Genomic DNA, 57,671 nt, shown 5'->3' with positions numbered 1-57,671 from the left:
GCAAAAATCACGCAAAAAGCCAGAAAAACACTACTCAATAATCCAAGCTAAACCAATCAAAACAGCCAAGAAAAGAAGATTCACAATTGTGTACATAAGCAAATAGCGACCCTTATTATGAGGATACTTATGCGTAATACTCTTGTATGAAATCAAAGATGCCATAGACGCAATAAGCGTTCCCATACCGCCAAGATTAGTACCAATAATAAGCATCTTCCACTGGTCGCAGAAGCCTGAAAGTAAGATAGTAGTTGGAACATTACTAATCATTTGACTAGAAACAACCGAAACTTCCATAGGATGAGAGCCAACCCACATTTGTGCAATCTCGGTAAATCCTGGGACCCTACGCATGTTTCCAATAAAAATAAAGAACATTATAAATGTAAGAGGCAAAGCCCAGTCTAGAGCGCGGAACACATGCGAATCGCAAATAATAAAGGCAATAACAACTGCCAAAACCATAATCCAGTCTGGAATCCAGCCAGCTACTCCACACAAGCACAAAACAAATAAAAGACTATAAACAATAACTCGCCATTGAGTAAAACCAACACCGTAACCCATAACGCGAATCTCATCTGGTTTAGGTGATTTAGAGTGCGGAGCCAAGACACTTTGTTCAATGTCATCTCCATGCAAGCCCTCAAATTGATCGACTTTTCTAGAGCTAAAGAACACAAACGCAAACGCAATCATAAGAATCGCAGCAGTAAGCGTGTACGGAGCCATAATGGAAAGAAATCCACCAGTAGACATTCTAGTAAGCGCTTTAAGATACAAATTGTGCGCATTGCCAATAGGAGTTAGCATACTTCCAACGTTTGCACCAATCGTCATTAAAGTCACAACAAGAATTGCGTGCTTTTCTGCATTCGCCATCATCAAAACAGAAATCGCAAAAGGAACAAAAGTTACAAGTGCAACATCATTAGTTATAAGCATCGCTGAGAAAAACGTTAGAGACATAAGAACCAGAACTAATCCGCGCTCAGTCCTAACTCTTCTAAGAAGATTCGCGCCAATGCTTCTAAAAACGCCTATTCGTTGGAATCCGCAAACAACCATCATTAAGCAAACAAGTTGAGAAATAGTGTTTACGTGAATGTAGCTAAAATATTGCGCATCTGGTGGAACGAAAAAGCAAGAAATAACAGCTAAAACGGCGGCCACAATAAGGATGGTTTCACACTTGACCAAATTCAGAAGCCAGCGCCTCATCGTTCCTCCGTGACAAAAATACACAACTCGTTCAATTGTATAAGAAACCCAATCCAAAGGGGCAAAAATTCCCGACAAAATCGTTGAAATAACAAGGCATATTGTCTTAAAAGAGCTTTAGTTTTGCCACAAAGCGAATAGGCAAAAATCCGCCCATTTTTATGACACGCGCAAAATGGGCGCATGTCGTAGAAGACTATATTATAAATGGAAAAGAAGTCTTGAAGTTTAAGCTTAAAGGCTGAAACAACTTAAAGCAAAAGCGAGAAGCGCAATTATGGCAAACGAAGAATTGCAGAAAACAAAACAAAACAATCATAAAAGAAACACAGCAGATTTGGTTGTAGAATGCCTTGTAAATGAAGGCGTTGAAGTTGTTTTTGGAATCCCAGGCGAAGAAAATATTCCGCTTTTAGAAGCAATTGAACGAAATGGAAACATACGCTTTGTGCTTACTCGCCACGAGCAAGGCGCAGGTTTTATGGCCGCAACTTATGCTCATATTACTGGAAAGCCAGGCGTGTGCTTAGCAACGCTTGGACCTGGAGCATTAAATCTTACTCTTCCAGTGGCTCAGGCAAACGCAAGCACGACCCCGCTTGTTGCAATATGCGCTCAAGGAAACGTATCTCGTCTTTATAAAGAATCTCACCAAATCATTGATTTGGTGTCATTGTTCCAACCGATCACTCAGTGGTCTTCGATGATGTTAGCTCCAAGCACTGCTCCAGAAATAGTTCGTAAAGCTTTCTCAATCGCTCAAAGAAAGCGTCCAGGAGCAACCTGCCTTGTAATCCCAGAAGACATTAGCGAAATGAGCGTTCCAGAAAACGCAAAGCCACTTCCACTTCCAAGACCTCTGCACATCCTTCCCGCTCCAGATACTATTGACGAAGCTGCTAAAATCATTAGCCAAGCAAAAACGCCGATTATTCTTGCAGGAAACGGAGTTGCACGAAGCCATGCTCAAGATCAGCTACGCGCTTTTGCAGAACAGCTTAATGTTCCAGTTGCAACAACATTTGAAGGCAAAGGCGTGTTCCCAGATAATCACCCTAATGCTCTTGGCGTAGTCGGATTCATGCATAGGGATTATGAGAATTTTGCTTTCGATACAGCAGATTTGATTATTGCTGTTGGATTCTCTATACAACAGTTTGACCCTAAGAAGATTAATCCAAATATTGACAAGACTATTATTCACATAAACACATTTGTTGAAGACACAGACGCACACTACCCTACTGCCCTAAACATTATGGCAGATATTGGTCAGACTCTTAAAACTCTTACAAATGTTCTTAAGGATAGAAACATTACTTTTGATGTAACTCACCCAAAGATTCGTCAAATGATTACAGACGAGCTACGTTCGTTTGAAAACGATAACAGTATTCCTATGAAACCACAGCGTGTTGTATACGACACTAGGCGCGCTGTTCCAGAAGGAACCAAGGTTCTTGTAGATACGGGCGCTTTAAAAATGTGGATGGCAAGGCTTTACCCAACAATGCATCCAAATACGTGCATTATAGACAACAGCCTTTCTACAATGGCTTGGACTTTGCCTGGAGCTGTTGGAGCATCGTTTATTAAAGATAATAGTGGAAAAATCAACACAAAGCCTGTTCTTGCTGTTATGGGCGACGGCAGCTTTATGATGAATGTTCAAGAGATTGAAACCGCTGTTCGCGTGGGTTCTAGAATGGTTGTTCTAGTTTGGGAAGACAACGCTTACGGATTGATTAAGTGGAAGATGGACTTACACGCTGGAGAACACGAATACGTTGATTTTACTAATCCAAATGTTCCAAAATTGGCAGAAAGCTTTGGAGCTAGAGGCCATGTCGTACAAAAGCCAGAAGACTTATACAACATGCTTAAAGAAGCTTTGGAACAAGAAAGCGGCGTTGACGTTATAGCTTGCCCAGTGGATTATAGCGAAAACATGAAGCTTATTGAAAAGCTTGGAGACATTGATTTTGGCAACTAGGTTGATTGTGACAACTATAGTGCTAATTGCATAAGAAGAATCTCCGCACTTGCATTAATTCAGTTATCATCTGCCAATTTAAAGATAGTTAAAGGTAGTTTTCTGAAGAATAAATGCAATGCGGAGATTTTTATAATACTTTTACAACACGGTTTAAATATTTAATTTTCCTCCTTTGCTTTATCGTCGTAGCATCTGCCAATAAGAGCTGCTCCTAACGCACCAAAGAACACTTCTTGATCTGCAATCACTACACGATCGGATATTTTTAGTGAGGACAAAAATAACGATTTTTGTTCAAGTCTACAAATATATTCTTTTACGCCTTGTAATAAAATTGCTCCTGTTTTACTCACTCCTCCACCAATAACAATAATCTCTGGATCAAAAGTAACTGTAATAATCTGTAGTGCACTAACTAAGGTAGAAATGAACTTATTCCATACTTTTTCAGCTTCTTTATTTTTAGCAGAAACATTGCGCAGCAAAGACGCAATAGGATACTCATTCTTTGCTGGCCAAAGTTTAGATAAACCAGTTCCAGAGATTATTGTTTCTACACATCCACGCTGCCCACATGGGCAATCCCTGCCCTGCGTATCAGCAACTATATGACCTATTTCTCCAGCCACACCAGTGGAGCCGTGGAAAATAGAGCCATTAATAATAATTCCCGCAGAAACTCCAGTACCTAAATTCAAAAACACTAAACTACTAGAATCAGAACCATAATAATTATATGCACCGAATGCTGCAGCATTAACATCATTATCTATTACAGAATTCAATCCAAAACGTTTACGTATTTCAGTCTTAAAATCTATACTATGAGATCCCAAATTTACTGATTCAGATACTTGCCCAGTATGTTGATTAACTAAACCAGGCACACCAATTCCTATAGTGAATTTAGTATCATTGCCATATTTTAGGATAATTTGATTAATCACTTCAGAAATAAGCTTGCACACTTCATCGATGATCTCTACTTCACCTTGCTTGGTAGAAACTTGAGAATGCGCAATCAGTTCATTATTAGCATTGAAAGCTGCACATAATACTTTTGTTCCACCTACATCTACCCCTATGCTTATATGCGACGGTGTGCTGGGCGTCATAATAAACTCCTTAGAAAAATACTTCTGCTTTGAAGTTGAACCCTATTAAACCAATTAAGTACAATTATTGCACTAAAAGATAAAAATGCAAGACTATCTAATATATTTAATAAAAACATTGAAAAATAAAGGAATCTATAGCCCTAATATTTCATATATAAAAAAATAAAATTAGAAAATATTTTACAAAAACATGTTTTAGTATATATTCCAAACTATATATTTATCTGATAGAATATCATGTATAAAACAATGGGCATTAAAAGTGGAACGACGACATGAGCATAAAAACAATAGCGAAGCCAATGATTAATCAATTAATGACAGTGTCTCAAAAAACCATACCTGCCGACGCAAGAATAAATAACAGAATGCTAATATTCAACTATTTATTCCCAAAACAAATACTTTCTAGAGCTATGCTCGTAAGAAAAACAAAATTATCAAAAGCATCTATTTCAACCGTCGTGTACGAAATGCTTGAAGACCACATATTAGTAGAAAGTGGTCAAGAGTCAAAAATAGAAAGAGGTAAAAAAGGTACACTACTCGAAGTAGACGCAAACTATTGGAACATTATAACTATAGATCTTTCACAGCCTTGTCTCATACAAGGCGCTGTTGTTAATCTGTGCGGAGATATATTAAAAAGATCGGAAATATCGTTATATAAAAGCACAGATGCGAACTGTGAAAAAATCATAGAAGTTTGCAAAACTCTAATAAATAATTCAAATAATCACATACTAGGAATAGGAATTGCTGTACCTGGAATTGTAGACGATGAAGGAAGAGTAGTTCGCTCATCGAATCTTCAGTGGGAAAATATAAACATCAAAGAAGAGTTGATTAAGCATTTTAATTGTCCAATTATCGTTGATCATGACACGAATAGCGCATTACTAGCCGAAAGATTCTTCGGCAACGGCGTACCAAATACAATATTTATACAGTTATCGTTAGGTGTTGGCGCATCAATATTAATAAATGATGCTATTATCACTGGAATAAATAATTCTGCAGGAGAAATTGGTCATATTACAGTAGATCCGCAAGGACCAGATTGTTCATGCGGCAAAAAAGGATGTTTAGAAACATATATTTCCGCGGAAACACTGCATAGAAAAATGTTTACATCAAATAGAAAACCAGAAGATATATTAGCAGAGGCAGGTAATTATTTAGGAAAAGCTCTCACAACAACAATTAATCTTTTAGACCTAACAGACGTGGTAATTTATGGACCATCCGACATTGTAAATAAGGTATTTATAAGCTCTACAGAAAAAGCAATACAAGAATATGGTCCATACAGTCCAAAACATCCTTGTACAGTAAGAAGATGCACTTGCAACAATGACATAACTCTTATAGGAGAATGTATATCAGTAATTCAAAATAGAATCATGAATCTCTAAGATATAAAAAGCAAAGAAGCAATCAACAAAAAATTAATGTAAAAACTAGTAGCAAAGAAGCACAAAATGAAAATCGACAATTCAAATACCGAAATAATACCTTCACCACAAAACATATCAATATACGCAAAAGATACTATTACGCTTCCACAATCAAGTCATATTAGTTTCATAAATATTAAACCAGACTTAAGAATAACTACAGCAGCAAAACAGCTATGTGAAGATTTGAAAAACAATCACAATTGCAACTGGAGCATTAGCTACTCAGAAGGATATAAAAGCGCTATATCGGCAGCTATTAACAAAAATCTACGTATTCAAGAATATAAAATTTCATCTAAAATCTCGACCAATCAAACACTTATAAGCATAGAAGCTGGGAGCATAGCGAGTATATGCTTTGCAATACAAACTATAAGACAACTAATTATGCAATATGGTCTAATACTGCCATCATTACAAATTCAAGACTTTCCAGAAATACCTGTAAGAGCATATTCTTATGATGTTTCAAGAGGAAGAGTGCCAAAACTTTCATGGTTAAAAACTTTAGTAGACCAGTTAAGTCTATACAAATATAATCAACTTCAACTATACGTAGAACATGTTATCGATTTAGATGACACAATTGAATCCTGGATTGGACATTCACCATTAACTTGTAGTGAGATTATCGATCTAGATGAATACTGCTATGCAAGAGGAATAGAACTCGTTCCAACACTTGCAACTTTTGGACACATGTATGAAATACTAAGAAGTAACTCATATAAACAGCTTGGTGAATTCCCAGAACAATCAGAAAGACCCTTCAGTTTTGTTGAAAGAATGATGCATCATACTCTAAATCCCACTAATCCTAACACTATACCGTTTATATCTAAAAGGATTAAAGATTATGCATCACTATTTAAATCTAATAAGTTTAATATTGGCGCCGATGAGACCTTTGACCTTGGATGCGGTGAAAGTAAAAATGTTGCTGAAAAAATAGGAGTGGCAAATCTTTATTTGTCCTATATTAAAAAGCTATGTGAAAAATTACACGAATTAGATTTGCAGCCAATAATGTATGCTGATATTGCAATAAAACACCCAGAGTTATTAGCTGATATTCCAAAAAATGTTATTTTTGCAAATTGGGATTACTCGGCAAACGTGAATGAAAACAATATAAAACTAATAAAAAGTCAGAATCGCGATCAATACGTATGCCCTGGCACACAATCTTGGAATAGGCTTATACCAGATTTTGACTCTGCTATAAGTAACATATCCAAAACATGTGAATATGGGCACAAAAATCATGTATTAGGATTTTTGTTAACTGATTGGGGAGATTATGGACATATAAACGATCCAATACTCTCACTTCCGTATGTAATAATATCATCGGAATATGCTTGGAAATCTAATAATATTGCAAAAAAAGATTTAATAAACAAGGTAAGTAATGTATTTGCTAACAGAACAAACTCAAACTTACTTAACATTATTAAACAAGCGTCTCATGCACAAGCATTCAGCTGGTCTGACGCTGTACAATTCAAAGAACTTGAATACAATAACGAAAATATAGCAAACGAGGATGTACTATTTTCATTAGGATATACAAAAAACACTTCCCTAGAACAAGCAAGAAGACGATTCTTAAATGAAAGAGAAGCACAAATATTAAATGCTAAAGAATATAATCGCACTCTATCAGAATGCTCAAAGAGCATCTACGATATAAATGCTTGCAGCGAAAATATAAACTGTGAAAATATAAACAAAGATTTTATAAGCACTAGCATTTTAAACATTCAAGGTCAACAACTGCTCAACCAATTAGGGTTGTACATACTAAACCAGAGATTTACTCTAGCTGAAGCAAAATCTTTTAAAACAAATTTGAACGAATGGTTCACACAATATCAAAATCGTTGGGAATCAATAGGTAAAACGGCAGACTTGTACAGGATACGAGAAGTATTGGATTGGTATATAAAAATACTAGGGATGTGAGAAAAGTATATTTACTGGACATATACGCATTAAATATAAATACGACCGAGAAAGTTTATGAATAACAATAAACAAACCCGGTCGTATTTAAATGTTATTGCAAGATAGAAAAGCATGTTGGTAAAGACAAATTTTGCTAATCTACAACATGTAAAGTACGATAAATGTAATTTTTATATTTTTCTGGATTAAGCTTACTACATATTTCAACATTCGGAGTCTTCCCAGAGAAGAAATTAGCGTCAACAAGAACTGAACCATAACTTGGTCCAGGAGTTGCATCAACTTGGCAATAATATTTTGTGCATTCGCTTACACATTCAGGATATAGCGCAGCGGCAACAGCAGATGGATCAGCCATATCGAGATAAGCATCCCCAAAACGGCTAATATTCATTGCCATTAATTCCCTATTGCAATCAATGGCAAACTTACCAAGTTCTCCACTTTCGCGAATATTAGCAATTTCTTGTGGATTCAGCATACATTCTCCCAAGCATGCATCCCATCCAACAAACATAATATTTTTAAGACCAGAATCAACTAATATCTTTGCAGCTTCTGCATCTTGCCAAATATTGAATTCTGCTACAGGAGAAACATTTCCACGACCTAGACCAGCAGATCCCATAACTACTATGCGACCAACTTTTTTCATCGCTTCATAATCAACCTTAATAGCTAGAGCAATGTTAGTTAATGGCCCTAATGCAATAATGTCTATTTCACCATCCTCACTGTTTCTCAAAGTTTCAATCATTTTCAAAACAGCATTACCATTACTTTCTTTTAAGCGATGAGGCACTAGACCAATATCACCCATTCCATCTCTGCCATGGGTTTCATGAGCATAAACCAAATCGCGCAACAGCATGCTGCTACTTCCTTTATATACAGGTGGTTCATATGAACCAGCATGCTCGATAGTAGTAAGTGTATTAATAGTCGCTTGTTCCATGCATACGTTTCCTGATACAGTGGAAAACATTAATATCTTATATCTAGGATCATTTAAAGCCATGGCAATTGCCATAGCATCATCCGAACCACAATCTGTATCTATTATTATTTTCTTTTTAGAATAAATTTCTTTATTTTCCATAAACTATCAACACCCTATCAATTAATAGAAACTGTATTTTCAAATGTAACTATCTTTAGCAGTGCAGCCGAAGCAATACATATTGCCAGCATTATAAGCCCAAATGTATATGAGAACCCTACTCCAAATTGCGAAATAACAGCACCAACAACGATAGGAGTTAGCATATCAGCTACGCCACTTGCTGTAGCAACGATAGAGCATGCTATACTCACGCGCTTATACATAATTCTAGAGGCAATTGCAACAATAACACTAAATAAAACGCCTAAGAAAAGACCAGCAACGAAAAGCCCAATATAGTAACTCAATGCAGTGTTAACAAGCATTGCGGCAAGAATAGCAATAAAGGAACCGATACAATTCATGAGTAGCACTAAGGTACCTTTTACATATCTCAGAATCCAAGTGAAAAGGAAACCTCCAAGGACACAACCTAAGTTAAATAGTGTAAACATAAATGCAGCATTTGATTCGCTTATTCCTTTTGTTATTGCAAAACTTGTTGTATACATACCTATAGCAGTCGATACTCCGCTGAATGCGGCAACTGAAATAACAATTCCAGCATAGGCAAGAATCTTACTCTTAGCATATAGTGGCCTGATATGTTCTTCCTCTTTCTCTGTATCTTTAATCTCAGACGTATCTTTGACTATAAAAGACACCGCACAGATAATAAATGAAAGAATACCTAACACATAATATGACCATGCATAAGATAATTTACCACTCAAGAACAGACCTAATACAAATGGTGAAACTGTAGTTCCTACACCAAATAGTCCTTGTCCAAAAGTCAATGAACTTTCATAATTCTTTTTGAATATGCTACTTAACAATGTTGGGCATGCAGCATCCTGCGTGCCAAATGCAATGCCTCCCGCAAACGCAAGTATTAAACCAGAAACAAAACTAGGAATTGTAGGAATACCAAACATAAATATGCCAGTAATAAAAGTACCAATTCCTAAAACTTTTACTGATCCAATTTTCTCTACAAGAACACCTGTTATGTTAACGGTGAGAATTCTACCAAGAGCATATGCTGATCCAAGTAAACCGACAAGTTCAATCTTCTGTCCATAGGTTTGTACTAACTGTGGCAACGTACTGCCAATCATTACACATGTCGAACCTGCCAAGAAATACATAGCAAATGAAAGAAAAGCTTTTAGCGCATCATTACGCTTCATGATTTCACACTTTCCTAGTTCTTTTAATTAACATTTATAAACCATTAGAGGCTTGCCTAAAAAATATCATGATTTTATAATGCTTAAAATGACACTTGTCATGACTAATTTTGTTCTTAAGGAGTAAAAGTAAATCATGAACAACAAATGTATAGCAACGGCGCTTGCATTTATACTAGATGCAACGGATAGCATGAGTACGATTGTAAAAATAGAGAAAGCAAAACAACTCATTCCTCACCAATTCATACGAACATATCACACTAATGATGTTCTCATAAATATGAATAGTGCAGCAAAATATGTATATATCTTTTTAGATGGTAAAGCTACAGTTCGAGGAAGTTTAAATCGTAACGATGGAGTTATTTCAAATATTGAACCAATAGAAATACTGGGACTTTTTGAACTCGTTACCAATGAACCGCATTATACTGCTTTCGTTATGGCAGAAGAAAAAAGTTTGGTATTTAGAATTCCATCTTCGCTATTTCGCGAAATTGTTCAAGAAAATGGCAAAATTTGCTATTGCGTATTATCAATATTCGCAAAAACAGCGGGAAGAACAATGCAAGAAGCAGCAACGAAAAGACTACTTGAATCAATTGACATTATTGGATATTATTTATATACTCAAGCAAACAAAGATAGACCGTATATATGCCCATATACTCGCGAAGATTTAGCAAAAATACTAAATATTAATTTACGAACTTTATACAGGTATCTAGAATCCATGAAAAAAGAGAATCTTATAACAAGCATAAGAGGAAAATTGGTTATAACGGACCAACATTTTGCTTTGCTACATAAAAGATACTCTTCTATGACTATTTAATTATCAAATGACAAATGTCATTTGATAATTAAATAGTCAAAAAGATAATATTTGTAGTAATCAAATAGGAAGTGATTGCATGAAACAGATAATTAAATCATTCAAGGAAGAATTTACTACTGTTGCAGTTGTCACAATACCATTATGTGTTGCTGTTAATTATATTTCTGGAACTATAGCAGGTATGCTAAAACTACCTATTTTCCTTGATACTATAGGTACTTTATTTGCATGCATGATTTTTGGGCCACTTGTAGGAATAACAACTGGAATGCTATCTTCAATAATTTCATCAATCACTATGCCAACCATGCTTCCATTTATAGTGGTCAATATTGCTCTAGCCTTATGCGCTGGTATTCTAGCAAAACATAAAATGTTTTCAAATTATATGAAAATTTTTATTTCTTCAATAATCATGGCAACAATATCCATTATTATTTCAGCACCGATTGTAGTCCTAGTATTTAGCGGGTTCACTGGCGGAGGATCATCTATTATAGCGGCTTTAATAACTGCATCTGGAATGAATATCTGGATTTCTGTATTCTCTACTGAAGGATTCTTTACATGGGTTGATAGAGTATTAACAATCATCATATGCTTAAGCGTTATAAAATGCTTGCCTAATAAATTACTGCTTCTTTTCCCATTAGGTTTACTTTATTTAAAAAATCCAGATTCTGAATAGTAAAAATTAAATCGAGTTTACTATATAAAGACAGAGATAAAAGTAATTATGTACATGCATTATATCGATACTATTAATCAAGTAAAAAATACCAAGATACTTGCGACGCTATACCCGACAACAAAATTTATATTGACCATATATTTAATATTAGTAGATATTATATTAAATACTTTTTCGTTCACATTATACAATTTGCGACTTTTATTGTTCCCCTATTTTGTTGCTCTACTTGTTCTGATGATTCTATGTGGAATAAAAAAGAATGGATATAAGCTTGTATCAAGTATAGCCATGTTCTCATTATTTGTTGCGATATTTCAAGTCGCTTTCTGTAGACAGGGAAATGCAATATTAAGTCTTAATTTTTTGCAGATTACAGATACAGCATTGTCTAATTCTATAACGCTCGGAATGAATACCTTAAATATATCAACTATAGTCATATGTTTTTTCCAAATAACTGATATAGAAGATATTACAATATCTTTAAACAAACTTGGGATGAGCAATAAAACATGTTTCATAATACTTTCTACTTTCCAAACGATTGATTATTTACAAATGCAAATTAAAGCAATAATAACCTCGCAAAAAAGTCGTGGAATAAACTTTAATGGAAATTTAATACGTAGAATTGGCACATTTACTTCGATTTTGCTTCCAGCATTTATTACTTCACTAATAAACATCGAGCAACGCATAATGATGCTTGATTCGCGAAATTTTTTCAGTTCAGAAAAAAAGACATATATTAAACAGGTTAATCATAATGGTCACGAAAAATTAGTACTAACAATAGGAACAATTACACTAGTTTTTCTTATTCTAGGAAGAGTAATTTATGGTTATATCATATGATATTTGCAATTTTTCATACACTTATCCACTTACTTCAAAACCAGCTTTAAGCAACATAACAATACAGCTAGAATTAGGGAAAATATATGGAGTAATTGGCGCTAACGCTTCAGGTAAATCAAGTCTATGCTTATCTCTTAAGGGATATATTCCTCATTTCTATAAGGGAAAATATTCTGGAAAAATACTATTAAACAACACGATTGATTTATTAAAATCTAATGAATGTGACAGCGTAGGCTTTGTATTTAGCGATCCTTTTTCGCAGTTGAGTCATATCAAAAAAACTGTATTTGAAGAAATTGCGTTCAGCTTAGAAAATCGCAGTATCCCTATTCAACAAATAGAGAGTCTGGTTACACAAGTTATGCAATTACTTAACATAGAACAACTTGCGCTTCAAAACCCACTAACCCTATCCGGAGGGCAGGTTCAACGCGTTGCAATCGCGTGCGTTATAGTTAATAATCCAGAAATACTAATTCTTGACGAACCTACTTCACAACTTGATCCAGAAGAAACTAAAAATATTTATAATTTTCTACAAAAATACAAAGACGAGGGACATACCGTAATAATTAGTGAACAAGATACAAATTTGTTAGCGGAATATGCAGATAATATCATTGTTCTTCAAAATGGTTTTATCACTCATTATGGAAATAAATATGATGTTTTTTATGATGAAACTTTCCCTTCTGACTGTATTGATATTCCAGAAGTTGTCAAAATTGTGAAAAAGTTACGTAAGTTTGATATCCAAATAACCCCTGACATAACAGATATAGGCGAATTAATAGTTTTATTAAAGGAGAAATGCGATGAGCATCGCAATTAAATTGAACGATGTAAGTTTTCAATATCCTTCAAATGAAAAAATAAAAAATAAAAATAATGATAAACAAGAAAAATCCTGCAGAATACTAAACCACGTAAACATAGAATTCGAAAGTGGTGAATTATGCGCAATAATAGGTAGCAATGGAGCAGGTAAAAGCACTCTCGCCAAAATAATAGACAATTTATTACAGCCAACTTCTGGAGACATAACTATTGAAGGAAAACAATATAAGACATTAAAGCAACACGATATTACATCACTCGTTGGTTATATTTTTCAAAACCCAAATGATCAAATTTTTAACAGCACTGTACATAAAGAAATTACATATGGGATAAAGAATATAAACAATGATCTTTACAGTCGCGTTCTGAATCTTACTGGTTTAAACGATAAAGAAAATACAAACCCATTTAATTTGTCATTCGCTGAAAGAAAATTTATTAACATTGCATCTGCACTACTAAGAGAACCACATATTATTATTATGGATGAAGTGACTGGTGGGTTGGATAAACCACAAAAAATGCGACTTGTAAAAATACTTAATTATTTACATACGATAAATGTAACAGTATTATTTATCACCCATGACATGGAATTCGCATACGAAAATTGTCAAAATGCTCTCATACTTGATAACGGAAATGTGCTATACAAAGGGAGCATCGAATCTGCATTCCAGAACGTAGAAATAATAAAACGCGCGCATATTGACCAACCAATCATAGCACAGATAATGAATGCGCTCGGAATTAACTATATGCATAAAGATAATCCTATACGTGCTTTAGCTAAACATATTGCTAATCGCAATAATCATTAAGGTATATGCAATCAAAAGCATCAAAATATAAACAAAATATCAACATTAAGATGCAATGCGAATACGCAATGAACATAGTTGGAAAGGACGTAATTCTACATTTAACGCGTCATTATTATTGTGCAAAGATATAGGCATGCCATGCAGCACTGGCATTTCCATAAGATCTACCTCTTCAATTGAGGAATAACGCAAGATTTTATTGAGTTTTATTTGCCCATTTGCATATCCACCAGACGGCTCGTAAATACGCAAGATTATGTCTCCAGAACAATCGTCAGCTAGCTTAACCCAATCTAATGCAATTAGGCCTGAGTTTCTGCGAATCGTAAACAATGGATCAACTTCTGGTAGCATATCAATAATTGGCGAATTCAAAAAATCAGCTGTACTTAGAACTGAATCCATATTTGCATCAGCAATAAATGACCAAGTAAATTCATGCTTACCTTGATCGGTGTTAGGATCGGGGTAAAGAGGCGCAGAAAGCAAAGATAATCTGAGCATAGTTCCATAAGATGAAGAATAATCGCCAATAGGAGCAGTATCAGCGCCATAAGTAGACGAATTTGCAACAGCAACAGCATACGAGGAATCTTCTATGCGAACAAACCTATGTGTGCATGATTCAAACTTTGCATCATCACTACGAGTATTTTTTACTATTGGCCTTTCAACTAAACCATATTGGCACTCATACTGGGCCTTATCTGAACATACAGATGTTGGCATATCTACTTTTAGAAATTGCTCTTTAGCATTCCAATCAACTTGCGCATGGAAATCAAGTCGTTTAACACATGGCTCTAAAATTATACTTGTTTGAATCTTAACATCCTTTTTACATGCCAAGATTTCAACAGATACACCGCCCGATAAAAGCTCTTTAACGTCAACAATTGAAGAATCATCAATCTTACGATTCCTCATAAATGCATCTCGCTCAATATCCCATGCATCCCACTGATACGGCTCATCTTTTAATATCTCATATTGCGCCATGCGATAACCAGATGGGATTAGCTCACGATTAAATTTAATATCTTCAACAGAAGATACTGTGCCATCGCGTTCAATAGTCACACTTAAAACACCATTATTAAGAATTACTCCACCATCATTTTTGTGTTTTACAGTTGTTGTATTATTTTTACAGCTTTCACTACATTGATATAAATTCCAAGCGACCTCATTTTTACCTGTATAAGTCAACAACTTTACATTTTCACGCGCATTAACCGCGTTAACCGTGCTGTTAGCTTTTACAATCGCATTGGCAATATCTGAAATAATTTTACGTAAACAAGAAATATCTCTAGCATATTCTTCTCTAGCTTGCCTATGAACCCATGCAATAGCAGAACCTGGAAGAATATCGTGGAACTGGTTCAATAATAAAGTCTTCCAAATTCTAGTAAGCTCATCGTTATTGAAACGATATTCTGGCGCATACACTCGAGCTAAAACAACAAGATATTCAGCCACACGCAACAATGATTCCTCCATGCGGCAATAACGCTTCATATCTTGCTGAGAAGTAAGAGTTTTTCTATGCAACTCTAGATAAAGCTCACCCTTAAACACTGGCGTATTGCAATTTGAATCGTCAACAATATCTTTTCGTATTTTTTCAAATAACTCATCAGGAGTGCCGAAATCAACTCTAGGAGCACCCTCTAAATTACGATCACGCCTAATACGAGCAGTCATTTCGCGAGTAGGCCCTCCACCGCCATCGCCAAAACCGTATAACAATATTGCGTGATCAGATAAATCTTTATCCAAAAAATTGCGTTGAGAATAAACTAACTCATGCATGCTCACAGATGAAGCATAAGTATTAGATGGAGGAAAATGAGCTAAAATCCTAGAACCGTCTATTCCTTCCCAAAGGAATGAATGATGTGGGAATTTAGTGGTATCATTCCAAGAAATCTTTTGAGTTAAAAACCAATCAAATCCAGCGCGGCGAGCAAGTTGAGGCAATGCGCCAGTATAGCCAAAACTGTCTGGGAGCCAAATGCCATGCGGATCAACACCAAAATGCTCCTTAAAATAGCGCTTACCAAAAGTCATTTGTCGAATTAAAGATTCACCACATGGCATAATTACATCGGACTCAACCCACATACCACCAACAGGTATAAAACGTCCTTCTTTAATCCTATTTTTCATACGCTCAAATAAATCGGGATGCTCGTTTTCTAGCCACTCGTATTGTTGAGCAGAACTCATAGCATAAGTAAAATCAGGATCCTCATCCATAAGAGCTAAAACGTTAGATATTGTGCGTGCAACTTTCCTGTGCGTCTCGCGCACAGGCCATTGCCAAGCAGAGTCAATATGAGCATGTCCAACAGCAATATGCCTTAGAGAACTTGCCGCCGCGGGCTGACTTAATACATTAGTCAACATATTACGAGCATTTTGAACAGTAGAAGAATCATGTTCATCATATGCATTTAAGGAGCGCTGTAAAGCTTTAGCTAGTTTCCAGTATCGCGGATTATCGTCATTCAATTCTCGCATCAAAGAACTTACAGTCTCAAGATCCATATAATAATCAAAAATATTACGATTAAAAACAGTAACGTCAACATACTTCAACATATATTGGCATTCGGTTTTTCCAGTAGCACGCTCACCTAAATCAGTAGGAGAAAACGCAGTAGGTCCTTCAACAAATGGATTGTCTGCAGCTTCCAAATATAAAGTAAAATTACCATTTTCATCAATACTAATCGAACGATTATTATGCTCATCAATCAACGGAACCCAATGATTACAAGGGTTTACAGCTTTTATAACTCTTCCGTCAACGTTATACACTAATCCTTCAGCTTGAAAACCAGGGAAAAGATTACTAATCCAACCTAAATCAACATTTAGCTCAACTTTGCACCCCTTTACCTTTGAAAGATCAATCGACCCTGATATCTCAAACCACGTTGTTCCCCAAGTTGTTCCCCAAACGCTTGGAACATTGAATGAATGAAACACAATATCGTTTCTTTTTAACTTAGAAAAGAATTCGTTAGAAGAAATAGGTTCTCCAGCAATCTCATACGCTCGAATTTTACAATGCAATAAAACAGTATTTATATGCGGGTATAAGCGTTGTTGCATAACTCTTGTACAGCGATTTAATTGCTGCTCAGGTAATAAAAACATAGTTTCTACACTTCTTTCTTACACAATTAAACATTTATACGTAAATCACGTACACGCAAATCACATACGCATAAATCGCATATCTAACATATAAAGACAAAACAAGTATACGATATTAAATCAGTAAAAGTTTATGACAAAAGACAGTAATTAATAAAAATTCATAACTGCTATGAATTTTGTTAACCAAAATTATAATATTTAATCAGCAAAGAGTAATTGTCCATATATAGTGATGAGCTGTTAGAAACTTCAGAAAATATTAAAGATGATATTTTCTAATTGGAATAATTATCTGTAGACAGTATATAAACAGCATAAATGAATATAGGCAATTATTCATCCCTAACATAACACATGACTCTGTTGATTCAATTTTAAAATTACGATCTACGAAAGGACAATAATGCAAGATTTTGAAACAACTAAATATACGTTTGGCACACAAGCCAACAGAATATTCATGGCAGAACAAACAAAACAATTACTTGATTTCGCAAAAAACTTCCCAGCACCAATAGGAGGGTCAGGATGGCTCAACACAGACGGAACACTAGATAAAACACGCGGAGTACAAACATGGATTACAGCACGAATGACTCATGTTTACTCAATAGGAGAAATGTTAGGATACAAAAAAGCGAATCAACTTGTTGAACGAGGACTCGACGGACTATTAGGTCCTTTACACGACAACGAAAACGGAGGATGGTATCCACAAGTAAGTTGGAACAAAGAACCTGAAAAAGACAAAATTTGTTACACTCACGCATTCGTTATACTAGCCGCATCAAGCGCACTACTAGCAGGACATGAACGAGCAAAACAACTATTAGAAGATGCATTAAAAGTATTCGATAAATACTTCTGGAATAATGAAATAGGTTTAACAGTAGACACATGGGATACAAGCTTCAATAAGCTTGATTCTTATCGGGGACTTAATGCAAACATGCATACAACAGAAGCATTTCTTGCAGTAGCTGATAGCACAGGAGATGAAAAATATAGAGAACGCGCAAAGCGCATAATCAGCCACGTAATCAATTGGGCATCTAACAACAATTGGCGAATACCAGAACATTTCAACGATCAATGGCAAGCAGACTTAGAATATAATAAAGACAAAAAAGATGACCAATTTAAACCATACGGTGCAACACCAGGTCATGGAATCGAATGGTCAAGATTAATACTCCAATGGGCATACAGTTACTATAAGGAAGATTGCAAACAGCGAAGAGAAGCATTAAACGCTGCAGAAAATTTGTTTAACCAAGCATTAAAAGATGGATGGAATGCCGATGGGCAACCAGGTATCGTATACACAACAGATTGGAATGGAAAGCCTATAGTCCACGACCGTATGCATTGGACACTAGCAGAAGCCATTAATACATCATCAACGCTTTACAGAATCACTAAAAATAAGCAATATGCTACTTGGTATAAAGAATTCTGCAAATATCTAGACTACTCAGTCATTGATCATTCTAAGGGTTCGTGGTTCCATCAACTCGATGATAAAAACAATGTTTTAAATACTGTATGGCCGGGAAAATCAGACGCTTATCATGCTTTCCAATCCACTCTGATTCCATTTATAGATCCGACGTGTTCTATAGCAAGTGCTATATACAGAGAGCAACTTGATTAATAATAAAATATTGTTAATTTATTAATTTAATAATCCACATTGCAATTAAATCTGCAGTGTGGATTATTTCATCACATACACTCCAAATATTCCACAAATACGTATGAAAATATGAAAATAAGAAACGTTAAAAAGTAAAGTAAACAGCATTAGGACGTAAATACAATATTGATACACATTATAGAATTTGCGACTGAAGGTCTTTTCGAGCGCTTTCCATTTTAGTGATTTGACCTAAAAGAGTAAGCTTTTCTTGACCATCAGGAAGCTTACTCATACGAACTTTAAAAGCTCCGATTTTTCGCATAAAACCAACGTCTAGAAGCTTAATAAGCAGCTCGTTTGCGTACTTTTGCTCTTCTTCACTAGGAACGCGCAAAAGATCAGATGGTCCGCCTTTAACGCTTTCGCCGCTATAGTCGTAAGCAGCCGACGAGTTAAGCGAAGAAGCGCTACTTAAGCCCTTGCTTAAAGACAATGGAAGAGGCATTACAGAAAGCTCGTTAATAACACCTTCTAACATAGGGCCAGCAGCTTTAGTTATAATATGAAGCCATAATCCTTGACTTACATTTGAAGTAGGCAATCCCCCAGCTGCCACAAAAGCCTGAAAAAGCGTTCTAAAAACTGGCGTAATAAAATTATTCAAAGTAAGCTGCGCAAAAAGCTGACTGTTAAACGCTAAAGGAGATTGCATAAGAACAGCCATAAATTGCTGCTCACACATAAACACGGAATCGTCAACCTTGTAGTAACTTTGATTTTTGTACGCGCTTCTGAGCATAGCTGTTTTTATAGCAGCTTCATTCATGCTTTGAGAACGCTGATCAAATACGCGAGAATCCGCGGAAACGATAGAAGAATAGCTTTTAGAATAAGCGTCATCGTCTATAACATGCAATCGCCTTCTATTAGACTCCACTTCCCTACGCATAACGTCTAAATCAACACCAATATTTCTAACAGCTTTCCTAGTGTACAAGTCCAACAAAGACCTATCTCGAATTTGCGCAACAAGAGGAGCAACCGCCTTAACAGCACCCATCTGCCCTGTTGCAAAAGACGTGTCAAACTTACGAATAACAGTGTCGATTACAAAATCGTAAAGAGGATTAGCGCGCGCAATCAAAGATCGAACAGCCTCATCTCCCCTTTGAATACGCAAATCACAAGGGTCTAAATTGTTATCTGCAACAGCAACAAAAGTCTGTGTTAAAAACGCTGAATCTAAGCCAAAAGCATGTAACGCAGCTTTCTGACCTGCCGCATCTCCATCGAAAGTAAAAACAATACGCGAACTAACTTTTTGACCTTCTACTTTTACAGGCCCCACAAGCTGAATCGCTCCCAAAGAATCGTCTGCAATAAGACGGCGAATAATCTTCGCATGCTCCGCACCAAAAGCCGTTCCACAAGTTGCAACAGCAGTATCTACACCAGCTAAATGGCAAGCCATAACATCCGTATAGCCTTCCACAATCACAACTTGACGCTTTTTAACAATATTCGATTTAGCAATGTCAATTCCATAAAGAACCTGCGTTTTTCTATACAACACAGTATCTGGAGTGTTAATGTACTTTGCACTAATAGAATCGTCGTCATAAAGCTTTCTAGCGCCAAAACCCAAAGTTCTGCCTGTAGAATCGCGAATAGGCCACGTTAATCTGCCGCGAAAATAATCGTAAATTCCGCGCTGACCTTGGCGCGCTAAACCTGCGTCCAATAATTCTTGACGAGTAAAACCCTTATTAGACAAATATCTAACTAGAGTATCCCAACTATTCGGCGCATATCCGCAACCAAAACGTTCACATTGCGCTTGAGTAAAATTACGGCCAGCAAGCAAACTACGAGCTGGAGCTGCTTCTTTAGAGTTGATTTGGGACACGAAAAAACGCTGAGCTTCCTCATTTGCTTCTATAAGACGAGCACGCTTAGAACCTGCGTGAGCACTATCTTTACCAGCTTGCGATTGGTCATAATGAACTTCAACGTGGTATCGATCTGCCAACAGTTCTACTGCCTCGCGAAAATCAATGTTTTCTTTTTGCTCAACATACTTAAAAACATCTCCACCAGCACCGCAACCAAAGCAATGCCAGACACCTAAGCTTGGACGAACGCTAAAACTAGGCGTTTTTTCATCGTGAAACGGGCAAAGCCCCACAAAAGTACCCGTTCCAGAAGGCTTAAGCGTAACAGTTGCAGATACAATATCGTACAAATCTGCAGCAGCGCGCACACGCTCAACGTCTTCTTTTACAATCATTCCAGCCATAATCTCTAGCTTATCGCAAGCCAGCGGCTATAAAACACTCGCGCAAGATAAATGCAAATTTAGCACAAAGCGGCATGAAGAGCTGTAGCCGATCCATCTGTAAGACTTGCAACTTGATCAATCGCAACTCTTAAACGCTCGCCTTCGCTAGAGCAAGTATTCCAATCACTTATAAACACAGCTTCCATAGCATCGTGCGCTCTTGGAGACTTGCTCATAAAAACTTCAACCAAATCCGTTAGAATCTTTTGCTCACGCCTATAAAACTCGCGCTCTCTAGGTTGGATTATAAAATGCACAGCCAAGCTTTTAAGAACGATTATCTCGTAAGATGTTTCTGGCGGAATAACAACATTTGCGCGGTAGCGAATCAAAGCACCGCTCCCATATTTTTCTCGAGTTGCTCTCTCAACTGAGCTTGCAAACCTGCCAATTAAAGCACTAGTAATATTCTTTAAATGCGCAAGCGACCTTCTAGAACCGTCATAAGAATCAGGGAACATGTTAAGAGCACGCAAACGCTTAAAAGCCGCCAAAAGACTATCCGCATCCCACTGGCTGCCATACCAATTATGAGCTTCTTGAACAACTTGATCCGCAACGCTTGAATCCCAAACAAGCTCCGTATTAAAAGCGCCAGTCACAATCGCGTCTTCAATATCGTGAACACTATATGCAATATCATCGGAAAGATCCATAATCTGGCATTCCATAGGCTTTAATTCGCGAGGAGAGCCAGACTTTAGCCAATCAAAAACTTCCCTATCGTCTGGGTAAACGCAGAATTTTAAGTCACGCTCGCCTTTATCGTGCGCTTTTGCTTCATCAAAACCCCAAGGATATTTAACAGCAGCATCCAAGCTTGCACGCGTAAGGTTTACTCCTGCGCTAGCGCCATTTTCTCTAAAAACTTTAGGCTCTAAACGCGTTAAAAGTCTAAGAGTTTGAGCATTTCCTTCAAAACCACCAATATTGCTGGCGATTTGAGCAAGCGCGCGCTCGCCATTATGACCAAAAGGAGGATGACCTAAGTCGTGAGCTAAGCAAGCGCAATCTACAACATCTGGATCCGCGCCAAGCATCGAAGCAATCTGGCGACCAATTTGCGCAACTTCCAACGTGTGCGTTAAGCGCGTACGAGCAAAATCGTCGGAGCCTGCTACAAGCACTTGGCTTTTAGCGCCGAGTCTTCTAAGCGCTGAAGAGTGGATTATTCTGGCTCTGTCTCGTTCAAACGGAGTGCGAGCGCGCGTGTGATGAGGCTCGCTAGCCCATCTCTCAGTATCGTGCAAGCTGTATTCGCCAACAACTTCGTTATCGGAAGTAATCACATCGTTACACATTAAAAACCTCTTCAACTAATCGCAAGCCGCAAATCACAAAATATTTAGATTAAGCTTTTTTCATCCAACATTTTTATGTCTTTTTTAGGCAAAACTTCGTAAGCATTCTTATACAATCGAGGAACTCTAGGGCCAATCCCAGTCATAATCTCGTAGCTTATTGTTCCTGCAGCCGCCGCCCAATCGTCTGCCGTCGGCTCCGCATATTCAATACCTCTGCCTGGCCCAAAAAGCCTGACTGTATCTCCTTCTTTAACCCCAAGCTCTTTAGCACTGCCTTTTAAGTCAACAATAAATTGATCCATGCAAACGCGCCCCGAAACATGCAAAATCCTAGCACCGTTATTAGTTTCTACGCGCACTGGTCCTCCAGGCTTATTAACATGCCGAGATCCTTGCATATCGTATCCGCTAGCGGCGCGCAAAATGCCATCCGCATAGCCGAGTGGAACGATTGCTGTGCTTGTATTGTCTGGCGTTAAATACGTGCGGCCGTATGAAATGCCGTGACCTGCTTCTACAGATTTAACTGTTCCTAATTGCGCTTGTAAAGTCATAGCTGGACGCAAGTCGTAAGTTTGAGGCACTCCCATAACGGGGTCTGGCTCGTATCCGTACAATCCAATTCCTGGGCGAACAAGCTCAAATCGTATCTCTGGTCTGTTAAGAGTTGCAGCCGTATTAGCCAAATGTCGGATTTTAGGCTCCAAACCAGCTTCGCACATTCTGCGAGTAAAATCGTGGAATTGCTCAATTTGCCTATCTGTAGACGACACAAACTCTGGAACGTCTGGGCAATCAGCAACAGCCAAGTGACTCCATTGCCCAATAACTTCGATTAATCCCTGGCTAGAATATTCACTAAGTTTTTCTAAAGCATCACTAAAGCCTGCAGGCGTAAAACCGTTTCTGCCAAATCCTGTATCTACCTTAACGTGTACGCGCGCAGCGGCGCCAACCGATTTAGCAGCGAGCGCAACAGCATCAATAGAATCAAGCGAGCCAACAGAAATATCAATATCCGCGTTTATTAAATCAGCAAAAAGAGACGTTGGAGCGCTAGTAAGCCACGTAAGAATACGGCATCTGCTTGAATCAATTCCACACGCGCGAAGTCGCAAAGCCTCGTAAGGCTGAGCTGTGCCAAGCCAAGTTGCACCTCCTGCTAGAGCTGCGAGCGCACTAGGAATAAGCCCGTGACCATAAGCGTCTGCTTTAACAACTCCCATAACTGCTGGCGACTTTTGCCCAGGCTGCAAATCTTTAGAAACACGCTCAATCAGCGTTCGCATATTATCCCTGAGCGCTTTTAAATCAACGATTACCTGACCCGGGTATGTACTTAAGGCGCGAGCGTAGTTTTCTTGCAAAATCGCTTGTATACTCGAATTTTTACACATATCTCACGCCTTTACTTTTAGTTTTTAGCTTTATGTTTAATTTTTACTTTTATATTTATTTTTTGTCTACTATATCTGCAACTAATTTTGACTTACATTTTAATACTGCAAATACAGCAAATACCGCTAATACCGCTAATACCGCTAATACCGTATTACATGATTATGTGAGCGCAACCATTGATACGCGATTCTAGTTGCACTATGCGCGCGATCTGGAATCACAACAAGACCACACTTGCTAAAGCCTTCTCGCAAAATAACTTTTTGCATAATCAAGTTGTCGGGATGAGTGTCGATTCTAACATTAGAGTAGTTGAGCTTAGCCCATTTTAAACACTCTCTTGCCATTTTTGGCTTTACTCCCGAAGATGCAAGTCTATGGATTGTAACGTATGGCAAAACGTCATCTAGCCACGCTCCGTCAATCTTTGCGTAGACTTCATCAAGGCCCTCGCACAGTGCAAATTGCGCCAAAATGCGCTCATTGCCAAAGTCTGGGTCCGTGTCTACAAGAAGATTAAAACGGTTCAAACGAATATCTTCTATAACACTAGATGTTAGAGGAAAACGATCTCCCCATTGATGAGGATTGCCATTATTTGCCATAAATACTCTTGCTCTCTCATAAATATTTTCAATATCTTTTAGATCGCTAAGAGTTGCTTTCCTCAATCTTATTTCACACATACACCCCCCTATGCTTAGAATATGGCGATTCTACAGTATTACACAAGCGAACGCAACAAGTCACACAATCTTACGCTCAAAAGGATCGGAGCTAATGCCCTTGTCTAAAATATCTTTGCACCATTGACGCGCTCCAAACAAACTATGATCGCGGTAGTTTCCGCAAGACTCAATAGTTGTAGCTGGAACATCTTCCCAAGTAGCTTTGTACGCAATAAATTCAAGCGATTCCTTCAACGCGCGCGCAACATCTTCCGTGCTATGAGTGCCCCAAGTTAAAAGGTGGAATCCTGTACGGCAACCAAATGGAGAGCAATCAATGTAGCCTTCAATGCGCTGGCGCAAAAGAACAGCAATCGTGTGCTCAATCGTGTGCAAAGCGCCCGTAGGAATAGCCTCTTGGTTAGGCTGAGTTAAGCGAATATCGTAGTTAGAAATAACATCTCCATTCGGGCCTTTTTGCGTGTCAATGTAGCGAACATATGGAGCTTTAACTTTAGTGTGGTCAAGCTCAAAGCTTTCTGGACGAGGAGTCGGCTGATTGTTTTGATTTTCGCTCATCTTATTCCATCCTAACTTATATTCCATGCGCAAAATGTATGCGCACAATCCATGCGTAAATAACGATTACTAAATAATATTAGACGCTATTCTTGCCAAACACACATAAACGCGAATCTAAAAATATTTTTTATTGACTTACAAAGCTTATTACTTACAAACTTGCAAGACTTACAGATACAGACTTACAAAGTAGCAGCATCAATAAGTTCACGCGTGTAGCTATGTTTTGGATTAGTTAAAATTTGACTTACATTCCCCGATTCAACAACAGCGCCATCTTTTAGAACAACAACACTAGACGCTAAATGCTGAATCATACCAAGATCATGGCTAACGAATACGCATGCCATATTAGGGCGATTTGCGCGAATCACATTAAAAGCATCTAAGATTCTTGTGCGTTCAGCAACATCGATTGCGCTCATTGGCTCATCTGCAACCAAAACTCTAGGATTATTGATTAGCGCGCGCGCAATCGCAACGCATTGAGCTTGTCCGCCAGAAAGCTCGCAAGGGTATCTTTTGCTAAAAACATTAGGATTTAATCCAACTAAATTCAAAACATCATCTACTTTAGAATCAATAACATGTGAATCAACAGTATTTGAATCAGAACTCATGTTTTTACGCCATATTTCAAGCGGTTCAGCAACACTTTTTCTAACTGTCCAACGCGGATCTAAAGCTGCAAAAGGATGCTGAAATACAAGCGAACATTGTTTTCTCATATTTACGTAAGCAGAGTCTTTTAAACTTGATTTTTTAGCGTTTTTAGCAGTTTCGACTACTTTGCCGCAATACTTTATTCTCCCTTCGCTTATTTCTTGCAATCCGAGCAAAGAGCGAATCAAAGTTGTTTTACCACTTCCAGATCCGCCAATTAAAGCTAAAGATTCGCCAACTCTAAGATTAAAATCAACTCCTTTTAATGCTTCAACGCGCGTCTTTGAGCTTCCTAAAACAACGTGAATGTTTTTAGCTTTAAAAATGCAATCATCTTTAGAAGAATTATTCTTATTTAAATCATTCTTATTTAAATCGCTTTTATTATCAAAAATTAAATCATTGTTATCAAAACTCGAAGCATTTTTACTAAGACTTAAATCATTTTTACTAAGACTTAAAGCGCGCGCCGCAAGAACAAGCTGCTTAGTAGAGCGAACCTTAGGATTTTCTAGCAATTCACCAACACGCGCGCTATCGACTAATCGCCCAGAATCCAAAACATAGCAACGAGTAGCAGCACGAGAAAGAACCGAAAAATCGTGAGTAACAAAAAGCATTGAAGCGCCCATATTATCAACTAAAGAAGTGAGCATATTCACAACATCTTTTTGTGTAACAGAATCAAGAGCAGTAGTCGGCTCATCCGCAAGAATCAACTTAGGGCAAGTTATAAGAGCTGTAGCAATTCCAACTCGCTGCATTTGCCCGCCCGAAAGCTCAAAAGTGCGCTTATTCAAAATATTCGCGCCTAAACCAACTTTTTCAAGCATAACTTTAACGCGATTTTGAATATCGTCTTCGTCTAAATTGTAATGAAGCCTAAGAGGTAATGCGATTTGCTCGCTAACATTCATAATAGGGTTAAGAGCACGATCCGCTTGCTGAAAAACAACGCCAACATACTTGCCACGAATGTTTGCAAGCGCAGAATCGTTAGCGCCAACAGTTTGGGCATTGCCAACATGGCAAGAGCCAGTGATTTTGCAATTAGACGGAACTAAGCCAATCGCAGCTCTTAAAAGCATTGATTTACCAGAGCCAGAAGATCCAACTAATCCAACACGCTCGCCATCTTTAACGTTAAGTGAAACATCACTTAAAATGCGCGAAGATCCAATGCTAAGAGATAATCCTTTTACATCAAGACTCATTCTTAGACTCCCTATTTGCTGGATTTGTAACACTTCTTAAAACATCACCCAAAAGATTAAGAGCCAAAACTGTTAAAGTAACAACAAGACCAGGCCATAAAGCCGCAAGCGGATAAACGTGAATCAAAGTAACCGAAGTAGAAAGAACACGACCCCAGCTCGGCACTCCCGAAGGAACACCAACACCTAGATAAGTCAATCCGCTTTCCGCTAAAATAACAGTTCCTGCCGAAAGCGAAAGCTGAACGGAAGCAATAGGCAAAATATTAGGAAGAACATGCTTTAGCAGAACGTAACTTCTGCTAGCGCCATTAGAAATCGCGCAATCAACATAGTTAGACTTAAGAACAAGAACAGCACTTGGACGTAAAATACGCGCAAGATTTAAGCCGTAGCCGAATCCGCATGCAAGCATGATTACAAGAACGGACGTTCCAAGAGGCACAGCAAGCATAAGCGCAATCAAAACCGTTGGAATGGAAATTAAAGCGTCTACTGCCATAATGCTTACGGAACGAATTTTTTGAACGCGGCAAATCGTAAAACTTAAAATCACAAACCCAACAACGCTTGCAATCACAATTGTTGAAATAACAAGCAAAATCTCTACTCTAGAACCAGCCATAAGCCAACTAAGCATATCTGCACCCGTGCCATCTGTGCCAAGCCAATGCTTTAGCGAAGGCTTTTGCCATACCTGGTATCCGTTTGTTTCTAGAAGAGAATAAGGCGTCCACACAAAGGAAAGCGCAGCTACAAAAATCCACAAGCACAAAATAATGCAAACAAATTTTCCAATAATTCCGCGCCAAATGCGGCTTAAAAACTTAATCATTGCTTGAATCACTCCCCACTTGAATCTTGGCTAAGTCTTGAATCCAGCAAACGATGCAATACATCAATCGCAAATCCAACAAGCAAGAACAATGCAGAAAGCATAAAAAGATTGCCTTGAACAGATATAAGATCTCGCAAACCAACATCGCGCACAAGACCCATACCCATTCCAGGAAGCGAAAACAGATTTTCAATAACCATTACGCCCATAATCATGTGCGCAAAAGTCAAGCCGATTACAGACACAAGCTGCGGCAACGCTAATCGCAAGCCTACTCTCCAAATCATTTGCTTTTTAGTCATTCCACAAGCCATGGCTTGCAATGCAATGTCACTATTAGAAATCTGTTCTAATGATGCTGCAGTGTAACGCATAAAACCAGATCCAACAATAATGCCAACTGTTAGCGCTGGAAGAATCAAAGACAAAAACGCACTACCAAAATCACGCCAACCATCTGTTGGAAAACCTTGAGTAGGGAAAAGCTCCACCAAACCAATGCCCTTGCCAAAAATCATGATTAAAATCATTCCACCCCAAAGAGCTGGAACAGATCCTGCTGTAATAGCACAAAACCTTGCGACTACTTGCGAAGCCTTGCCAGAATGCAAAACTTGCAAGCATCCAAGAGGAATACCAATTGCGAGCGCAATTAAAAGTCCAAGGAAAATAAGTGGAAAAGTTATACTAGCACGCATAGCAATAGTGGATGCAACGGAGCGACCAGTGAGCATTGAAACACCAAAATCGCCTCTAAAAACGCCAAAAATCCACTCTAAATATTGAACGAAAAGGGGCTTGTTTAATCCTAAATCGCGTCTTAATTGCTCAACTTTTCCATCTGGCGCGTTTAAGCCAGCCATAACTTGAGCAACGTCTCCAGGTAAAACTCTAAGAGCAAGAAATACGATTGCAGAAATAAATAGCAGCGCTACAAAAAACAACGTGATGCGTCGAAGAATCATGCGCTTCATACAAACCCCTTACTTAATTTAATGTTTTCCGAAAATTTCCGCTTTTTGTTGCTCTGCGCACCATCTTGAGCTACAAAACCCGTCAACTATCTCCGCACTTTGTAGTCCAACATGCCGTAAATCAGCAACATTCTCGGGAGAATTTAGAGCAAATCAGCTAAGTCGCAAGTTGTATAGCGGCAAAAGAACTTGATTAATATCAAAAGGCATGCCTTCAAGATTCTTTACCTTAGCTGTAACAACCTTATAATTAAGCAACCAATCTGCAGGAGCATCCTTGCTAACGATTCTCGCAGCCTTGGCAAGAAGCTTATTAGACTCCTTAGTATTAGCGCAAAGCATTGCCTTAGCATACAAATCCTGAACCTGCTTATTGTTGTAACCATAGTAATATTTAGGATCTGCCCATTGTCCAAAATCATGGCTTTCATTGTGATCTACCATAGACAAATCGTAGTTTTTATTGTTATAAACGTCGTGAAGCCAAGTAGTAAATTCTACAATGTTTACCTTCAGATCAATGCCAATCTTCTTTAGCTGAGACCTCAACTGGTCACCAAGTTGCGTTCCATAAATATTCGGGTATGTAAGCGAAAGATGCAAAGGATTTGATTCGCTGAAACCAGCCTCCTTCATCAATGACTTAGCGCGCTTAACATCATGAGTGTAAATATTAGTCAAATCCTCATAACCTGGGTCAAGAGAAGGAATCGGTCCACCAAGCAAAGCATCCGTACCGCCGCGTGAAGCAATAATCTGCTTATGGTCAATAGCATATCGAATCGCTTGGCGCACGCGCTTATCTTTAGTCCGCTCACCATTCATGTTCATAGCAAGCACAAATTTATCGGTACTGTTTCCAGCTTTAACAACATAGCGCTTTGCATTCGCTTTAAAAGTCTTAGCAAGCTGACCTGAAATAGGCGCCAAAGCTTGAACAGCTCCAGAAGAAAGCGCATCTACAGCAGCAACATCATCCACAAAATAGCGAACAACAACTTTTGATGTTCTAGGCTTATTAATACCCTTGTAGCACGGATTTGCCTTTAACACAACACGGTCATTCGGCACAAACTTTTCTACCAAATACGGGCCAGATCCAACAGCTTGAGTTTTAGCATCATAATTCGCAAGCTTATCGAAGACTAAGCCAGCTCTAGAGCACAACGCCCACAAAAGCTTTGCGTTTGGCTCTTTAAGCTTGATTTCAAACGTGTAATCATCTTTAGCTTTAGCGGATTCAACTTTTCCAACCATGTTTGATCCGCGATATTTCTTTGCAACAAGCTCGTTAAAAGACCACTCAGCATCTTTAGCAGTAAGCCTGTGCTTGTTAGAAAACACGACTCCCTTACGCATGTGGAACGTGTACTTTAAGCCATCTTTGCTTATTTCCCAACTCTTTGCAAGGGATGGAACAACCTGATTTTTAGTATTTCTAGCTACAAGACCTTCATACACGTTTCCAATCAATAACTGTTCCAAGGAAGAGCCAGATTGATTGCGAATATCGAGATTTGTAGGAGCAAGTTTTAGTCCAATTGACACAGTTTTATTTGATACTTGTGTAGAAGATGTTTGACTTGCGGGATTTTTTTGTGGACCTGTAAACGTTGCAATAATAGCGCTAACCACTGCAATTACTACGATTGCTACAGAAACAAGCCAGAATTTTCCTAAACCACGCTTATTAGTTTTATATCCCCTTTTAGACGCAGCGTTAAGCGAAGCATCTGTACTAGAACTAAATTGCGATTGCTCTGCGTTTTCTTGCCCATAGAATTTATCGGTCGCGTCGTTATTGTACGCGCCATCTTTGGGTTCTTTGTTATCCATTCAACAAACCTTTCTGGATTGTAATTAGATACATTATTTATATTTAATTTATATTTATTCTGTTTTACAGCTCGTCGCTTTATCTAGCTGCAACTTTCGCAACCATAAAGTCAACGGCAAACACAATCGTATCCGATTCACAAGTCAAACGAATATGCGGTGAGTCTAAACAACACATTGCATATTTGCATGATTTTTCATATATTTTAAGCCTATTTTATTACCATATATCCTACGAATGTGGTTAAATGCCAACAGACGTAAACTTGCAAACGTGCGCAAAATCCTAAAAAGATTAGAATCACGCTAGCTTGCATATTAACAAAATACATACGTTTAATAGATGCATGAAAATGTGTAGTATAACAATGTACAACATAAAAATGCGTTTAATAGGTTTAGTAAAAAGCGAGGAATAATGGCAGAGAACTTGAATACTACGGTAACAGTAAACGAATCCTCGGATCCGCAAAATAACGGCAGCCAAGACCGCACTGCTCTAAATCGCCAGCTTGCACAAATGCTTAAGGGCGGCGTGATTATGGATGTTACTACTCCGGAGCAGGCGCGAATTGCTGAAGATTCTGGAGCTTGCGCTGTAATGGCGTTGGAGCGTATTCCTGCCGATATTCGCGCGGCTGGCGGAGTTTCTAGAATGAGCGACCCAGCTATGATTCACGGCATTCAAGAAGCTGTGTCTATTCCTGTTATGGCAAAATGCCGTATTGGTCACTTTGTTGAAGCGCAGGTGCTTGAGGCTATTGAGATTGATTACATTGACGAAAGCGAAGTGCTTAGCCCAGCAGACGACGTTTACCACATTAACAAGCGCGATTTTGCAGTTCCATTTGTTTGCGGTGCAAAAGATTTGGGAGAAGCTTTGCGCAGGATTAACGAGGGTGCTTCCATGATTCGCACAAAGGGCGAGCCTGGAACTGGAGATGTTATTCAAGCTGTGCGCCACATGCGCATGATGAATTCCGCAATACGCAAGCTTACAAGCATGCGCGAAGATGAGCTTTTTGAGGAAGCTAAGACTTTGCGCGTGCCTTTCGATCTTGTAAAGTACGTTGCACAAAACGGCAAACTTCCTGTTGTAAACTTTGCAGCTGGCGGTGTTGCAACCCCTGCAGACGCTGCTTTAATGATGCAGCTTGGTGCAGAAGGCGTTTTTGTTGGCTCTGGCATCTTTAAGTCTGGAGATCCAGCAAAGCGCGCTGCTGCAATAGTTAAGGCTGTGACTAATTACAAAGACGCTAAAATGATTGCTAAGCTTTCCGAGAATTTGGGCGAAGCGATGGTTGGTATTAACGAGCAGGAAATCAAGCTTTTAATGGCAAATCGCGGCGAGTAATTGAGGCGAATTATTTTGGCAAACTCACCTATCAATACAAATAATTGCTCGCATACTGTAGCAGTTTTAGCTGTTCAAGGTGCTTTTCTTGAACATCGCTTAATGCTTGAAAAATTAGGCGCACACGTTATTGAGCTTCGTCAAGCGCGCGACTTGGAGCAGTCTTTTGACCGCCTTGTTTTACCGGGCGGCGAAAGCACTGTGCAATCGAAGCTTCTCAAAGAGCAAAATATGCTCGAGCCTTTGCGTGAGAGGATTGCAAGCGGAATGCCAGTTCTTGGCACTTGTGCAGGCTTGATTTTGCTTGCAAAAAACGTGGAAGGTAACGAAGTTAGCGGATTTGGCACGCTAGACGTTACAGTTAAGCGCAACGCTTACGGCCGCCAGCTTGGAAGCTTCCACTACGAATCTGAGTTTGGAAATCTTGGCAAAGTGCCGATGACATTTATTCGCGCGCCTTATATTGTGCAAGTCGGGTCGAATGCAGAAACTCTTGCAACTGTAGATGGCAACGTTGTTGCCGCGCGCCAAGGAAATCAAATCGGAACAGCTTTCCACCCAGAGCTTGATGAAGACACTAGAATACACCAGCTTTTCTTAAGCTTATAGATATCTTGCGTTTGTAAATTAAAGTGGCACTTAAATAACTTGATTAAGTGCCACTTTTATTGATTAAATCGCCAGTAAAATCGCTAATAAATCGCTATTTTACTTCAAAAATCGCGTATCCAAAAGCTCCAAGAGATTGATTTTGAGCATCATAATTGTAGCTAATAATCGGCTTACAATCAGGCAAAGCACTAAACGAATCGTTAGATTCATTAAACGCATTTAAAGCTACAACAACACGCTTAGAGTCAGTTTCTCGCGCAAACACAAACTTTCCGCGCTCATCATAGTCAAGAACTCTAAAATTACCATGAATAAAGCAATCGTTATTTTTACGCAATTTTATAAGTTCGCGGAATAAATCACGATTATCGCTGACAGGATTTGACCAAGGCATAGGCGCTCGATAATCACACTCTTCAAAACCAATTACACCAAGCTCATCACCATAGAACACGCTTGGGGCTCCAACAGATGTAAGCAAACAAAGCTCAGCCAAGCGGAATCGCTTATCTGCCGTAGAAAAGTCGCAAGCTTCCGAAGAGCTTTGAGCACACAAGCTTCTAAAGCGACTAACGTCATGGCTATCAAGCAAATTCAATTGACCTTGAACAATCGGGAATGGGTATCTTAAAAGCATATCTACAAATCGACTATTAAACTCGCGCGCATTAATCTTGTCAAAAGCAAAGAAATCGCGGCAAACTTTGCGGAATTCGTAGTTCATAGTGGAGTCAAACATGTCTCCTTGTAGCCAACGCTCAGAATTCTCCCAAATCTCAGCAATTAGCACACTATCATTTTTAGTCTTTTTAGCAACAGAGCGGAAGGCACGCCAAAAGTCTTTATCAACTTCATTCGCAACATCCAAACGCCAACCGTCAACATCAAAATCTTCAAGCCAATAGCGGCAAACGTCCATAAAATAGTCGCGAACTTCGGGATTAGAAGTATTGAGCTTTGGCATTTTACGCTCATACGCAAAACACGTGTAGCTTGGGCGCTTACCATCTTCGGGGCGCTTAACAGGGAACTTTAATCCATAGAACCAATCCTTGTATCGCGAATTTTCGCCATTTTTAACAACATCGTCAAACGCGAAGAAATACCAACTAGAATGATTAAAAACGCCGTCAATAATTATGTGCATGCCGCGATTATGAACCTCGCTAACAAGCTCCCTAAAATCGTCGTCCGTTCCTAAATTAGGGCAAACATGGTAGTAGTCAAGAAGATCGTAACGATGGTATTCTGCAGCTTTAAAAATAGGATTCAAATACAGGCAATTAAAGCCCAAATCCTCAATATAATCAAGATTTTCGATTATTCCTCTAATGGTTCCACCCAAACGAGTGTGTAAAGTTTGGCCAGTTTTTTCATCAAAATAATCTTTTGCCTCGCAACTTATGCTACGTTTAGAATCTGCAAAACTATCTGGGAAAATGTTATAAACAACAGCCTCTTTAAGCCAATTAGGAACGTCGCTAATCTCCTCGCGGCGAATAAATGGGAACTGGTAGACTTCTGTACGATCTTCTGGAAAATCAGTCGCAATAGTATCGGCGTACAAATACAAGCACTCATCCGCATCTTGCATCTCAAAGTAATAACAAACTCTATCTAAATCGCTGCTTATGTTTGCTTCATAGTAGTCAAAGTAATCGTCGCTTGCAATCTTTTCCATTTTCAACGTGCGGAACTTATCTAACGGAGTCAAATCGACGCGATTTCCGTAATGCAAAACGCATGAACAAAGATTATTCTTTGCCGCACGCAAGCGAATTGTTAAACAATATTCTGCCGTAGAATACGCATATTGTGAAAGTGGTCGGTGCAATATTGCTTGACGATTTATCATTTACATTTCCTTTCTAGCCTCGCTGCCATTGTTTTCGACTTTATCACCTACTGTGCTACACCGCCACACTTTTATGCGATTTTCTAAAGCAGCAAGCACAAACAATCAAATTGAACGCAACGGACTTAGCATTAATGTAGTATTGCTCTAAAGATGCGCATACTTAAGTTTGGCAACACACAACAAATGCAACGGAGGCGAATATGCTTTTAGCAGTAGACATTGGCAACACGAATATTGTGCTTGGATTCTTGGAGAACGGCAAGATTGTTGGCACGTATAGAATGACTACAAAAGCAAATCACACTTCCGACGAATACGGCATTATGATTACGCAATTCTTAAATCTTAGCGGTTTTAGCGTAAACGATGTTGAAGATGTTATTGTTGCTTCGGTTGTCCCAAAAGTTATGCACTCGTTCCGCGCAAGCATTGTTAAGTTTTTGCAAATCGACCCTATGATTGTAGGCCCTGGAGTAAAAACTGGCGTAAATATTCGCATTGACGAGCCACGCTCTTTGGGAGCAGACTGCTTAGCGGATTGTGTTGGCGCGTTTTACGAATACGGTGGCCCCGTATTAGTTATAGATTTTGGCACAGCTACCACTTATAACTACGTTGATAAAAGCGGAGCAATTACTTGCGGACTTATTTGCACGGGAATTAGTGCGGCGGCTGCAGCTCTATGGGATAATACTGCTCAGCTTCCAGAAGTTGAGATTTCGCGCCCTAAATCCGTTCTTGCAAAATCAACTCGTCCTGCTATGCAAGCTGGATTGTATTACAGCTTCTTGGGTGGAATTGAGCGCACGATTGAGCAATTCAAAATAGAAATAAATGAGCCTTTTAAGGTTGTTGCTACAGGCGGCTTGGGACGACTTTTTGAAAAAGACGTTGAAACTATTGATTATTACGATCCAAATTTGATTTTTAAAGGAATGTACGAGATTTATAGACGAACGATCGGCTGCTAGCGACTTTTCCTTTGGATTACAGACCTAAAGTGCATAAGTCTAGCGCACAACAAAACCCTGATTATACCCGTATTCTTTCAAGTCTTTTTTCCAAAGATTAATACCATCTTTAAGACTAATTTTAGGACCAGGGTCGTCTGGAAGTTGAAAATCCTTACCATCGTCTTGTTTAATGCCTGCATCAATCATCGACTGCACTGTTAAACGTGCTCTTGATTTTCTGTTCCAATCATAGGCCAAACCGACTGTGAAACGAAAATCGCTACGAGAATATACTTCAAACGGCAAATATTTGTAGCCTGTATCTACATGATTTGCTGCATCTGCAAAAATACGGTTGAATTGTTGTCCTCCGAAATATGGCACATCGATTCCGCGAGAATCACGAACCATTGTTTTGTTTAGGAACGCTTTGTCTCTAAGAGTCACAACGTCTGCTGGGAATGCTCCAGATAAAACTCTTTCTTTAATACCAGTCTGATCATGGCATACAAAATTCACAAAACGCATCGCGGCTTCAGGCTTGCGACTAGACTGAAGGACGCTTAGAGCAGATCCTCCCATTTGCGCATTGTCATTGTTTCCATTCATAGTCGGAACTCTCGCTACACGCCACAACCCTGCTCCGCCTGGAATATCATGCATTAAAAGCGATGTCATCCATGCTCCAGCAAAAACAGATGCAACGCTGCCAGAACCGACTGCACTTTTCCAAGCTGGAGTCCAAGTTGCAAGTCTTGTATCAACCAAATCTTCGTCAATCATGGACTGCCAAAATTTAGTAAAGTCTTTTGTTCCTTTGTCTTTACTTAAGCGAACTGTAACGGTTTTACCATCGTGAGAAGTTATAAAAGGTCTTCCTCCTGCAAGCCAAATCATAGCGTTGTAAAAACTTGCATCTCCAGAATCTGCAGCAATATAAACGCCAATATTTTTTAATTTTCTTGCAGCATGTAGATAATCCTTCCAGGTGTGAATTTGCGTAGCATCCACACCTGCTTGGTTGAATACGTCTTGATTATAAAACCATGCTAAAGGACCTGAATCCATTGGCAATCCATAAACTCGTCCTCCTAATTGAACAGAAGACCATGTGCCTGGCGTATAAAATGTTTGAGTTCCTTGAACGCGATTTGTAATATCCAAAAGTTGTCCGCTAACCGCGTATTGTGGCAAAGCGTGATATTCAAGCTGAGCAACATCTGGCATACCGTAACCGTCTTGAATAGCGCTATTAAGATTGTTGTATCCGCTTGTATCTTTAACGCTAACTCGAATATCTGGATTTCGTTTCTCAAAATCTGCCGCAATCCGCTTCATGCTTGGTTCCCAAGACCATACTGTTATTTTTGTTCTAGAATCAACAGATCCGCATGACGCACAAAAAGCAACAATAAAAACGCATGTAATCGCAGAAATTACGCGCTTTATATTACGAACAAAAACGCGGTTTATATTACGGTTTATATTACGCATAACAAAACAACCAAAATCCTGCTTGCGACTTTTCTGCGGGCTTCTTGCACACATAATATTCACTACTATTCTACAGTTACAGATTTTGCAAGATTCCTAGGCTTATCAACGTCATAGCCTTTAAGCTTTGCCATATTCATAGCAAAAAGTTGTAATGCTACAACATCTACTAAAGGACTTAACAACGTTGGGCATTTAGGGCGCCAGAACACAATATCTGCGTAACGCTCAGCGTCTGGATCACCATCTTCTGCAACCGCAATCGTAAACGCTCCGCGAGCCTTAACTTCTTCAATTCCCGAGATTACTTTAGCGTGTAAAACGTCTCTGCCTCTAGAAGATGGCACTATAACAACAACTGGCTCGCCTTTGTCTACTAGAGCTATCGGGCCATGCTTTAATTCTCCTGCCGCAAAACCTTCTGTAAACGTGTACGCAATCTCTTTTAGCTTTAATGCGCCTTCTAAAGCAACTGGGTAGCCAACATGCCTGCCAAGGAACAGGAACGATTTTGCGTCTATTGTTTTCTTTGCGGCTTGCATAATCGAATCAGCTTGCGTATCTAAAACGTTTTGGATTTTATCTGGCATTTCTTTAAGCTGAGACACAATTTGCTGAATCTCATCCCTGTACATTGTTCCCTTGACTTGAGCCAAATAAAGCCCAAGCATGTATGCTGCTACGATTTGCGCAACAAATGCTTTTGTAGAAGCAACTGCGATTTCTGGGCCAGCATGAGTGTAAAGTACAGCATCCGATTCTCGCGGAATACTCGAGCCTTGAGTATTGCATATTGCAAGCACGCGGCTACCCTGCTCGCGCGCGTGCCTTAACGCCATTAGCGTGTCCATTGTTTCGCCAGATTGAGATATTGCGACAACAAGTGTTCTATGCGTTAAAATTGGGTCCCTGTACCTAAATTCGTGAGCCAACTCCACTTCTACTGGCACGCGCACCCAATGTTCAATCGCATATTTTGCAACTAATCCAGCGTAGCTTGCTGTTCCACAAGCCACAACTATTATCTTGTCGATTGATCGCAAAATATCTTGACTAATCCTAACTTCGTCAAGAATAATATTCCCTTTTGCGTCGAATCGTCCTCGTAAAGTATCAGCTACGGCATGCGGATCTTCGTGGATTTCCTTATCCATAAAGGAATCCCATCCGCCTTTTTCTACTGCAGAAGCATCCCAGTCTACTGTAAAACAACTAGGGTTTTCAATTTCGTTGCCGTCAAAATCAGTAAGACGAAGCTGTGCTTTTTTGTTTCCTTCTATATCTCCGATTAAAACAGCCTGATCTTGACCAACTTCAAGCACTTTATCTGTGTATTGAACAAAAGCAGCAACATCGGAGCCTAGAAAATACTCGTTATTTGAAACACCTACTACAAGCGGCGAATCGTGACGAACAGCAGCAACAATATTAGGCTGTCTAACGTCTACTGCAAGTAGAGTAAAAGCTCCTTTAAGAATTTTTGCAACTCGTCTTATTGCTTCAAAAAGATCTGGCTTACCAGTTTCTTCAATTATTTGATTCGCGATTTTTCCAAGCGCTTTTGCTGCAACTTCCGTATCTGTTTGAGACGAAAACTCTATGCCTTCTTTTTGCATTTGTTCTTTAAGACTAATAGCGTTTTCAATAATACCGTTGTGAATAAGTGCGATTTTTCCGTCGGCACTAACATGCGGATGCGCATTTAAATCACAAGGAGCGCCATTCGTAGCCCATCGAGTGTGACCTATTGCCACACTCGCTTCTGGCATTGGATCAGCTTCTATATCTTTTCTTAAAACAGCTAAGCGACCAGCTTTTTTGCGTACGCATATAGAATCCATTCCTGGAGCAGCAAGAGCTACTCCAGATGAATCATATCCGCGATACTCTAAGCGTTCTAACCCATTTAAGCAAACTTCTAGAGGCTTTGAGCAAACTGTGCCAAAACCTGCATATCCTACAATGCCACACATAATTTTCTATTGTACGTTATAAAGCGTGCGTGTTTCTACACATGTCGAAAATATGCAAAAATCTTATTAAAATACGCGAAAAACACTTGCAAAATACTTGCAAAACACTTATAAAACGTGATGTAGAAAATCTTTAAATCTTTCTGTTTGTGGGCAATCTATGATTCCTGAAGTACCACATTCAACAACTTTCCCGCCATCCATGAACACAACTTGATCTGCAACTTCTCGTGCAAAGCCAATCTCGTGAGTTACAACAATCATTGTCATTCCATCATTAGCTAAATCACGCATAACGTTAAGCACTTCACCAACTAGTTCTGGGTCTAATGCAGACGTAGGCTCGTCAAAAAGCATTATTTCTGGTTTCATCGCAAGCGCACGCGCAATGGCAACTCGCTGCTGCTGACCACCCGAAAGCTGAGAAGGATAATGGTCTACGCGGTCTGCCATTCCAACACGTTCAAGTTCTTTAATTGCTAAATCGCGTGCAGCGGTTTTGTCCATGTGTAAAACATGAACTGGCGCTTCCATAACGTTTTCAATAGCCGTCATATGTGGGAACAAATTAAAACGTTGGAACACCATTCCAAGCTTTGCGCGTTGCGCTGCAATTTCTTTGTCGTTTAACGCTTGCAATGCTTCTTTACCTTTATGTATAACGGTTTTTACGCCAATGCGCTCGCCATAAATTGTGATTTTACCAGACGTAATTTTTTCTAGTTGATTTATCAATCGCAATAGGGTTGATTTTCCACTTCCAGAAGGACCGAGTATGACTGTTACACTTCCTGGATTAACAGTCATGTCAACTCCCTTAAGGACTTGAAGATTACCGAAGGACTTGTGTAAATCCTTTATGACTACTGCTGGAGTATCACTTTTAGTAACATTTTGGCTTTGTGTATCAACCGTTAAAATATCAGTCATTTTTCCTCAAATCTAATTACGATTATATAAAATTTGTAATTTTGACGCGGTTTATGCGTTATATGTTTATGCGTTAAAACCTAACATTGTTGCATTATTGCGACCCTTTACAGCGTCACTATTCGCTTTAATCGCATTATCTCCACGTTTTGCAGCATTAGAGTTAATTTGAGCATTGTTTACAATGTCTTTTGCTTCGAATCCTTTACCAAAATGCTTTTCTAACATAACTTGAAAAACCATCAAAATAGACGTAATAATTAAATACCAAACGCTAGCAACTATAAGCAACGGAATCGGCTTATAAATACGATTTGCTACAGCATTTGTTGCAAACTGAAGTTCTAAGGTAAAAGGCACAGCTAAAACCAGAGACGTAGTTTTAAGCATACCGATAGTCTCATTGCCCAAAGGTGGAACGATAATACGCATAGCCTGAGGCAAAACAACCCTGCGCATAGTCAAAGACCTGCCCATGCCAAGAGCTTGAGCTGCCTCAACCTGACCAGCATCCACAGCTTCTAAACCAGCACGAACAATCTCCGACAAATACGCAGCCTCATTAAGAGACAATCCAATAACTGCAGCGTTTAAAGAAGTCATAACAACGTTGGAATCAATGGAGAAAAACTCAACGGATGTAAACGGAATGCCCATACTCAACTTAGGAACAAGCACAGCAAACATTCCCCAAAATACTAGCTGCGTATAAACTGGAGTACCCCTAAAGAACCAAATAAAGAACCAGCTTACGGCTCGAAGAACAGGGTTTACAGACTTACGCATCATTGCTAATCCTATAGCAAGAACGATTGCAATAATCATAGACAAGAACGTGAGTATTAGCGTCCAAGCAATGCCTGTAAGAACATTGTCGCTTATTAGATATATGCCTACAACATTCCACTCAAAACGCGGATTTGTAACTATAGAATAAAGCAGCGAGCACGCAATTATAGCTACGATTATGCCAGCTATGATTGGTCCAGGTTTTTTGACTGGTAGAATTCGATCACCATCAGAATTTTGCGAAAGCTTCTTACTCGCATTGTTAAACATATTTTCTCCATTAACATTTTAAATTGTCACATATGTGAATAATAACTAGCGGATTATTAACTAGTAATTAACGCACTTGCGATGTACAAATATATTAAATACAAATAAGGCGTGCGGTTTTCACTATACTAATAGCTACAAACGCACGCCAAATTTAAGATCAGACTTCTGGATTTACTTGCGCTTCCTTAATGGCAACGTTTTCAACACCCCACTTCTTTAGAATGTCATTATAAACGCCATTCTTCATAAGCTTATCGATTGCGGCCTTAATGAGCTTTAACATCTTAGCATCGTCCTTCTTAACAGCTGCACCCATTGGCTCCGCGTCGTTGCTGCTTTCTAGAATCTCTAGCTTTCCATTGTTCTTTATTGCAGCATAACCAGCTACAGGAGTGTCAGCATACATAACGTCTGCACGACCAGAAAGCAATGCTGTAGTGGCGTCGGTCTGCTCCTTAAAGCTCATGATTTCTAGTGGCTTATCGTTATTTGCCTTGCACTGCTTTTTAGCTTCTTCCATGATTGGCTCGCCAACAGTGCCTGTTTCTAATGTAACTTTTTTGCCGCAAAGATTCTTTGGATCTACTTTAGTTGGGTTTCCTTTACGAACTTCAAAAGATAAGCCAGCGTTTGCGTACGTTACAAAATCAACGGACTTCATACGTTCAGCGTTTACAGTAAAGCCCGAGATTCCAACGTTATATTTGCTTCCGATTGCTGGAATAATGGAATCAAACTGAGCATGCATAATCTTCGCTTTTAAGCCCATCAATTTTGCTAAAGCTTTAGAAAAGTCGATTTCGTAGCCGACTGGTGTTTTGCCATCTGCAGCGAAGAACTCTGCTGGAGCATAGCTAACGTTTACACCAACTGTTAATTCGCCAGTTTTTGCAACGCTTTCTGGAACAAGTTTTGCAATCTCATCGTCTTTTTGAACTTTGCTTACATCGTAGCTGCGTGCCACATCTGGGTCTGCTGCCTTAGAATCGGCTGGACCGCATGCGCATGTGCATCCAATCAATGCAAGAGTTGCAATTGCTGCAATAGGCTTAATTGACTTAAAAATCTTATTTGACTTAAGCATTTTCTTCTCCTGTCCAATATTTAAAGAATAAATAACTTATAATTTACAGTGATATGCATAACTATACACGATAACGCTACTAAATTGCGATTATTAAAATGCAAAAACTGAATATTCATAAATTGACATACATGAATATGCTAAAAATCAGCAAAAAATAACGAATTGCAAAATCAAAAGCCGTATATTATTCACAAAAATGAATAATATACGGCGTGTCGCAATACAATCACAAACAGCAAATCACCTAGATTGCATATTCTTGTATCGCATAGCGCGCAATGCTTCGCGCTTATCTTGTTCTTCGCGCAACGCTTGACGCTTATCGTACTCTTTTTTGCCTCGCGCCAAAGCAATCTCAACTTTAGCGTAGCTGCCTTTAAAATAAATCCTCAAAGGCACAATGGTATAACCTTTAGCTTCAATCTGCCTAGAAAGCTTAGCAATTTGAATCGCATGAAGAAGCAACTTGCGCTTGCGCTTAGGAGCATGATTATTCCAAGTGCCATTTAAGTACTCTGGAATATTTGCGCCTTCTAGCCAAATCTCACCACGTCTATCAATATTCACAAACGCTTCAGCTAAAGAAGCTCTGCCTTCGCGCAAAGACTTAACCTCTGTGCCAGTAAGAGCAATACCTGCTTCATAGCAATCTTCAATCGCATAGTCGTGATTTGCTTTTTTATTTCTTGCAACAGTTAAAGTACCATCTGAACCAGGTTTTTTATCCAAATTACACCAGCCTAAATCGAATCATAAAAATTAATAGTGAACATACTCATAATTGCCAGCATTACGAATAGTCCTATAAGACGGGAACGTAGCAAATCCAACGCCACCTTCAGAAATCAGTACCGAACCGTCCGAATTAACGCGTTCAACAACAGCAACATGTCCATATGTAGGATCTGATCCAGCAGCTCCTCTAGCAAATACCATAACAGCACCAACATGCGGTGTGCGATTTACAAGATACCCAAGTCTACGCCCAGAATTCGCCCAATCAGCACCGTTGCCCATAAAGGATCCTACTGGAAGACCAAGCTGTGATCTGCGCAAATACGCCCAAAGTGTGCATTGGCGAGCTGGATAGGCAGAACCTCCAGCTGTGTTACCAGTATTATGACCATAGCAATTGCCAGAACCAGCAGGACAATTCCCAGGAACCGCGTAATTCATACCATTTGCAGCACCATTAGAAAGCGGCAGCGAAGGCAAAGAAGGAGTATTCCAACTGCCGCCGCCTCTAAGCTGTTGACGATTACCATTATTAGGATTCATGCGAGCTGCAGCCGTAGCAGCTAAAGCCCTAGCTTGAGCGTCAATCTGTGACTTCAAAGCAATTATTTCAGCAGCTTCGCGAGCATCTTGAGAAGTAAGACTATTCTTTTGACTCTCTAACTGCTTTCTTAGAATAGTTCCCTGATCTCTTAAAGACTGAAGAGAACGCTGCTTTTCACTGGCAGCCTTAGCCGCAGCCTGAGCACTCTGCGCCTCAGAATCAGCTTTTGCTTTTAATTTTTGAATCTCTGTTTCAATAGCAGCTAAGCGCTGACGTCTATTCATAGAATTACTCAAAGTAACAGCAGCATCATTTGCAGCATTTGCTTCGCTACGTGCAACAGCAGCTTCTGACTGAAGTTTTCCAACAAACTGCTCGGTAGTAGTGGAGTTAGTCACCATTGCCATTACGTTAGAGGCATTGGAGCCATGGAAACTTTTGCGAGCAAGTTGAGCTACAGCAGCCTTTGCATCATCAAAATCTTCGCCAGTCTGCTTGATTTTTTCTTCTAAATCGAGTTTGTCTTTTTGCGCAGACTGCAAACGCTGATTTGTTGATTCAACAAGGCCCATAGCTTGTTGCGCTTGCTCCTGAGCTTGCTGAGCAGCACGGACTTGATTAGGGATTTGATGTTCGTTTAAATCATTGAGCTCTAGGATCTTATCAGCAAGCTGTTTATTGACTCCAGCAAGACGCTTTTTAAGAGCGGCATTACTTTGAACTTTCCTGTTGTAATCTTGCATGGTAACTGCATCAGCGCGTAGTGGCTGGCAAGCATATAAGGTAATACCGGCAGAAAGCATAAGAAAGCTGCTTGCAATCACGCTTGCAACAGTGCGCTTACAATATTTTGCATGGCATTTCTTGCTTTCCATATTTACTTCCCTTTCAAGTAGAATAATTCAAACACAACTAATGCGAATTATACATTGAAAATTCTATTATCGATAAAATTTTTTTATTTATGATTTTTTATTTATGATCTATTAATGTTCATAATTTATTGATAATTTAAATTTTTCTTTTATGTTTACGCTTGCAGATATCTTCTGAGTGCAACCGCGGAGGCGACTATTGAAAGTAGCACGGCTCCAAGAACCAGCACTGGAACTGTCATCCAAACAGTTGTTTGATTTACAAATGGCATCCAACGAACGTTTTGTGCAAGCCAATCTGTAATAAACACTTTAACAACAACGCTTAGCGCGCACCCAGATAGCAGAGAGCCCATAAGGGACGCAAAAGCACCTTCTAAAATAAATGGCATGCGAATTGTCCAATTAGACGCGCCCACAAGTCGCATAATCTCCGTCTCTTGTTTTCTAGATGCTGCAGACATACGAATAGTTGTACCGGTTAGCATAATCGCAACAACAACCATAACTGCAGCAAGCACGATTGTAACAGCCGTGGCATGATTCAAAACGCTAAACACTGGGTCAAAAATTTGTCTTTGGTCTACTACTTCCTCAACACCATTTCTGCCAGAAAGAACTTCTGAAACAACCTGGTATTTGGTTGGATTTGTGAGCTTTAGTCGCAAAGAATCTTGCATATCAGCAGCTGTTAAAGTACGCCCCTGATATAAGCCATTAGGATATTGCTTAAGAAAAGTATTCTTGTAAAATTCGCTTCTACTAACATAAGTGATATTCGAAACATCATCACCTAACTCTTGGTTAATAATGTTTTCCAATTTTACAATTTCTTCTTTAGTAGGAGCTTTTCCAGAAGCACAGGATGCTGACTGACTTGTACCGTCTGGGCAAAGCCATGCTACAACTTCTACCTTGTCATACCAATCGCCTTTGGCTTTTGTGATTTGCGCTTGCATAAGAACAGATGCGCCTATAAACAAGAACGATATGAAGGTAACGAGCATTACCGAAACAATCATAGAAACGTTTCTGCGCAAGCTAATCCACGTTTCTGAGAATATGAACTGCAATCGCATTACTCGTCTCCTTCGTTCTTAAGATTTTCGCTTTTACTGGCTTCAGATTTACTTTTTTCATTGGATTCTTTAGATTCAATATAATCGCCAGTTTCGCTTGGATTCTCGCTTGTATTGCCGACGTTTTCGCCAGAATTTTCGCTAGAATTTTCAATATCGTTTTCGACAATATTTTCTGTATTATTCTTATCTTTTTGATTCTCACTTAAATCAAGAGAATCGCCAGAATCCGAAGAGTTGCTAGAATCTGCAAAATCTGAATTCTTCATATCTTCAGCATCATTCGACTTTTGCACGGGAGGAGCTGGTGGAATTGAAAGACCACGCCCCCAAGTCATAGTTGTTTCTAAAGGCTGAAAAACTTCACCATATCTACCCGTTCTGCCTGAATGAACAGATTGCGCAAGTCGAGCAATACCCTCATTATCTTCAGAACCATTTTGCAAAGTTTGCGCAACAGCATCCATAGCCTGCTTTGCTTGAGCTGCACGCTTTGCGCGTTTAGACATGAATCTGTAATTTTTAGGATCTTCAGAAGACGAGTTAAAACTAGTGTGATCAGAGCCTGAATCTGCCACAGTACGAACACCTGAATCGCCTTCAACTGCCTGCTGAGCTTTCGACTTTTGCTCAACATCTGCGTCTGGGAAATAAAGCGCAGAATCATAAGAGCCTTCGCGTTCGTCTCGCACAATTTTTCCAGCATGAAGCTCCACAACTCGCTTGCGCATTGAGTTAACAATTTCTTCATTATGCGTAGCCATAACAATTGTAGTGCCCGTACGATTAATGGCGTCCAAAACTTCCATAATGCCAAGCGAAGTAGTTGGATCCAAATTACCAGTAGGCTCGTCAGCGAGAAGAATTTGCGGATGATTCACGTACGCGCGCGCAATTGCAACACGCTGAGCTTCACCACCCGAAAGCTCATGCGGATAATTATTTTCCTTACCAGTTAAGCCAACCGTTTCAAGCACACGCGGAACAAGCGACTTAATAGTAGAACGACTCGTGCCAATAACTTCTAGTGCAAAAGCCACGTTCTGATACACGGTTTTATTATTCAACAGTTTATAATCCTGGAAAATAAAGCCGAGAGTACGTCTATACTGCGGAACCTGACGATTCACTAAGCGTCGCAAGTCATTACCAGCAACGTGAATCTCGCCCTTAGTGGCCTCCTCTTCGCGCAGCAGCAAGCTTAGAAGAGTTGTTTTACCAGATCCAGACGCTCCAACAAGAAACACGAAGTCGCCACGATTAACGTCTAAAGAAATATCGTCCAAAGCAGGGCGCGTACCCTTAGGATAGATCTTCGACACATGTTCTAGTGAAATCAGAGACATATTCTGCAGTTTCCTTTACGAACTATTGAACGATATACTTTAATTTTGTTTTTAACTATTTTATATTTTATTTTTGATTTTTATTCTGACTTTTATCTTGAATTTTATCTTGAATTTTATCTAATGCAGACTAAGCTTGCGACTTTTCCTCAGCCTCTTTTTTAGCTGCAACTCTCTGTTCGTGACGCCAACGAATTCCAGCTTCAATAAAACCGTCAATATCGCCGTCAAAAACAGCCTGAGTTTGCGAAGTTTCGTAGCCAGTGCGCAAATCCTTCACCATCTGGTATGGGTGAAGCACGTATGAGCGCATTTGGTCTCCCCAACTTGCCTTAATATCTCCAGCAAGCTCCTTCTTTTTCGCTGCTTCCTCAGCATGCTTAAGCACAAGTAAACGCGATTGCAAAACCGCCATTGCAGCAGCTCGGTTCTGAATCTGGCTGCGCTCATCTTGCATTGAAACAACCAAACCAGTTGGCAAATGCGTGATGCGCACAGCGGAATACGTAGTGTTTACGCCTTGTCCGCCAGGGCCAGACGCCTGGAAAGTATCCACACGAATGTCAGAATCTGGAATGTCAATATGATCTGTAGCTTCAACAAGTGGGATTACTTCTACGGCACTAAAGCCAGTTTGACGCCTGCCTTGATTGTCGAATGGAGAAATACGAACCATTCTGTGAGTGCCGCCTTCTACGGAAAGACGACCATACGCATATGGGGCATCAACTTGGAAAGTGGCGGATTTAATACCAGCTTCTTCTGCGTAAGACGTATCCATCATCTTAGTTTTGTAGCCGTTTCGTTCCGCCCAACGCAAGTACATTCTAAGAAGCATTTGCGCAAAATCGGCAGCATCCACACCACCCGCACCAGAGCGTATTGTCACCACCGCTGCACGAGCATCATATTCGCCGTCAAGAAGAGTTTGAACTTCCATATCGTCCAACTCGTGAGCAATAGAGCCAAGCTCCTCTTGAGCCTCGCTCATAGAATCAGCATCCTCTTCTTCCTGACCAAGTTCAATCAAAGTCTTAGTATCTTCAATGCGTTGCTCAACGGCTTGTAAACGCTTTAATTGAGACTGAGCTGCCGAAAGCTTACTCGTAACTTGCTGAGCGTGATCAGAATCATCCCAAAGTCCAGGCTCCGAAGCCTGCTTTTCTAAATCTGCAATAGCAGTCTTCAACGAATTAACGTCTAAAGCCTTAGAAATCAAAGAATACTTTGCTTCAACATCATTTAACGCTTGGGCAAAATCAAATTCCGCCATTTATTTAAAGTACCTCTTTATATTTTATATTATTCGTTTTACGCACTTACTATTCGAAGTTTAGCGTACGGTCAAAATCTCTGGACCATTCTCTGTAATTGCAATCGTATGCTCGCTATGAGCGCCACGCGAACCGTCAGCAGATCGAAGAGTCCAACCGTCTTTTGGATCTTGATAAATCTCGTCAGTAGTCTTTAAGAACCACGGCTCAATAGCAATAACCAAGCCTGGGCGAAGCTTGTAGCCGTGATGCGCAGTGCCATCGTTAGGAACGTGCGGATCGCCATGCATAATATGGCCAACTCCGTGACCGCCAAACTCAAGGTTTACGCTGTAACCATACTCGTGAGCAACGCATCCAACAGCTGCAGAAATGTCTCCAAGGCGGTTTCCAGGCTGAGCCATGTTAATTCCAGCCTCAAGTGCTTCCTCAGTGCACTTAATTAAGCGCAAATCTTCAGGATCCGCATGCTTTCCAACCACGAAACTAATAGCAGAATCTCCAACCCATCCGTCAACGTTAACCGCTAAGTCAAGAGTCAACAAATCGCCGTCTTTAAGGTTGTAATCAAAAGGAACTCCGTGAAGAACAGCATCGTTTACAGAAGTGCAAATGTAGTGCGCAAAAGGACCAGTTCCAAAATCAGGAGCGTAGTCAACATAGCAAGAAGACGCACCTTTACGGCTCATAATGCGTTGACGAACAAAGTCATCAATCTCAAGAAGATTTGTTCCAACTTTTGTCATTGCTTGTAAATCTTTAAGAATACTACCAACGAAGCGACCCGCAGGCTTCATAGCTTCAATCTCGGATGGAGTTTTAAGTTCAATCATGATTTAAGACTAACGCGCAGGCACGAAAATAGCGCAAAATATAGCGAAAATACTAGCTAATGATGTCGCTTAATACTTGTAATCTAGGCACATGCCTAATAACAATGATAATAATAATAAAGAATCGCAGAAGGAAATTTCTGCTGTAAATTTTGACCCAGCTTCCTTCTCATCGGTTACTCGACCACAAGACGATTTATTCCGTTACGTAAACGGTCCTTGGATTGACACTTACACTCTTCCAGAAGACAAGCCAATGTATGGTGCTTTCTACAAGCTCGCAGAAGATGCAGAGACGCAAATTCGAGATATTTTAGAAAGCGAAGATTGCCCAGCCAAAAAGTCGCGAATCTTATACCGCAACTATTTGGATACTGCATCTATTGAAAAAGCTGGAATTACGCCAATTAAGAGCGATTTAGACGCTGTTGATGCGGCAAACAGCAAGGAAGACCTGGTTCGCACTATTGCTTCTCTTACTCCATACGGTGGTCCAAATGCAATGTTTGCTTTTGGCGTCTGCGGAGACCCTAAAGACCCTAAGACGAATATTATGCACATTGAGCAGGCTGGATTGGGCTTGCCAGACGAAGCATACTATCGCGAAGATAATTACGCTCCGATTCGCGCTGAATACGTAAAAATGGTGGCTTCATTGTTGCGCTTAGCTGGATACGGTGATGCCACTACTACAAGAGAGCAATCGGAACGTTTCTTGAAGGTTGAAACACAAATCGCAAGCAACCACTGGGATAACGTAGCAACACGCGATTCTCAAAAAACTTATAATCCTTACGATTATGCGGATTTGGCAAAAACGCTTGAAGCGCTGAATCTTGACGCATTCTTGGATGCTGCTCAAAAATCTTACGACGATTCCGAAGAAGCAAAGAATCAGCCAATAGATTTTCGTAAAGCTTTTAGCAAAGTAGTAGTTCACGAGCCAAGCTTTATAGAAGGATTGAATAAGATTTGGCAAGAAGCCGACTTAGAAGATCTAAAGCTTTGGGCACGCGTGCACGTGATTTTGTGCTGGGCAAGCATGTTAAGCGAGGATTTTGCACAAGCGCGATTTGACTTCTACGGCAAAGTTCTTTCCGGCGCCACCAAGCCGCGCGACCGCTGGAAGCGCGCAATCGGAGTTGTTGACGATGCTTGCGGCGAAGAAGTCGGTAAAGAATACGTGCGCTTGCACTTCCCTGAGTCTTCTAAAAAGTATATGCAAGGCTTAGTTGACAATCTTATTAACGCTTACCGCGAGTCGATTTCTCACAGCAGCTGGCTTGGCGAGGAAACTAAAGCAAAGGCTTTGGAAAAGCTTAGCAAGTTTGAACCAAATATTGGTTATACTAATCATTGGATTGACTACTCTGCGCTAAATATTAAGGAAGACGCTGGCTTAATTGAGAATATGCGCGAAGTTTCTCGATTTGTGTTTGGTAGGTATACTGCAAAAGCTGGAGAACCTGTGGATCGCGAAGAATGGCAGATGACTCCGCAAACTGTAAACGCTTACTACGATCCGCTGCTTAACGTAATTGTGTTCCCAGCTGCGATTTTGCAGCCGCCATTCTTTAGCCCGAGTGCTCCAGACGCAGCAAACTACGGCGCTATTGGTGCCGTAATCGGTCACGAAATCGGCCACGGTTTTGACGATCAAGGTTGCGAATACGACGGCGACGGCGTGCTTAACAATTGGTGGACTGAAGAAGACAAAACCAACTTCACTGAGCGCACTAAAACGCTTATTGAGCAATACAATGCTTTTACACCAACGCAGCTTATTGTTAAATACTCTCACTTAAAGAGCAAAGAAGAGCGCGATGCAATGCCTCACGTAAATGGCGCTTTAACAATCGGCGAAAACATTGGTGATTTAAGCGGAGTAACTATTGCTCTTAAAGCCTATGCTTTTGCTTTGCAAAAGAGCAAGGGACAAGAAATCGACGGAAGTGACGATGCGATTCGCGAAACTTTGCTGAACGCTCCTAAGATTGATGGTTTCACTGCTTTGCAACGATTCTTCTTAAGCTACGCACTTGTGTGGCGTTCAAAGGCTCGTAACGAGATTGCGGAGCAATACCTTCAAATCGACCCACACTCCCCTGCAGAGTGCCGCACTAATGGCATTGCGCGCAACGTTGACTTGTTCTACGATGCTTTCGACGTTAAAGACGGCGACGAGATGTGGCTTGCTCCAAGCGAGCGCGTACACATTTGGTAAATCGCAAATAAAACTAAAGTAAATAAGTAAACAAAAGCCTGCAAGCGTTTAAAACGTTTGCAGGCTTTTTAAATGATACTAATCAGATTTACTAATCAGATTCACACGCCGAAAGCGTAGGTCTTAACATCCGACAAATTACCGTTCTCATCGTAAGCTTCGAAATGAGTCCAGTAAATGCCTGGGCGTGGGCTCCACAAAGCCCAAGGACCATCAAATCCTTCAACCCACTGCTTAGCATTGTAATCATAAATCTTAATCTTGGTAGAACCATTAGGATTATTAGTGGATGCACCAAGAAGAACACTACTGCCTTGCCAACCAGCATAAGTTCCAGTAATAACTGTTTGGCTTGGAACTGTGTAGTGGAAAGCAATTGTCTTTTCTAGAACAACTTTCTTGGTAGAAGGATCACGAGCTTCGCAATGCAGCCAATAATCACCTGGCTTTGTAACCCAAGAAGCCCAGTTTCCAGTACTCCAATCAGCAATAGTAGCCCACTGCTGAGTATTCAAATTGTAGGAAAGCCAACGATACTCAAGCTGCTTGTCGGTGTAAGCATTTGCACCAACAGCAATATCGTTATTACGAATAATCCAAGCAAAATCAAGGTGAGGAGCAACACCTAACTTGCCTTGTGGGTAGTCAGTGTCTCCAACCTGAGTTGAAAGAGTCAAAACAGATACTCTTCCGTATTTGGTACCTGCTATTTCGCCATATCCGAAGGAAATGTTTTCTGGATTCAAAATCTGGTAAAGATGAGCATTGTCAGTAGTTGCAGCACCATTAGACTGGTGTAATGCAGATTCCTCTCCAGCAGTCCAATCCGACATAGCTTCTTCTGGGCTTTCACCCCAAGCAACGTTTTCGCCCCAAGCCTTACGACCATCGTAGTTTGGAAGGCTCACACCATCCGCAGCAAAATGACCAAGTTTTCCATGCTGAACAGTCTCATTTGCACGACGATAAGCATCCTCTTCATTAGCACGATCATAGCGAATATCGTTAATATACTGCTCTTTTGTAAGACCCTTAGAAGCAACATAATCCGCAAGAGGCATACCGTTCATAAGGGTAACGCCATCGTCATAATACTTTGAACGCACATCACGAATTGCACCTAAAATGTAGCTTGCAACTGACTGATTCTGAACTTGCCAATTAGTATTAACATTAGCAACACTGTGATTCTGCACTATAACCAAAGCACTAGCAGATACTGCAGTAGATCCAATCATTGCTACGCAGGCAACGGCTGATGCTGCAGCAGCTAAACATTTCTTTGCAGAAAATACGTGCGACTTATGCCACATAAATGTAGTCCTCTCTCCACGTGATTAATAACTACTTTTCAGTAATCCCTGATTCAAATAACACAAACATGTAGGCAAAAAATTCAAGCTTCACCTTCCAATGCTAATGAAAAACAAAAACTACTTCCGCTAAGTATATCAATCTACATATATTTTCCGCATTTTAGACTCGCTTACTCAGTTTTATATATTTTGTCAAGAGTTTTTAAACGATGTGCATAAAGCATAGGCTTTAACCACATTGATAAAAATATCTTGCAAAACTATTTTTGATACTTCATAGTTGATTCTACTGCGGCAAATTTATTGAAAATCACAATAATCAACACGTGTTGCGCGATGAATTTTGAGATTTAAATTAGTCGCAGTCCAAACTTTTGAAAGGTTAAGAATATGGCACAACAACAAGCAACACTAACAATCAGCGGCTATGTAGGGAATGACCCTGTGAACTTTAGTCGCAACGAAAACTCACCAGCATGCTCACTTAGAATAGGAAGCACAACGTCTTACTATCATAGCGAGGAAAGACAGTGGAAAGATAGACCGACAACTTGGATGACAGTAAAAGCATACAAGTCTTTAGCTGCAAATGTACTAAAAAGCGTGCATAAGGGAGACGCGATAGTCGTATGTGGAAATTTAAACACGGAATCCTGGCACAAAGACGGAGAAGACCGATCTCGAGTTGTACTAGAAGCAACCGCAATTGGACACGACCTAAATCGAGGAATCAGTGCTTTTACTAAATACTCTTATAATCGTGGAAGAACCGATCAGAGTAACAATAGCAAATATCACACTAATCAAATAAACCAAGAAAATCGGTCAAATCAAGAGACTTATTCCAACCAAGATTTGAGCTTGGCGATGAAAAACCCTATGGCTAATACATATTCTATGGATTCTTCGCAAGAAAACGACAGCCAAGAATACCATTATGATGCTGAATCTTCAGCAAAAGAAACAATAGATTTCGTCTCACAAGTCGAAGAAAACCAATATGACGATATTGAAGGAGGTGTAAATGATTTTTAGAAAGTTTTAATAGAATTAAACATTAAAACTTATGAACATTCTATTCTAATAATTTAGATAATTTTTTACTATTCATAGCAATATTGCCGCTGAAAATAATGCGTATAATATACAAAGCATTACACCAACGGCAATATTGCTTAGTCGTTTAATTGTTTAATAGTTTAATTGCTTAATCGCTGATTCGTTGTTAACAGTTATTGCGATTACAACTGTTCACGAACGCGCTCTACAATTCGAGCAGCAGCCTCATCCACTGGAATTGCCTCAACGTTTGAACCGTTGCGATCGCGGATTTCAATCGTTCCATTGTTCACAGTATCGCGGCCGGCTACAGCAATCAGCGGCACACCAACAAGCTCAGCATCCTTAAACTTCACGCCTGGAGAAACCTTTGGACGATCGTCGAAGATTACTTCGATTCCCTGCTTACTAAGCTCTTCAACAACCTTCTCAGCAGCATCGAAAGCAACTTGATCCTTGCCTGTAGCAACGACGTGAACTTGAGCTGGAGCAATCGCCATAGGCCATGCAAGACCAGCATCATCGTGATGCGTTTCTGCCAAGCATGCAATCACGCGGCTAACGCCAATACCGTAACAGCCCATCCAAACTGGTACAGCTTTACCATTTTCGTTAAGAACGCTTAAGCCCAAAGCCTTAGAATACTTTAAACCAAGCTGGAACACCTGACCAATCTCAACACCGCGTTCGAAGCTCAATGGACCGGAACCATCTGGGCTCATATCGCCATCGCGAACCTGGGCTGCTTCAACAACACCATCAGCCTCAAAATCGCGGCCGTAAACAGCGTTGTAAACATGCTTTCCGTCTTCGTCGGCTCCTGTAACCCAGGCGCTGCCCTTTACAACGTGAGCATCCATCAAGTAGCGGACAGGATTTTCAATTCCACTACCCTCTTTGCGAGCTTGAGGACCTAATACGCTAAAGCCAATGTAGCCCTTAACAAACTCAGAATGAGCCTTCAAATCATCCTCAGTTGCTTCTTCAATTTCTGCAGGAGCAAACTGAGCTTCAAGACGCTTCATATCTACCTGGCGGTCACCTGGAATACCAATAGCCACGATTTCGCGCCATGGCTCCTCGTGCTCACCACCCTCAGCATCAGCTGGATGCTTAACAGCAATGATCAGATTCTTCAAAGTATCGCTTGCTTGCCATTCGCGGCCGTCTTCACGCGGATGCAAATCGTTGGAAACCTTAACCAAAGCCTCAATCGTCTTAGCATCTGGAGTATCAAGAGTCTCCATTTTAGGAGTTGCCGAGCAGTCAACCTCATGCATTTCTGGAGTGGTAAGAGCCTCAACATTCCAAGCTTTTCCAGAAGGAGCAAGCGCAAAAGTATCTTCGCCAATTGCCATTGGAGCCAAGAATTCCTCAGAATCCGATCCGCCCATAGGGCCAGAAACAGCGTGAACAATCACATATTTAATGCCTAAACGGTCAAAAATTCGAGCGTAAGTAGCGCGCTCTTCAACATAAGCAGACTTCAAACCATCTTCGTCAATCGAGAACGAGTAAGCGTCTTGCATAATAAACTCGCGTCCGCGAATAAGACCTGCACGAGGACGGAATTCATCGCGATACTTCGTTTGAATCTGATACAAAGTAACTGGCAAATCCTTGTAAGAAGAATACATATCCTTAACAAGCAATGTGAAAACTTCTTCGTGCGTTGGAGCAAGAAGATAGTCAGCCTCATGACGATCCTTAAGGCGGAAAATGTTATCGCCGTATTCTTCCCAACGATTTGTAGCCTCATAAGGCTCACGTGGAAGAAGCGCTGGGAAGTGGACCTCCTGCGCACCAATACCGTTGATTTCTTCACGAATAATCGCTTGAACCTTGTTTAAAACCTTGAGTCCAAGCGGCAACCAAGTCCACACACCTGGGGCAGATTTACGAATATAGCCTGCGCGCTGCATAAGTTTTGCGGAAGTTACGTCCGCGTCTGCTGGATCCTCGCGCAGCGTACGAAGGAACAGCTGAGACATACGAAGTACATTGGAATTCATGCGTTCCAATCTATTTGCGCATGAGGACATAAACACTTGTTTACACAGCTAATCAAAAGCAAAAACACTTTACCGACTTTGTAGCTCTAAATGGAGTGTTGGACTACAAACTCTGGAAACATCCTCCGCATTTTGTACCAATTTTGACCCGAATCACGTACAAAAAGCGGAATATAGATTATGTCGTTCGCGCGGATTAGTCGCAAAACGCTCTAAGCGCTCAGGCAAGTCATGGCGCAAAATGCTAAAACTCGTTATCGAAAGAAAACTCTTCATTATCTGCGTAATTGACAGCGCCAAAAATGTCAAACTCTTGCTGATTCGCAGAATCATCTTCCGCATTATTTGTTACGAAAGCAGCAGCACCGTCGCTAGCAAGCAACTCACTCGCGCGTTTAGAAGCCTCACGCAAGAATCCGTCTAACAGTACAGCATCCGCCGAAACACTAAACGCGCGATCGTTAATACCTTCCAAATAAAGCCCGCCAAGATTTTCCACGCGAGAAAGCGCCACATATCCCATTCCGGGAGCAAAAGTTCTACGCAAATCCATTACCGCACTGTCAAGCGTCATACCTTGCGATTTATGAATCGTAATTCCCCACGCGCATCTAAGTGGCACTTGATTTACGCTAGCAAGAACAGTCTCACCATCCGTCATTTCCCAAGCAGCCGGCTTAAGAGTGACAATATTGCCGTTTTCAAACTCAACAATCGGCCATCCACCTTTAGATTCAGGTGCGAATCTCAAAACTCGCCCAACCGAGCCGTTCACATACTGCTTATCTTGATCATTTCGCAACGCCATCACTGCAGCTCCAACCTTTAATACAAGCCGTTCTGGAGCGAGCATATTCTTTTTTAAACGCTCGACGAGATTTTTAGGGCCGGCTTCTGTTGCCACGAATTCGTGAGGCTCAGCATCAATTGCCGCAAGCTGCACATTATTTAAACCATCTGCTTGTGAGTTCGTAGGGAAAAGATGAACCGAAACTTCATCGTCTTGCGGATACTCACCAAGGCGACTGGCAAGCACTTGCTTATCTTCGTCGCTTACAAGACCGCCACGAATATCCGTCAAAACTTCAAGCAATTTGCCGTCATCCTGACGATGTTGCTCAGTTAAATAGCACACAACAGGCTTTAAAGCATCCCAGGCGAAAGATTCCGTAATATAGCCTTCTGGATTTTTGCCAGCAGCAGCATACTTTTCGCGCGACTCAATAAACTCTGGACTTGGCTCGAACACATCGCGATTTCGCATAGAAGTACTCACAGGAGGCAGCTGGAAGAAATCTCCCGAAATAACTACTTGAAGTCCGCCGAAGGGAGCAGAGTTTTTGCGCACTTTGCGGCATACTTCATCAACCATGTCGAAAAGCCACGCGTGAATCATTGAAACTTCGTCCAACACGAGCACTTCCGTGGCTTTTATGCGTTTCCCTCGCCTAGCTCTAATGGTTTTAAGAAGCGAATCGCTAAGCGCGTTTGAAACTCCAACTCCACTCCACGAGTGAATGGTTTGACCGTTTAAATGCGTTGCTGCGATTCCGGTAGAAGCCGTTACAGCCACGTTTAAACCGTTTTTTCTCATTGCGCGAATAGCTTCGTTTAATACGTAGGTTTTACCTGCACCCGGAGCGCCGGTAATGAAAACGCTTGCACCAGCGTTGATTATGGTTAGGGCTTCGGATTGCTTCATTGGCAGTACCTTTTATTGCGTTTAGTAGTCGCGCTTTGTTTAATAGTCGCGCTTTTCTGCGGAATTTACGTCTTCTAATGCTTCACCGCGGCGCTCATAGTCACGAAGCAAGCTCGTGCTCTCAATGTGCTGTGCGCCAGCTTTTGCCTGTGCTTCGCTTGGGCCTGGAGCTGGAACGAACATCATGTCACGGTAATATCTCAACTCGTCAATCGACTCAATAATATCCGCGAGCGCGCGGTGGCCGCCATGTTTTGCCGGCTTATTGCGGTAAACGTCTGGGTAAAGTCTGCGCGAAATCTCCTTCAACGTGCTTACGTCGATTACGCGATAGTGCAGATTTGCCATTAAATCTGGCATGTAACGGTCGAGGAACTTTTTGTCGGAGCCAACGGAGTTTCCAGCAAGATGCGCTTTTCCGCGCTCTGGCAGGAAGCGCTTTACGTACTCAACTACCTGCTTTTGCGCTGCTTCTAGCGGCAAACCGTTTTTATTCCATTCGTCAACAAGCCCAGAAGAAGTGTGCATATTGCGTACGAAATCGTTCATATGAGCCACAGCAGCATCGCTCGGCTTAATCACTAAATCAATTCCGTCGTC

At 40.1% G+C, this 57,671-nt stretch carries 44 protein-coding genes (1 of these 44 cut by a window edge); 14 read left to right on the top strand and 30 right to left on the bottom strand.

All coding sequences use genetic code 11. From position 1 onward, the window contains the following. Positions 1–30: 30 nt before the first annotated feature. On the bottom strand, positions 31–1,224 hold the full coding sequence (locus tag P0106_RS02230; RefSeq protein WP_004113569.1) for an SLC13 family permease: 1,194 nt from the start codon (positions 1,222–1,224) through the stop codon (positions 31–33). Positions 1,225–1,501: 277 nt separating this feature from the next. Here P0106_RS02230 and P0106_RS02225 point away from each other — a divergent pair, with 277 nt between their 5' ends. Further along, the gene (locus tag P0106_RS02225; RefSeq protein ID WP_473730382.1) at positions 1,502–3,217 is read left to right on the top strand and encodes an acetolactate synthase large subunit; all 1,716 of its coding nucleotides are present in this window, start codon (positions 1,502–1,504) and stop codon (positions 3,215–3,217) included. A 161-nt stretch (positions 3,218–3,378) separates the two neighbouring features. On the opposite strand, the gene P0106_RS02220 is transcribed toward P0106_RS02225, so the two are convergent. Continuing rightward, positions 3,379–4,335: an ROK family protein gene (locus P0106_RS02220; RefSeq protein ID WP_473730381.1), complete on the bottom strand. Its 957-nt coding sequence runs from the start codon at positions 4,333–4,335 to the stop codon at positions 3,379–3,381. 278 nt (positions 4,336–4,613) lie between these two features. On the opposite strand from P0106_RS02220, the gene P0106_RS02215 reads away from it, so the two are divergent. Further along, on the top strand, positions 4,614–5,753 hold the full coding sequence (locus P0106_RS02215) for an ROK family protein (RefSeq protein WP_004114978.1): 1,140 nt from the start codon (positions 4,614–4,616) through the stop codon (positions 5,751–5,753). A 66-nt stretch (positions 5,754–5,819) separates the two neighbouring features. Further along, positions 5,820–7,763, top strand: a complete 1,944-nt coding sequence (locus P0106_RS02210; RefSeq protein WP_248898762.1) for a beta-N-acetylhexosaminidase — start codon at positions 5,820–5,822, stop codon at positions 7,761–7,763. Positions 7,764–7,899: 136 nt separating this feature from the next. Here P0106_RS02210 and P0106_RS02205 read toward each other — a convergent pair whose 3' ends face one another. Continuing rightward, positions 7,900–8,865, bottom strand: coding sequence for a nucleoside hydrolase (locus P0106_RS02205; RefSeq protein WP_473730380.1), 966 nt, complete (start codon positions 8,863–8,865; stop codon positions 7,900–7,902). Positions 8,866–8,882: 17 nt separating this feature from the next. After that, a complete protein-coding gene (locus tag P0106_RS02200; RefSeq protein WP_009994132.1) occupies positions 8,883–10,061 on the bottom strand; it encodes an MFS transporter in 1,179 nt (392 codons plus the stop codon). A gap of 136 nt (positions 10,062–10,197) precedes the next feature. Here P0106_RS02200 and P0106_RS02195 point away from each other — a divergent pair, with 136 nt between their 5' ends. From P0106_RS02195 to P0106_RS02175, 5 genes are all read left to right on the top strand, one after another. Continuing rightward, a complete protein-coding gene (locus tag P0106_RS02195; protein ID WP_004113553.1) occupies positions 10,198–10,899 on the top strand; it encodes a Crp/Fnr family transcriptional regulator in 702 nt (233 codons plus the stop codon). Positions 10,900–10,978: 79 nt separating this feature from the next. After that, positions 10,979–11,590 carry an ECF transporter S component gene (locus P0106_RS02190; RefSeq protein ID WP_075038855.1) on the top strand — a complete coding sequence of 204 codons (612 nt, stop codon included), beginning with the start codon at positions 10,979–10,981 and terminating at the stop codon, positions 11,588–11,590. A 48-nt stretch (positions 11,591–11,638) separates the two neighbouring features. Next, positions 11,639–12,451 carry an energy-coupling factor transporter transmembrane component T gene (locus tag P0106_RS02185; RefSeq protein ID WP_473730379.1) on the top strand — a complete coding sequence of 271 codons (813 nt, stop codon included), beginning with the start codon at positions 11,639–11,641 and terminating at the stop codon, positions 12,449–12,451. Further along, complete coding sequence (locus P0106_RS02180) at positions 12,435–13,289, top strand: energy-coupling factor ABC transporter ATP-binding protein (RefSeq protein ID WP_174190651.1); 855 nt, start codon at positions 12,435–12,437, stop codon at positions 13,287–13,289. Before P0106_RS02185 ends, P0106_RS02180 begins: the two co-directional genes overlap by 17 nt. Next, positions 13,273–14,118, top strand: coding sequence for an energy-coupling factor ABC transporter ATP-binding protein (locus tag P0106_RS02175; RefSeq protein WP_174190652.1), 846 nt, complete (start codon positions 13,273–13,275; stop codon positions 14,116–14,118). The genes P0106_RS02180 and P0106_RS02175 overlap by 17 nt, the downstream gene beginning before the upstream one ends. A gap of 45 nt (positions 14,119–14,163) precedes the next feature. Here P0106_RS02175 and P0106_RS02170 read toward each other — a convergent pair whose 3' ends face one another. Further along, on the bottom strand, positions 14,164–17,289 hold the full coding sequence (locus P0106_RS02170) for an alpha-mannosidase (protein ID WP_473730378.1): 3,126 nt from the start codon (positions 17,287–17,289) through the stop codon (positions 14,164–14,166). 406 nt (positions 17,290–17,695) lie between these two features. Here P0106_RS02170 and P0106_RS02165 point away from each other — a divergent pair, with 406 nt between their 5' ends. Continuing rightward, positions 17,696–18,946 (top strand): AGE family epimerase/isomerase, encoded by a 1,251-nt coding sequence (locus tag P0106_RS02165; protein WP_473730377.1) that lies wholly within the window; start codon positions 17,696–17,698, stop codon positions 18,944–18,946. 178 nt (positions 18,947–19,124) lie between these two features. Here the strand turns inward: P0106_RS02165 and dnaG are convergent, their stop codons facing one another. From dnaG to P0106_RS02120, 9 genes are all read right to left on the bottom strand, one after another. Then, on the bottom strand, positions 19,125–21,227 hold the full coding sequence (dnaG, locus tag P0106_RS02160; protein ID WP_285067308.1) for a DNA primase: 2,103 nt from the start codon (positions 21,225–21,227) through the stop codon (positions 19,125–19,127). Positions 21,228–21,286: 59 nt separating this feature from the next. Next, complete coding sequence (locus tag P0106_RS02155; RefSeq protein WP_004113534.1) at positions 21,287–22,570, bottom strand: deoxyguanosinetriphosphate triphosphohydrolase; 1,284 nt, start codon at positions 22,568–22,570, stop codon at positions 21,287–21,289. Positions 22,571–22,614: 44 nt separating this feature from the next. Next, entirely contained in the window at positions 22,615–23,970 is a 1,356-nt protein-coding gene (gene alr, locus P0106_RS02150; RefSeq protein WP_004113532.1) for an alanine racemase, read from the bottom strand. 144 nt (positions 23,971–24,114) lie between these two features. Then, positions 24,115–24,660, bottom strand: coding sequence for a GNAT family protein (locus tag P0106_RS02145; RefSeq protein ID WP_013399624.1), 546 nt, complete (start codon positions 24,658–24,660; stop codon positions 24,115–24,117). 60 nt (positions 24,661–24,720) lie between these two features. After that, positions 24,721–25,221 carry an S-ribosylhomocysteine lyase gene (locus tag P0106_RS02140; RefSeq protein WP_004113527.1) on the bottom strand — a complete coding sequence of 167 codons (501 nt, stop codon included), beginning with the start codon at positions 25,219–25,221 and terminating at the stop codon, positions 24,721–24,723. A 185-nt stretch (positions 25,222–25,406) separates the two neighbouring features. Beyond that, on the bottom strand, positions 25,407–27,101 hold the full coding sequence (locus tag P0106_RS02135) for an ABC transporter ATP-binding protein (protein ID WP_410310809.1): 1,695 nt from the start codon (positions 27,099–27,101) through the stop codon (positions 25,407–25,409). Beyond that, entirely contained in the window at positions 27,091–27,936 is an 846-nt protein-coding gene (locus tag P0106_RS02130) for an ABC transporter permease (RefSeq protein ID WP_473730376.1), read from the bottom strand. Before P0106_RS02130 ends, P0106_RS02135 begins: the two co-directional genes overlap by 11 nt. 8 nt (positions 27,937–27,944) lie before the next feature. Next, positions 27,945–28,913: an ABC transporter permease gene (locus P0106_RS02125; RefSeq protein WP_004138287.1), complete on the bottom strand. Its 969-nt coding sequence runs from the start codon at positions 28,911–28,913 to the stop codon at positions 27,945–27,947. A gap of 153 nt (positions 28,914–29,066) precedes the next feature. Continuing rightward, the gene (locus tag P0106_RS02120) at positions 29,067–30,749 is read right to left on the bottom strand and encodes an ABC transporter substrate-binding protein (RefSeq protein WP_116439918.1); all 1,683 of its coding nucleotides are present in this window, start codon (positions 30,747–30,749) and stop codon (positions 29,067–29,069) included. Between the two features lie 418 nt (positions 30,750–31,167). On the opposite strand from P0106_RS02120, the gene pdxS reads away from it, so the two are divergent. After that, positions 31,168–32,103, top strand: a complete 936-nt coding sequence (gene pdxS / locus P0106_RS02115) for a pyridoxal 5'-phosphate synthase lyase subunit PdxS (protein ID WP_004113518.1) — start codon at positions 31,168–31,170, stop codon at positions 32,101–32,103. A gap of 15 nt (positions 32,104–32,118) precedes the next feature. Next, positions 32,119–32,712 (top strand): pyridoxal 5'-phosphate synthase glutaminase subunit PdxT, encoded by a 594-nt coding sequence (gene pdxT / locus P0106_RS02110; protein ID WP_004113516.1) that lies wholly within the window; start codon positions 32,119–32,121, stop codon positions 32,710–32,712. Positions 32,713–32,806: 94 nt separating this feature from the next. Here pdxT and P0106_RS02105 read toward each other — a convergent pair whose 3' ends face one another. Further along, positions 32,807–34,570, bottom strand: a complete 1,764-nt coding sequence (locus P0106_RS02105; protein WP_285069983.1) for a glycoside hydrolase family 13 protein — start codon at positions 34,568–34,570, stop codon at positions 32,807–32,809. Positions 34,571–34,773: 203 nt separating this feature from the next. Between P0106_RS02105 and P0106_RS02100 the strand changes: the two genes are divergently transcribed. Then, positions 34,774–35,544: a type III pantothenate kinase gene (locus tag P0106_RS02100; protein ID WP_004114938.1), complete on the top strand. Its 771-nt coding sequence runs from the start codon at positions 34,774–34,776 to the stop codon at positions 35,542–35,544. Positions 35,545–35,583: 39 nt separating this feature from the next. On the opposite strand, the gene P0106_RS02095 is transcribed toward P0106_RS02100, so the two are convergent. The 11 genes from P0106_RS02095 to map form a co-directional block, all read right to left on the bottom strand. Continuing rightward, entirely contained in the window at positions 35,584–37,074 is a 1,491-nt protein-coding gene (locus P0106_RS02095; RefSeq protein ID WP_473730375.1) for an extracellular solute-binding protein, read from the bottom strand. An 11-nt stretch (positions 37,075–37,085) separates the two neighbouring features. Continuing rightward, a complete protein-coding gene (gene glmS / locus P0106_RS02090) occupies positions 37,086–38,993 on the bottom strand; it encodes a glutamine--fructose-6-phosphate transaminase (isomerizing) (RefSeq protein ID WP_004114934.1) in 1,908 nt (635 codons plus the stop codon). Between the two features lie 108 nt (positions 38,994–39,101). Further along, a complete protein-coding gene (locus P0106_RS02085) occupies positions 39,102–39,923 on the bottom strand; it encodes an amino acid ABC transporter ATP-binding protein (protein WP_014554542.1) in 822 nt (273 codons plus the stop codon). A 66-nt stretch (positions 39,924–39,989) separates the two neighbouring features. After that, complete coding sequence (locus tag P0106_RS02080; protein WP_101886500.1) at positions 39,990–40,982, bottom strand: amino acid ABC transporter permease; 993 nt, start codon at positions 40,980–40,982, stop codon at positions 39,990–39,992. Positions 40,983–41,142: 160 nt separating this feature from the next. Next, positions 41,143–42,069 carry an ABC transporter substrate-binding protein gene (locus P0106_RS02075; RefSeq protein ID WP_004114929.1) on the bottom strand — a complete coding sequence of 309 codons (927 nt, stop codon included), beginning with the start codon at positions 42,067–42,069 and terminating at the stop codon, positions 41,143–41,145. Positions 42,070–42,312: 243 nt separating this feature from the next. Then, positions 42,313–42,801, bottom strand: a complete 489-nt coding sequence (smpB, locus tag P0106_RS02070) for an SsrA-binding protein SmpB (RefSeq protein WP_004113499.1) — start codon at positions 42,799–42,801, stop codon at positions 42,313–42,315. A 30-nt stretch (positions 42,802–42,831) separates the two neighbouring features. Continuing rightward, on the bottom strand, positions 42,832–44,226 hold the full coding sequence (locus P0106_RS02065; protein WP_410310805.1) for a CHAP domain-containing protein: 1,395 nt from the start codon (positions 44,224–44,226) through the stop codon (positions 42,832–42,834). Between the two features lie 155 nt (positions 44,227–44,381). Next, positions 44,382–45,305, bottom strand: coding sequence for a permease-like cell division protein FtsX (gene ftsX / locus P0106_RS02060; protein WP_004114923.1), 924 nt, complete (start codon positions 45,303–45,305; stop codon positions 44,382–44,384). Next, positions 45,305–46,651, bottom strand: a complete 1,347-nt coding sequence (ftsE, locus tag P0106_RS02055; RefSeq protein WP_004114920.1) for a cell division ATP-binding protein FtsE — start codon at positions 46,649–46,651, stop codon at positions 45,305–45,307. The genes ftsX and ftsE overlap by 1 nt, the downstream gene beginning before the upstream one ends. Positions 46,652–46,781: 130 nt before the next feature. Next, on the bottom strand, positions 46,782–47,924 hold the full coding sequence (prfB, locus tag P0106_RS02050; RefSeq protein ID WP_004120869.1) for a peptide chain release factor 2: 1,143 nt from the start codon (positions 47,922–47,924) through the stop codon (positions 46,782–46,784). 60 nt (positions 47,925–47,984) lie between these two features. Further along, the gene (map, locus tag P0106_RS02045; RefSeq protein WP_004138346.1) at positions 47,985–48,758 is read right to left on the bottom strand and encodes a type I methionyl aminopeptidase; all 774 of its coding nucleotides are present in this window, start codon (positions 48,756–48,758) and stop codon (positions 47,985–47,987) included. A 91-nt stretch (positions 48,759–48,849) separates the two neighbouring features. Here map and P0106_RS02040 point away from each other — a divergent pair, with 91 nt between their 5' ends. Further along, positions 48,850–50,982, top strand: coding sequence for a M13 family metallopeptidase (locus P0106_RS02040; protein ID WP_285069971.1), 2,133 nt, complete (start codon positions 48,850–48,852; stop codon positions 50,980–50,982). A 101-nt stretch (positions 50,983–51,083) separates the two neighbouring features. Here the strand turns inward: P0106_RS02040 and P0106_RS02035 are convergent, their stop codons facing one another. Further along, positions 51,084–52,295 carry a spore germination YkwD domain-containing protein gene (locus tag P0106_RS02035; RefSeq protein WP_014554537.1) on the bottom strand — a complete coding sequence of 404 codons (1,212 nt, stop codon included), beginning with the start codon at positions 52,293–52,295 and terminating at the stop codon, positions 51,084–51,086. A gap of 393 nt (positions 52,296–52,688) precedes the next feature. On the opposite strand from P0106_RS02035, the gene P0106_RS02030 reads away from it, so the two are divergent. Next, complete coding sequence (locus P0106_RS02030) at positions 52,689–53,333, top strand: single-stranded DNA-binding protein (protein ID WP_004138146.1); 645 nt, start codon at positions 52,689–52,691, stop codon at positions 53,331–53,333. A 206-nt stretch (positions 53,334–53,539) separates the two neighbouring features. Here the strand turns inward: P0106_RS02030 and P0106_RS02025 are convergent, their stop codons facing one another. The 3 genes from P0106_RS02025 to orn form a co-directional block, all read right to left on the bottom strand. Then, positions 53,540–55,369, bottom strand: coding sequence for a proline--tRNA ligase (locus P0106_RS02025; protein ID WP_473730374.1), 1,830 nt, complete (start codon positions 55,367–55,369; stop codon positions 53,540–53,542). 244 nt (positions 55,370–55,613) lie between these two features. After that, positions 55,614–57,071 carry a PIF1 family DEAD/DEAH box helicase gene (locus P0106_RS02020; RefSeq protein ID WP_248902469.1) on the bottom strand — a complete coding sequence of 486 codons (1,458 nt, stop codon included), beginning with the start codon at positions 57,069–57,071 and terminating at the stop codon, positions 55,614–55,616. Positions 57,072–57,110: 39 nt separating this feature from the next. Beyond that, positions 57,111–57,671 carry the 3' portion of an oligoribonuclease gene (gene orn, locus P0106_RS02015; protein WP_075038870.1) on the bottom strand. The gene runs 147 nt beyond the window's last position, so 561 of the gene's 708 nt are visible here — the last part of the coding sequence; the start codon falls outside the window, past its right edge; the stop codon is at positions 57,111–57,113.

Source organism: Gardnerella sp. c11Ua_71 (assembly GCF_055818025.1).
This window is presented reverse-complemented; position numbering and strand designations above follow the sequence as displayed.

Bases quoted from the DNA above. Each gene is read 5' to 3' on its own strand.
- P0106_RS02100 (WP_004114938.1), top strand. From the start codon at position 34,774: ATGCTTTTAGCAGTAGACATTGGCAACACGAATATTGTGCTTGGATTC.
- P0106_RS02220 (WP_473730381.1), bottom strand. From the start codon at position 4,335: ATGACGCCCAGCACACCGTCGCATATAAGCATAGGGGTAGATGTAGGT.
- P0106_RS02155 (WP_004113534.1), bottom strand. From the start codon at position 22,570: ATGTGTAACGATGTGATTACTTCCGATAACGAAGTTGTTGGCGAATAC.
- glmS (WP_004114934.1), bottom strand. From the start codon at position 38,993: ATGTGTGGCATTGTAGGATATGCAGGTTTTGGCACAGTTTGCTCAAAG.
- P0106_RS02195 (WP_004113553.1), top strand. From the start codon at position 10,198: ATGAACAACAAATGTATAGCAACGGCGCTTGCATTTATACTAGATGCA.
- P0106_RS02120 (WP_116439918.1), bottom strand. From the start codon at position 30,749: ATGGATAACAAAGAACCCAAAGATGGCGCGTACAATAACGACGCGACC.
- P0106_RS02030 (WP_004138146.1), top strand. From the start codon at position 52,689: ATGGCACAACAACAAGCAACACTAACAATCAGCGGCTATGTAGGGAAT.
- P0106_RS02085 (WP_014554542.1), bottom strand. From the start codon at position 39,923: ATGACTGATATTTTAACGGTTGATACACAAAGCCAAAATGTTACTAAA.
- P0106_RS02225 (WP_473730382.1), top strand. From the start codon at position 1,502: ATGGCAAACGAAGAATTGCAGAAAACAAAACAAAACAATCATAAAAGA.
- P0106_RS02175 (WP_174190652.1), top strand. From the start codon at position 13,273: ATGAGCATCGCAATTAAATTGAACGATGTAAGTTTTCAATATCCTTCA.
- P0106_RS02200 (WP_009994132.1), bottom strand. From the start codon at position 10,061: ATGAAGCGTAATGATGCGCTAAAAGCTTTTCTTTCATTTGCTATGTAT.
- pdxS (WP_004113518.1), top strand. From the start codon at position 31,168: ATGGCAGAGAACTTGAATACTACGGTAACAGTAAACGAATCCTCGGAT.
- map (WP_004138346.1), bottom strand. From the start codon at position 48,758: ATGATTGAACTTAAAACTCCATCCGAGATTGAAGCTATGAAGCCTGCG.
- dnaG (WP_285067308.1), bottom strand. From the start codon at position 21,227: ATGGCTGGAATGATTGTAAAAGAAGACGTTGAGCGTGTGCGCGCTGCT.
- P0106_RS02075 (WP_004114929.1), bottom strand. From the start codon at position 42,069: ATGCTTAAGTCAAATAAGATTTTTAAGTCAATTAAGCCTATTGCAGCA.
- P0106_RS02180 (WP_174190651.1), top strand. From the start codon at position 12,435: ATGGTTATATCATATGATATTTGCAATTTTTCATACACTTATCCACTT.
- P0106_RS02140 (WP_004113527.1), bottom strand. From the start codon at position 25,221: ATGAGCGAAAATCAAAACAATCAGCCGACTCCTCGTCCAGAAAGCTTT.
- P0106_RS02065 (WP_410310805.1), bottom strand. From the start codon at position 44,226: ATGGAAAGCAAGAAATGCCATGCAAAATATTGTAAGCGCACTGTTGCA.
- alr (WP_004113532.1), bottom strand. From the start codon at position 23,970: ATGTGTAAAAATTCGAGTATACAAGCGATTTTGCAAGAAAACTACGCT.
- P0106_RS02095 (WP_473730375.1), bottom strand. From the start codon at position 37,074: ATGTGTGCAAGAAGCCCGCAGAAAAGTCGCAAGCAGGATTTTGGTTGT.
- P0106_RS02190 (WP_075038855.1), top strand. From the start codon at position 10,979: ATGAAACAGATAATTAAATCATTCAAGGAAGAATTTACTACTGTTGCA.
- P0106_RS02035 (WP_014554537.1), bottom strand. From the start codon at position 52,295: ATGTGGCATAAGTCGCACGTATTTTCTGCAAAGAAATGTTTAGCTGCT.
- P0106_RS02170 (WP_473730378.1), bottom strand. From the start codon at position 17,289: ATGTTTTTATTACCTGAGCAGCAATTAAATCGCTGTACAAGAGTTATG.
- P0106_RS02165 (WP_473730377.1), top strand. From the start codon at position 17,696: ATGCAAGATTTTGAAACAACTAAATATACGTTTGGCACACAAGCCAAC.
- P0106_RS02210 (WP_248898762.1), top strand. From the start codon at position 5,820: ATGAAAATCGACAATTCAAATACCGAAATAATACCTTCACCACAAAAC.
- P0106_RS02025 (WP_473730374.1), bottom strand. From the start codon at position 55,369: ATGAATTCCAATGTACTTCGTATGTCTCAGCTGTTCCTTCGTACGCTG.
- prfB (WP_004120869.1), bottom strand. From the start codon at position 47,924: ATGGCGGAATTTGATTTTGCCCAAGCGTTAAATGATGTTGAAGCAAAG.
- P0106_RS02130 (WP_473730376.1), bottom strand. From the start codon at position 27,936: ATGATTAAGTTTTTAAGCCGCATTTGGCGCGGAATTATTGGAAAATTT.
- P0106_RS02185 (WP_473730379.1), top strand. From the start codon at position 11,639: ATGTACATGCATTATATCGATACTATTAATCAAGTAAAAAATACCAAG.
- ftsX (WP_004114923.1), bottom strand. From the start codon at position 45,305: ATGCGATTGCAGTTCATATTCTCAGAAACGTGGATTAGCTTGCGCAGA.
- P0106_RS02020 (WP_248902469.1), bottom strand. From the start codon at position 57,071: ATGAAGCAATCCGAAGCCCTAACCATAATCAACGCTGGTGCAAGCGTT.
- P0106_RS02215 (WP_004114978.1), top strand. From the start codon at position 4,614: ATGAGCATAAAAACAATAGCGAAGCCAATGATTAATCAATTAATGACA.
- P0106_RS02205 (WP_473730380.1), bottom strand. From the start codon at position 8,865: ATGGAAAATAAAGAAATTTATTCTAAAAAGAAAATAATAATAGATACA.
- P0106_RS02040 (WP_285069971.1), top strand. From the start codon at position 48,850: ATGCCTAATAACAATGATAATAATAATAAAGAATCGCAGAAGGAAATT.
- P0106_RS02145 (WP_013399624.1), bottom strand. From the start codon at position 24,660: ATGTGTGAAATAAGATTGAGGAAAGCAACTCTTAGCGATCTAAAAGAT.
- P0106_RS02230 (WP_004113569.1), bottom strand. From the start codon at position 1,224: ATGAGGCGCTGGCTTCTGAATTTGGTCAAGTGTGAAACCATCCTTATT.
- P0106_RS02135 (WP_410310809.1), bottom strand. From the start codon at position 27,101: ATGAGTCTTGATGTAAAAGGATTATCTCTTAGCATTGGATCTTCGCGC.
- P0106_RS02080 (WP_101886500.1), bottom strand. From the start codon at position 40,982: ATGTTTAACAATGCGAGTAAGAAGCTTTCGCAAAATTCTGATGGTGAT.
- P0106_RS02125 (WP_004138287.1), bottom strand. From the start codon at position 28,913: ATGAAGCGCATGATTCTTCGACGCATCACGTTGTTTTTTGTAGCGCTG.
- ftsE (WP_004114920.1), bottom strand. From the start codon at position 46,651: ATGTCTCTGATTTCACTAGAACATGTGTCGAAGATCTATCCTAAGGGT.
- P0106_RS02105 (WP_285069983.1), bottom strand. From the start codon at position 34,570: ATGATAAATCGTCAAGCAATATTGCACCGACCACTTTCACAATATGCG.